This window comes from Polaribacter marinus, assembly GCF_022662535.1.
GTDB lineage: Bacteria > Bacteroidota > Bacteroidia > Flavobacteriales > Flavobacteriaceae > Polaribacter > Polaribacter marinus.
Genome location: NZ_JAKQYM010000012.1, coordinates 1 through 40,630, shown reverse-complemented (window position 1 = coordinate 40,630; position 40,630 = coordinate 1). Strand labels below are relative to the sequence as shown.

Below are 40,630 nucleotides of genomic sequence, written 5' to 3'. Positions count from 1 at the left end.
TTCTAAACGGCTAAAAAAATCTTTTGAACGGTATAAATTAACCTAAAAAAAGGTCAACCTATATCAGTATAATACAAAAAAAACCTTCCATTCAATAACTTAACACAACAACTAAGAAAAACTTCTAAATTCAAAAAAAAATAAAAAAAAGTGTAATAAATCTTGTTAAAATTAATCTAAAGAGTAAACAAACTATTTAAATACACTAAAAATGAAAAGAAAGAATTTAAAAAAAATGATTTTTATTAGCTTAATCTTAATGTCTTTTGTACAAATCATTAAACATTATAGATCTATACCAGATTTTATTTACGGAGGTTTAATTGGTATTACAATAGGAATTATATTTACTAGTTTATATAAGTTGATTAAATTAAAAAATAGCACTTTAAATAGTTAATGAAAGAATGTTAATTGTCAAATGATTGATAAAAAAAAAATATTCAAGAATATTTATAAGAACTCAAAGGATAAAGTTTTTAGGCTTTGCTTAGGATTTACAGGAAACAAAATGGATGCTGACGATTTGTTTCAAGAAATTTTTATAAAAGTTTGGAATAATTTAGAGAGTTTTAGAAAAGAAAGCAGTATAAATACTTGGATTTATAGAATTGCATCAAATACCGCAATCGTTTTTGTTAGTAAACGAGCAAAATTGCTAAATAAAAAGAATTCATTAGACTTAGAAAATATAAAATTAACTGATGAAAACACCCCAATTTATTCAGACAAAAAAATGATTCAATTGTATAAAGCAATTTCAACTTTAAAAGAAAAAGATCGAATAATAATCAGTTTATTGTTAGAAAAAAATACTTATGCAGAAATCGCGGAAATTATTGGAATCAAAATTTCTAATGTTGGTGTAAGAATTAATAGAATTAAAAAAACCTTAACTAAAAAAATGAACAGTTATGGAGAATAATATAAACGAATGGACAGAATTGTGGAGTCAACAAAAAGCTGATAATTTAGATGTTGATTTGCTAACAAAACAATTGACAAAATTAGATAGAATAACAACATTTCAAAAACTGTTTTTTCTTCTTGTTACAATATTTTCAATGTACTCAATGTTAACTCATCTTTCTAAAAACATTTTTAATACTACAGCAATAATTCTTATTCTTTTGGGCTTTTTAATAATCCTTGTTCCTCTTTTTGAAAACAAACCGAATTTTAAAATTGAGAGCACTAATCAATTTATTGAAAACCAAATTAAATACTTGAAAAAAAAATTATTAATTCCTAAAGTTTATATCTTAATCTTTATTATCCTCTTTGTTCTAGCATTAAATATTGCTTTTTTAGGTGCATTTAGCGAGTTAAGAAATTCAACTAGAATATTTTTTCATTTTTCAACTTTCATACTTTTTATTATTCTATTTGTAGCAAGAAATAAAGGAGTAAAGAATTATCAAAAAAAAATATTCCCATTAATTGAAAAATTAAAACAAATTAAAAATCAAGAATAACCTTTACTTAACAACAGATAAATTAATTGCTAACTGCGAACTTACTTACAAAAAGTAATTGTAGATGTAGAATTAGAAATGTTATATCAAAAAGTTTAGTGACAAACCTTCAATTTTAAACCTTACAGATTTACCTCTTGTTCATTTATTTTGCTAACTTAGTTTTTACAAACAAAACTAAATAGATAAACCTTTGTAGCAAATTCAAAGAAACAATCATAAATGAAATTAAAATACCTTTTAATATTAATACCTTTCTTCTTATTTCATTCATGTAAAGAAGAAAATAGAGGGATTAATGTTAGCCTAAATTCAGGGAATAAGAATGATACAATTTATGTATCGGAATTAATTACAGAAAATAAAATTATTCAACTAAATAAAAAAAAACAAAGACAAAATATTCATTTAAACAATTCAACTGTTGCTGAAATATATGATAAAAATAAAGACAATAGCTATTTAACAATATTAGTAAAAAATAAAGACTTAAACATCTCTATTAAGCCAAATTCAAGTATAACAACCAATGATAAAAGTGATTCTTTATTAAACTTTTTATGGAAAAGCAATTTGTCATTTATATCCCAAAATAGTTCTTTTATATTTCTAACTAAAAATATAGATTCCATTCCAATTTTGTTTGAAAAATTTAGAAAACAAAGAGCCAACAAAATAACCAAATCAAAAAAACAAATCACTTCTGATATTGCAGATATTCTGTATTTTCAAAATGACGCACGTATTTATTCTTTTTTATTTTATCTAGGCAGAGTAGTAAAAAATTTAGACCCAAATAACAGCTATTTTGATTTCATCAAAAAAATTCCAAAAGCAAATAAAACTTTAAAATCACTACCTGATATTTATCTCTATAAATATGAAGTTGAATACCTGAGGAAAAACAAATCAATAGAAAGTATTACTGCTTTTTTAAGATATATTGAAAAAAAAACAAACAATAACGATTTAGCCGACTTTTTAAAAGCAAACTATATTAAAGCATTGATAGACATGCCCTCATATTGGGAAAAGCATGAAAAACTATTCAATACAGAAATCTTAGCTCAAACTTTAGCTTCTGAAAAAAATAATCTTTATTACAATTTGATAGAACAACCTATATCATCATTTTATGCTTCACAAAATGGAGAAATAGCTTATTTATTTCAAGCAGAAGATTTATTTGGAGATTATTTTAATTTAGAAAACTCTATAGGAAAGGTTGTTTTTATTGATGTTTGGGCTACATGGTGTGGACCTTGTATTAATCATAGACCAAAGGTTCTAGAGTTTGTTAAAAAATATAAAGATAATGATGATATAGAAATTTTATTAGTTTCTGTGGATGCTTCAAAAGACAAATGGTTATCTTTTTTAAATAAAGAAAATCAAACACTTGGTAAAAACCTATTTATAAAAAAAGGTATGCGAACCGATTTTGGAAACAACTACAATATTAAATCAATTCCAAGATATATTCTTATTGGAAAAGATGGGAAAATAATTAACTCTAATATTAACGAGCCATCATTAGCTGTAGAAAACGAAATTGAAAATGCATTAAAACAAAAATAATAGGCAACAACAATATTGATAATAAAGAATTACTTTTAAAATTAATCACATAAGAATACCTACAAAGGTAAAAACTAACACCAAATTAATAGATGAATAATTATATTAAATTTTTCAAAAGAATAAACCTTAAGTCAATCTATTTTAATTTAAAATACCTTCCCTTTAAAGATGCTATTAAATTCCCAATTATAATTTCAAACAAAGTATTTCTTCTTAAAACTAAAGGTACGGTAACAATTGATGCTCCAATAAAAACAGGAATGATTCAAATTGGATTCGGCGAAATTGGAATCTTTGACATGAAACGCTCACGAAGTATTTGGCAAGTATCAGGAAAAGTCATTTTTAAAGGAAAAACCAATATTGGTCACGGATCCAAGATTTCTATTAATAAAGATGCAGAAATAGAATTTGGTGAAAACTTTATCATTACCGCGGAATCAGAAATTGTTTCAGAAAGAAAAATTAGATTTGGTAAAAATGTTTTAATCTCATGGGATTGCTTAATTATGGACACCGATTTCCATAAAATATATGATAATACAAAGAAATTAATCAATTCTCCAGAACCTATAATTATTGGAGATAAAGTATGGATTGGTTGTCGAAATGTAATATTAAAAGGTAGTCAAATCTCAAATAACTCAATAATTGGCGCCAACTCCTTTTTAAACAAAGACATAACAAATCAATCTGGGATCTACGCAGGAAATCCTATTAAATTTATTAAAGGAGATGTAACTTGGGAAACCTAAAAAAATACATTCTATATAACTAACAACTTAAATCTTGTAATAAATTTAATTACTAATACAAGCTTAACTATAAAACAACGAGGATTTTATAACGAACCAGAAAACAGCTAATATCGATGAAAAAAGAAAAGACTCATTAACAAAAAATGTTAATGAGTCTTGCTTAGTAGCCCCAAGTGGAGTATTCTCGAACCAAATATACATTGGTTTTAAAAACCTCTACGAATTAAAACCTGTACTTGAAGAAGCAGGTTTATACCCTCTTCCAACAGATACAAACCAATTGCAGGCGTGGTAAATTATTACACTACCATACCAGTTGAATTATGTGAATACGCTTTGGTTAACAGAAAAGTTAATCATACAAAATTGTATCTATTACTTAAACTTAAATCAAGCGGACACATAAAATATGAATTAGATATTTTTGAATGTGCAAAAGATTGGGCAAATGAGTTACAACTAAACCACAAGACGATAGTAAATTGTTTTAAGTGGTTAATTAAAGAAAAATGGATTACTATAAATGGTATAAGTAAAGCCATTCACATTAAAGGCTACTCAAAATTATTTACAAAACTTAACTTCAAATCTAAAACTGCAATAAAATATGACCCAGAAAACTTTTCTGACTTCAAAGCATTCTGCTGCGCAGTAGTTATAATATATTATAGAAACAAAAAAAGATATTTTCAAAAGCAATCGGTCGCTAATATGGAGCGTACCAATACGAATTGCAAGACATATCCTAAAGGTTTCTATACAATATCTTGTAACTATTTAGCAAAATGTCTAGGAGTTAGTAAAACGACTGCCTACAACTTTAAAAAAGAAGCACACAAAGTTGGATTTATTACAAAAAAGAAAAACACCGTATTCATAACCGATGACAATGGAGAACGTTATAATAATTCTCATTATCATACTTACAAACTTTATAGAGGAAAATCAAATGCAGGTCGTATTCGTAGAGGCAGAAAGTATTTAAAGATAGTAGAAGCAGATTTAATAAAGTCTAATATCCACCTAAAAAAGAAGCGTATTTTCTAATGGAAAAAATGTAAACGGATATTATGGGTTCTAAAGGGAAACCAAGAAACCTCAACTACAATTGCCTGTGCAGAAACTACATCGTATTTTTAAGTAATGGAAGAAATTAAACAAATAGTAACAGCAAACTTTACAGAAGTAGATAAACTACTTAGTGAAGATTATATATGTGTAAGCATTATAGGAAAAGTGTACGGAGAATACGCTAGAGAAGAAATACAGAGAATAACTAGCCTTAACACATTCAGACATTACTACCATAAAAAGGCAGAAGATTGGTACGCTTGTAACATCCTGTACAGAGACATACTAAAACGTAAAGGAATTGAGAAACTGAAAGCAGACTTGCTAAATCTTGTTTCTAAACAAAATAAAAGTAAAATAGCATTGTTGGGCTATGGTAAAGAAAATGAGTTTTGCTATCGACACATTTTAAGCGATTATCTTAATGCAAACGGAATGAATGTTACCGAAGTTGAAAACGTTGATTTAACCATTCAAAAAGAATACTGGAAACAAAACCAATACAAAGCACAAGGACATTACAATTTAACTGATGAATATGTAGGTCAGATACTTGAAAAAAGCAAATGGATTTTTGCCAAAACAATGGCTAAAACGAACCCACATTGGTACACTTTACGCAAGAATTTCGGTAATAATGAACAGTTTTTGCACATAGTTGCACATATTCGATTTTATGGAATAGCAGAAATATTCGAGGGCGTTTTGTATCGTGTATTTTACTATAACGGTTATAAATACTGGGATCATCCGTGCGATATACTTAATGAAGATTGTGATTTAATCAATAGAAAACCAGTTTAAATTCAACAAAATCCAACACTCACACGCACGAAGCAATGACAAAAATTATCGATAATAGAAAACCAAGATTGAGTACAACAATAAAGAAGAAGACTATGTTAGCATCACTAACTCAAACAATGGGCAATGTATCTGCTTCTGCGGATGCCTGCTATATTAACCCAAGCACTCACTATGCTTGGATGAAAAAAGATGAGAAGTATGCAGATAAGGTTTACGAACTTAGAGAACGTGCTTTAGACTTTGCAGAAGGTGCTTTGATGAAGTGCATCCAAAACGGTAAAGAGAGTAGCATTCAATTCTTTTTAAAGATGAAAGGTAAACATCGTGGCTATGTGGAAACGAAGCACAACCTCAACACCGATATTCCAAAAGATGATATGAAAGATAAAACAGTAGAAGAACTATTAGCAATAATAAACGCAGAAGAATAAAATATGAAACCAGTCAACCAGTCAGAACAACAATTAACAGTACTTACATTTTTTAAACTAACCTTTAAAAAACGTAAGTAATGAACAAATACATAGCCTATTACAGAGTCTCGACTAAAATGCAAGGCAATTCGGGATTAGGATTAGACGCTCAAAAATCATCGGTATTAAAATTTATTAATGACGAAGATTTACTTATTGAAAGTTACACGGATGTAGAAAGCGGTAAAAATAATAATCGTCCAAATTTATTACAAGCCATTGAGGACTGTAAAAATAACGATGCAACGCTTTTAATTGCCAAACTCGATAGATTGAGCAGAAACGCTGCTTTTATCTTTACGCTTCGAGATACGCAAGTTAAATTCAAATGTGTTGATATGCCAGAGGCTAATTCCGTTACTATTGGAATTATGGCTGTACTTGCACAAGATGAACGAGAGCGAATCTCTAAACGTACTAAAGATGCTTTAGCGGAATTAATTAAGCAAGGTGTTAAATTAGGTTCGCCTCAGAACCTTAATAAAGAGGCAAGAGAAAAAGGTTTGGAGGCTCGAATGAGAAATGCACGGAATAATGAGAATAATAGAAAGGCACAAGGTTTTATTATTTCCTTGTATCAAAATGGGCTTTCTTTTTATGCTATTACTAAAGAATTAAATAAACTAGGGTATAAAACACGTAACAACAAAGAGTTTCAGCAAAATCAAGTACAACGGCTATATGATAGACACTTAAATAATTAGTACTACAACGGCACTAATTTTGCATTGAAACAAAATAAAAAAATGTAATTTTGTCTTTGAAAAAAAAAATTTAGATATAAAATAAATAGATAATTAAAATAAAGTAGCGTAATCGTATTCTGTTCTTAAGAAATCGCCAGTTTCAAATAACAGTCAAGAATACAGTTTATGGCTACGTCCGATTGGGCGTAGGCTGTTTCTGTTTGACTGTGGGCTTCTGGCGATGCCTTTAAGAATGACGTTTCAGACCTCACGCCCTTTTTCGTTTCATATAACTGCTTTTTGAGGCTGAAAGCACCTAAACATCAGTTCTATGAAAGTAGCAAAGTACATTTTATCAATTTTCTTAATTATGGGAGGTTTCGGCTTTATAGCAAAAGGAGACTTCATTGCAGGTTTATTAACTCTAATTTTAGGTGGAATACTTTTACCTCCAGTATCAGAAAAAATTAAGGAGCAAGTTATTTTGTTTCAAAACAAAAAAATACGCTACGGTATTTATATCGGATTATTGCTAATTGCTGGAGCATTTATGCCTAAAAGTGATGCGGAGGTTTTTGGAAGCAAAAAAGATGTACTAATTAATTACATCAAGAATAACAAAAACGATAAATCTCTACAAAACATAAAAAACCTCGCAGAAATCGGTAGTATGTTTGGTAATAATAACTATGCATTAAGGCATCCTCAACAAGGTTATATTTCGGAACAATACGACAGCATTAAAAAAGTAGCAGTTCTTACATTCAATCCTAAATTTGATTATAACGGTTCGGATGATATCAGTTATCTAAAAGACGATGCTAAAAACGGAAAAATCAAAGGCTATGCTTTGCAGTATGAGATTAATGAGGATGATAGTATCACTTTAAAAAAGACCACAATAACGTATGCGAAAATCATAAAAGAATTTATGACTATTAATGATGTGCCGAGTTTTGAAACTTTTGTTGATGAGGTTGCTGTTAGATACCGTAAAGAAGAAGTAATTAAAGAAGAGAAAATCGCAAATGAGCGTAGAAAATTCAATGAGATTATGGGGAATGATGAGTTTTGGAATAAATACGACCCTATTGTAAAAAAGCGAATTTACAAATTGATTATAGGTAAAAACTGCGGAGAACTACAAGAACAATTTACAATTGCTGCTGATATGTCAGAAATTAAACATTCAACTGGGAAAAGAGCAAATAAAGAACTTGAACTAATGGACTTTATCGATGAAAAAATGAGAGATTTAGACTGTTATTAAAAAAAGTTTTTTCGTTTATCCAAGCCCTGTTATAATTATTAATTAAATTTGTAGATTAGGTGCAAATTATTTAACAGGGTATTTTAAGTGAAATGGGTGTTGTGATAGATTTCTTTAATGAGTTAGGCTTCAATCTTAATAAAGATTTATTGCCTGTAAAAGTCGTTATTGAAAATTCATCAAAACTTAATGAAAAATTAAAAAACACAGCATTTTTTTTTGATAGTCCTAATCAAACTAATACTTCTTTTTATTTTATAAATGAGATACTAGATGAAAAAGAATTAAAAGAGATTAGAAAATATGTCTGGAATGAAAACAAAGCAGACCTACTTTTCTACTTAAAAAACGATAATCTAACAAAACTAGTTCTGCAATATGCTAAAGTGTCTCCAAATGTTTCTGATGATGATTGTGAACTAGATCGTTTTAATATTTCAATTGAGGAGCAAGAGAAGTTAGATAAAATTCAACGCTGGAAATTTGACAGTGGTATTTTTTGGACTAACTATCAAGAGTTTTTAATTAAAAGTAAAAAATTCAAAAGCATTGATAAAGAGTTAGTCGGAACACTTGAGGCTCTTAAAAATCAATTAAATTCTGCTTTTTCTTTAGTTTCAGATAATACCGAAAAGAAAGAAGAGTATGTCCAAGCCTTAATTGACAGAACACTTTATATAAAGTATCTTGAAGATAATCATATTATAAACTCTTTTTTTTATGAACATCACTTTAAAGACAGCGAAGTAGATTATAAAAAGTTACTATTAAATACGGATAGCATTGGATTAAATAAATTGTTTGAAATAATTCATAATATTTTTAATAATGAGTTGTTTGAAAAACCAACAATCCCGAAAAAGTATCTAAACTCAAAAATCTGTGGATTAATACAAGATTCTTTAAACCATAATATTGAAGTTGGGCAATTACGTCTTTTTGACTTTAGATTTGATATTATTCCTGTTGAATTTATCAGTTATATTTATGAAATATTCTTGACTGATAAACAAAAAGAAAATGGTATTTATTACACTCCTAAAAAACTGGCACAACTTATAGTTGATGATATTATTGTAGAAGATGAAATTGGTTCAGTTTTAGACCCATCTTGTGGCTCTGGAATGTTTTTAATTACTGCTTTTCAACGATTATTAGAGAATAGCAAGGAAGAAGAATTAAAAGATGTTGCCTCTAGGATTGAATTTAGGACTAAACTTATAAAAGATAATATTTTTGGTATTGAAAAAGAATTAACCGCCCAACGCTTTACACTTTTCTCATTATCCTTACAATTATTCAGAGGGTTAGAAAAAACACAGATAAGAGATTTTATCGCAGATCAATTAAAAAAGAAAGGTCAAGTTGAATTGTTTAAAAAACATTCTTTTTTCAATAATATACAGCACGCTAATTCTCTAGAAACCGACCTCGATAAAATTCCACATAAAGACAAAACATTTTCCTATATAGTTGGTAATCCTCCGTTTTTTGAAGTTAAGAATACTGATGAATTTAAAATAGAAATTAGTTTCATTGATAAGTTTACTTATAAAAATGACGCCACTAAATACAATGCAAAAGAAGTTGTTGGGAAACATCAGATTTCTCAATGTTTCTTTATTAAAATAAAAGATTGGAGTAATAAAAATACCAAATTTGGGTTTGTTTCAAATAGTTCCAATTTTGATAATGAGAAATCAAAAGATTTTCAAAAATTCTTTTACAGCGAATATGGCATCAAAAAAATATATGAATTATCAAGAGTAAAAAAGATATTATTTGAAAATGCCTCTGAAAGTGTTTTGGCATTAATCTTTTCTAATCAAAAAAATGATTCTGGATTAATCAAATATTACCCAGTTAAAATGGGTTTATTTTCAGAGAAACCTTTCAACTTGCTAATTATTAAAGAAGATGAATCTTTTATAATAAAACAAAATGATTTAATAAATAACGATTTTGATTTAAGAGATTTTTTAATTGGAAATTATCTTGACATTTCGTTAATCGATAAACTATCAGATAATAATTCATTAGAAGATTACTTATCTAAAAACAATAATTACTCTAGTTTCAAAGGCTTAGATGGAGTTGAATTTAACAAGTTAAAGAAGCATTACAATCTAATTGACAAAAAAATAAATTCAAAAGAAAAAGTAGAACTATACTATCAATATGCTTATGATAAATTTTTGTCGAAAACAAAAACTGATACTAACAATACTCCTTACCTGTACAGACCAGACGGAAAGATTAGTAAATTTATAATTAATAAAATTGATGGATACACCAATAAGAAACATATCATAAATGACAATTTTCAAAGGACTAGAAACCACTTTATTTATGAAGAAGAAAACATCTTATTGAATTTATTTGGAAAAAAAATTAATGCCGTATTTGTTAAAGAAACTTTTTATTTCTCAAATCTATTATTTGGTTTAAAATTAGAAGATAAAAATTATTACTATTTATTTACAGCAATAATCAACTCTAAAGTCATCGATTACTTTTTAAAACAGAAACATCAAAAACGATTTGGCAGTAATTTTTCATACTTAAATGTAAGCGCAATAAAAGAACTTCCAATCCCAAAAGAATTAAACAACAATACTGCTTTTGAAATTTCAAGAATTAGTAAAAATCTTACAGATAAAGAATATAAGTACAATAATGAAGTTCAAGAAAACTTAAATGAATTAATCTTTGATTTATATGATTTGTCCTATTTAGAAAGACAGAGAATTAAAGATTATTTTCTGAATAAGAAAGCAGTAACAACATCTAAAAATGAAATTGGAGACTATATTAAAACTTTAGAATCTTCTATTAATATTTTTCTAAAAAAACCTGTAACTTTTGAGAAAGAACACAATACAGGTTTAGGCTTACTAGCCATAAAAATTAATTTGAATGACACTTCTGACACTCCATCAGCAAAGAAGACAGGTTTATATTTACTCAATGAAATTTTTGAGCAAAATCCACAAGAAAACTTTTTAGCATCTCGTGAAAAAATTTGGGGTAAAGATTGCATCTATATTATTAAACAAGATATAAATACTAATTGGACTAAAACTAAAGCGTATGAAGATGGTCAAGAGGTACTAAAAAAACTTATGAAATAGATGGAGAAGAGAGAGTATATTAAAGTTGTAGAACCATCTTCTCCAATGCCAACAAACACAAATCATCTAAAAGATTTGAATGACAATTTTTGGAAAGAATGGGTTTTTTATTATTTGCTCGATTTCTATAAAAATCATTCAAAATTAGAACTTCAAACAATAATTAAAGAGGAGCAAACAAGAAAGCACCCAAGACCTGAGAGAGAAATAACAAAATATATAAGAAAGTATCTTAGAGATAATATAAAGTTCAGTTTACGTGGCTTTAAAGTATTTGGAGAGGTAACTAATGACGAAGATGTAGAAGGCAATTATGACATAACTTTAATTCATTCATATTGGGAAAACGAGTTTTATTTTGAATGTAAGAATTTAAGTCTTGATTCTAAAAAGTCACACATTGACAAATATGTTTATACTAAAATCTATCCGAAGAACAAACCCCCAAAAAGGGATGGTGGTGTTTATCGCTATTTTAACGGAAAATATGCACAAAATCAAAATTTTGGAGGTCTATTAGGCTTTGTATTGGCTGATGATATAAAAAGTATTAAGGATAGAATAATTCAAAAATTAGATAATCAATTTGACACTTCCCCTAATGGAGATTTAAGGCAAATAATTAATAACTCTATTCTAGCAAACGATTTTACTTTCGATAGTATTCACTCTCGTTTTAACAAGGACTTCACTTTACATCACTTGCTTTTTGAATTAAATAATTAATGCAATAGAAACTGCTTTAAAAAGACACCTATGGAATCTGAATTAATAGACCTAGAAAAAAAATTTCAACATCATTATTCATTAGTAAGAAAGCATTCTCATTATTTATGGGACTTCTATTTTGGCAATAATGGATTAGATAATGAAACTATTGATGTAACTTCTTTTTGGGTGCGTGAAGATTTAGAAAAAATGTATCGTATTGCTTGTGTTTATATGGAGACTTTAGGCTTAAATGAATTTTTAAAAGAGTTTAAAACAAAATATAGTGAAATTGTTTTAAATATCAGCGAAGCAACAAAAATAGAATGTTATCCACTTTATGATGGAGACACAGAAGAAGAAATGTATTTAATTCACGAATGGCAGAATTTTTTAAGCCCTTTTAAATTGTTTAAAATTGATAAGAAAGAAGATGAATTAATTAAATTGCATCAAATTTTAGAAAACACAAATGAAATTCTAAAAATAACTAACACTGTTGTAAAAAACGAGCATAGTATAAATAAAACAATACGTAATTTTTTGGATTTATATTATGGTAATGTAGTTCAGTATTCAGAAAGTCTCTTTAGGCATAAATTTAAGAGTTACCAACCAGATGTAATACTTTCTGACGAGGGTATTTCCATAGAATACAAATTAATCAGAACAGAAAAAGATATTGGAATTAAACTAGATGAATTACTCATTGATGCAAATAGATATGTAGGAAATCATAGAAACAAGTCTTGTATTGCTGTTTTTTGTCTCTCTAAAAAAATAACCACAACTAAAAAACAGATAAAGGAAGATTGGAGAAAAATGATGTTTCCTAAATCTTGGAGTTTTATTGTTATTAGTGATGTAGAAATAAATTGTTAAAAAAATGGGCAAAACAATCATCACGCATCTACTTGAGGGAACGCCAAAAGGAATACAAAGCCTCCAAATTAGTAATAAAAATATTATGGGTTTTGTTATCCCAAGAGCCGAACTCAAAAAGGCGAAACAATTAGAAGAATTAGTAGGCTCTCCTTGTTTGTATATTCTTATTGAAGAAAGTGAAGCCGTTAAACCTAAAGCCTATCTTGGACAGACGGATGATTTTTTAGAACGTGTTTATGAACATAACCAAAAAAAGAATTTTTGGGACAAAGCCATAGTTTTTATATCACAAGCAAGCACACTCAACAAAGCCGATATTCTGTACTTGGAATATCTAGGGATTAATCACGCAAGAGAAATTGGGAATTATAACATAGATGAGAATAAACAAAACCCAAAACACCCCAAACTACAAAGGCATACTATTGATACACTAAACGATTTCTTTGAAGATGTAAGGTTTATCACAGAATTTGCAGGGTACACTATTTTTAAGTCCAGTAGTAACAGAAATGATAAATACGAGATGTTCTACACTAAAGGGCGTAAATCTGATGCGCAAGGGTTTTACAGCGAAAATGGATTTACGGTCTTAAAAGGGAGTATTATCGCTTCTACGGTGGTTAATTCATTCGCTTGGGAAGATAAACGCAAAAAATTTATTCAAGAATACACGGAAACTATACAGGATAGCATTATGCTAAAAACAGATTACACATTTAAAAGCCCAAGTACAGCAGCAGATTTTTGTATTGGCAGTAGTAACAATGGTTGGATAGTCTGGAAGAATACAGAGGGTAAAACTTTAGATGAGGTTTTTAGAAAAAACACCTAATTGGTAATTTATTAATTTAATTTGTTTCCTAATGGTAAAATTTATATTTTTGTCTAAATTTTACTACTATGAGTATCGATAAACTAAGAGAATTAACTCCTAAATTAAAGAAGAGAGAAATTATTGATGAAATTGGGAACACACCAACTTCGTTTTTAGAATTTGTTAGCAACGAAGTATCTAGTTACAATTTAAACTACACAAAAACAGGCATAACTGCAAATATCTCTCCAAGAGCATTAACTAGATGGATTGAACAAGGGGTTGTAGTTATAAATGAATCAGATAAGGGTAAAACAAAAAGATTTAACAGGCTTGAAAGCATTTGGATAAAAATTGCTGTTCAACTACGTAAGTTTGGTGTATCATTAGAAGACTTAAAATATATTCGTACACAGTTATTTAATTATACCGTTGATGGATTTAGTATGTTTAAATTTCAAGTACTTCAAAACATACTTGAAAATCCAAAATATCTAATCATTGATGAAGATCACGAAATAGGTTTTTATCCATATAAGAACTATGCAACTCTTTCAGAGAAAGGTTATTTATATTCTCACATCAATATTAGGTTCATTGACTTTATTAGAGAAGAATTTCCTAATAATAACTTAAATCTAAATTTCGGAATTAAAGACATTGATGATAATGTAGAAAAAGTATCTCTATTGTTTTATCTTAAAACAAATGATTTTGAAGAAATGCGCATCACACTTTCTGATGGAGATATTAGACTACTTAGTAACTCATCCGAACTTAAAAAGAATAAAAATTTACTATCTACAATCCAAAATTGGGAATTTGAGAACATTAAAATCCAAATTAATGATGAGGCAGAATTTATAATTGAAAACTATAAATAGTCTGTTATGTTGAAGTTGGAAAAGTGTAAAAAGATATTGCAAGCAGGAGGCAAAAAATATTCTGATGAAGATGTAAAAAAACTACGAGACGAACTTTATAGAATGGCTAGTATAGTTAACGATGTAAAAGCAATTGAAGATGGAAAGTTGGAAGAATAAAAATGCGATAATTTACACAAGAGTAAGTACCACAGAACAAAAAGAATTTGGTCACAGTCTTGATATGCAAGAAGATTTATTGTACAGTTTTTGTCAAAAAAATGAGATTAATATTATAAAACATTTTCAAGACAATGAATCTGCAAAAGATTTTAACAGACCTGCTTTTAAAAAATTACTAGCATATTCAAAACATAACAAAAAAAGTATTGATTTAGTTCTTTGTTATGACTGGAGTAGATTTTCTAGAGATATGTTTTTAACTTTTAAAGTGATTTCTAATTTTAGTGAAATGGGCATTGAAGTTAATACAATATCCCAAAGAATAAACTACAATCAGTCATCTCATCTAACAATGCTAGGTCTTTATGCATCTCAACCTCACGTCAACAATCTAGATAAAAGTAAAGACATAAAGAAAGCGAATAATGGAGCGTTAAGGAAAGGTCGATTTATTAATAGAGCACCAATCGGTTACTATAATGACAAAGGGGCAAATTCAACTAAAATTCCATTAATTCAAAAAGATCAAAAAAAATCTAAACTTATTCAAGAGATTTTTGAAAAGTATGCGACTGGATTATATTCACAAGAAAGTTTAAGAAAAGAATACAGCAAAAAAGGAATAAAAAGAAGTAAAAGCCAATTCAGTAATATGCTTTCAAATATTACTTATATGGGTAAAGTATATGCTCCAGAATACGAGGAATTGGCTGGGGAGATAGTTAATGGAATGCATACTCCAATTGTTGATGAGGCTTTGTTTACGAAAGTTCAACAGGTTAAGTTTAAAAAAGCAAATATTAGAATAAACAGTAGAAAAAAAAGTAAGCACGAAGAGTATTTACCACTTAGAGGAGGTGTACTAAAATGCTCTAAATGTGGAGATAATCTTACAGGAAGTCCATCTAAAAGCAGAAATGGGAACTATCATTACTATTATCACTGCAACACAAGAAAAGGCTGTCGAGAACGTTTTAAAGTTGAATTAGCACACTGTGAACTAGACAAGATATTTACCTCAATAAAGCCAACTAATGAGGTCTTGGAACTATTCAAAGAAATCCTCATTGATGTGTATAAGTCAAGTCAAAATAACAGAACAAACACAGTGAAAAAGTTAAAGAAAGAGAAAATACAAATCGAAAATAAGTTAGATAACTTAACAGAGAAATTTGTAGAAGATAGTATAGACAGAGAAAGTTATAATAGACTAAAAAACAACTACAATAATCAAATAAACGAGTTAGTACTCAACATAGGCGAGTATTCAGACTACCATAAAGACACTAATATTTTCATTAATTTTGGATTGCAATTACTTTCAAACATAGATGTTTTCTACAAAAAATCAACAACGGAAATTAAAAGACGAATTATTGGTTCGATATTTTCAGAAAAATTAGTTTTTGAAAATAAAAAGTATCGAACCGCAAAATTTAACGATGCGGTTGCACTTATATTCAACAATAACAAGGAATTAGAAAGTAGCAATAATGAAAAAAGACACGCTATTTCTAACGTGTCTTACTCAGTAGCGGGAACTGGACTCGAACCAGTGACCTTCGGGTTATGAGCCCGACGAGCTACCTACTGCTCTATCCCGCGTTGTAATTTCAAAAATAACGACTTAGCTTTTAACTCTCGACCCATAAAATTCGATCCGTTATTTTCGACTGCAAAGATACAACTAAATTAAACAATCAACCAAAATTTATTTCAATTATTTTTTTCCATCAAATTTTATCATAGAAAATACAAAAACAAACTATCTTTGCAACATGATACATAAAGCTGGTTTTGTTAATATTATTGGAAATCCTAATGTAGGTAAGTCTACGCTAATGAATGCATTAGTTGGCGAAAAACTGTCAATTATTACCTCTAAAGCACAAACAACAAGACATCGTATTTTAGGAATTGTAAATCACGATGAGTATCAAATTGTTTTTTCTGATACTCCAGGAATTATAAAACCGGCCTATGAATTACAATCTTCTATGATGGATTTTGTAAAATCTGCACTTGATGACGCTGATATTTTAATTTATATGGTAGAAGTTGGCGAAAAAGAACTTAAAAACGAAGCTTTCTTTAACAAAATCATTCACAGTGAAATTCCTGTAATTCTTTTATTAAATAAAATTGATACTTCATCACAGGAAGTTGTAGAAGAAAAAGTAAATTATTGGAAAGAAAAAGTTCCTAATGCTTTTGTTTATGTAATTTCTGCTTTAGAACGTTTTAATGTAGATAGTTTATTTGAAAAGATTGTTGAATTATTACCAGAAGCTCCTGCATATTATCCAAAAGATCAATTAACAGATAAGCCAGAACGTTTTTTTGTGAACGAAAAAATTAGAGAAAAAATTTTAATTCATTACAAAAAAGAGATTCCATATTCGGTAGAAGTAGAAACAGAAGAATTTGTAGAAGAAGAAAATATAGTTAGAATTCGATCTGTAATTATGGTTGAACGTGAAACTCAAAAAGGGATTATAATAGGACATAAAGGTTCTGCAATTAAACGCGTGGGCGCAGAAGCAAGAAAAGATCTAGAAAAGTTTTTTGAGAAAAAAGTTTTTATCGAATTATATGTTAAGGTAAATAAGAACTGGAGAAGTGACAAAAATCAATTAAAACGTTTTGGGTATAATCAAAATTAATTATTGATTACTTTTATCATAAAATCGTGTAAATCTCTTATCTGATTTTTCCCTGTATCCTTTCCAATTTTACCTAAAAAATATAAAACCGTCCAAATAAAAGGTAAAAATATCAACATAATTATTGGGAAAAAAATAGGTTCTTTCAAAGAATACCGTGTATAAAACAACACTACAAATCCTAAAAAGGTAATTCCAATTACAAAATGAACAAACATAAAAAGTGTCCAAACTTGAGGTTTTGGACCAAACAATCCTTTTAAAAGTGATGTTTCATTTGTTTGTTCTAAGATTTCTAAATGCAATTGTGGAGACCAAAAGTGTTCTTCTTTTTTTGAAACTGAAATAAAAATATGTCCATCAACAATATTTCCAATAAAAGGGGTTTCTTCTTTTTTAAATTCATTTGAAAAACGATTTAACACTTTTTCGCTGCTCAGATCTAAATCAATAGAAAATCTTGGACGTAAAAAAACTTCGCTATTTCTCTTCTCTATTAAAAGGTTCTTTTTTTCATTCATAAAACACTCATTTTATAACAGTTTAAATTTACAATTAATTATCATATAGTAAATTGTATCTTTGCAAAAAAATTCAATTCAAATGAATAGTATCGTTGCCATTGTAGGAAGACCAAATGTAGGAAAGTCAACACTTTTTAATAGATTGGTTCAAAGAAGAGAAGCCATTGTAGATTCAGTTAGTGGAGTTACAAGAGACAGACATTACGGAAAATCTGATTGGAATGGTAAAGAATTTTCTGTAATAGATACTGGTGGATATATTGTTGGTTCTGATGATATTTTTGAAGAAGAGATTAGAAAACAGGTAAATTTAGCAATTGATGAAGCTGATATTATTGTCTTTGTGGTAGATGTTGAAGAAGGAATTACACCAATGGATGCAGAAGTTGCAAAACTTCTACGCAAAGTAAAAAAACCTATTTTTATTGCTGTAAATAAAGTTGACAACGCAATGCGTGATGCAAATGCTGTTGAGTTTTATAATTTAGGATTAGGAGATTATCATACAATTTCATCCATTAATGGTAGTGGTACAGGAGACTTACTAGATGCATTAGCAGAAAAAATGCCTGCACCAGAAGAAGTAGATTTAGAAAAAAAAGAATTACCAAGGTTTGCTGTTGTTGGAAGACCAAATGCAGGAAAATCGTCATTTATAAACGCTTTAATTGGTAAAGACAGAAATATTGTAACCAATATTGCTGGTACAACAAGAGATTCGATTGACACAAAATACAACCGTTTTGGTTTTGATTTTAACTTAGTAGACACTGCAGGAATTCGTAAAAAATCTCGTGTAAAAGAAGATTTAGAATTTTACTCTGTAATGAGAGCTGTTAGGTCTATAGAATATTCTGATGTAATTATTTTAGTAGTAGATGCTACTCGTGGCTTTGAAGGTCAAGATCAAAATATTTTTTGGTTGGCAGAAAAAAACAGAAAAGGTATTGTAATCCTAATTAATAAATGGGATTTAATAGAAAAAGAAACTAACACAATGCGAGACTTTGAAGCAATGGTTAGAAAACAAATAGAACCTTTTACAGATGTACCAATTGTATTTATTTCTGCATTAACAAAACAACGCTTATTTAAAGCTATAGAAACGGCAGTAGAAGTTTTTGAAAATAGAAAAAACAAAATACAAACAAGTAAGTTTAATGAGACGATGTTAGAAATCGTTAAAAATTATCCACCTCCAGCAATAAAAGGTAAATATGTAAAAATTAAGTATTGTATGCAGCTACCAACTCAGACGCCACAATTTGCATTTTTCTGTAACTTACCACAATATGTTAGAGATCCCTACAGACGTTTTGTAGAAAACAAATTAAGAGAGATTTACGATTTTAAAGGTGTTCCTATTACCATTTATTTTAGACAGAAGTAATTAATTTTCTTCCATAATTTTAGAAAAAGCCTTTATCTTTTTTTTATAAGTGGTTTTGGTCTTTGCCGTTGGTTTTAAAATATAAATATCATTTGGATTAATTTCTACTTTTGTAGCTACAAAAGTAGAATTCTTCCCTTCTATTTCTAAAATTAAACCAGACAAACCAAAATACATTTTTGGACCAAATTGATAAGGAATTTCTTCTGTATACCAAACAGTCGTTTTATTTTTGCTATCATTAACTAGCATTGCTTTTTTACAAGTATAGCCTAATATTTCTTTTTCGCCTTTAAGTAACTCCCATTTAGGTTTATCAAAATAAACCAATTCATGTGACATACTCATATTCTTTCCTTTATAAAAAATCTCTTCATTTTCTAAGTCTAAAAAATAAATATTTTCACTCCCTCCAAATGAAAAAGAAAGGTTAATTCCATCTATTGTCCTATCTCTAGATTCATCTATATCTTTTTTTGATAACGAATAAATAGATTTGTTTGATTTAAATTCTAAAATAGAAGTAACTGGTTTTGTTCTTAAAAGAGTACCGAACATCATTTTTTTAACAAAATCATTTAAATATAATTTTGTTTGAATTTCAAAAACTTTTTTTGGAGAAAGACTCCTACTTACTTTATAAAAAATTCTAGCAGAAACAATCTCTTGCGATAAAAGGCTGTTATAAAAACAAGTGATTATAAATAATAGAATAATTTTTCTCATATTTTTTTTCTAAAGTTACAAAAATGAAAGTAATACGGGTTTAAAACGACTACTATTTTACAATTTCGTAAATTTGTAAATATTAAAGTTTCAGAAAATGAAGATTATTGAATCTAGTTTTATTTCGGATGTAGAATTACCATTAGAATTAAACATTTCTTTTAGTAAAATTTTTGATTTGTATAAGAAATATGCAGATAAAGGTTTTACAAATCACCCTTTTCATGGATCAGCAATAGAGATGGTAAATCTTTTTGAAAAAAATCCAGAGCTAATTAATGGTTTTTCTGATTATTCTTTATTAGAAAAATATAGCAGTCAAATTGATTTATTGCTAAATCCATTATTTCCCGAACCTTTACTATTAAACGAAATTAAAGCTGCTAGTATTCCTTTTTCTTTTACATCGTTTAAATTTACAAATCGCTTTAAAAACTTATTAGATAATGCTGGAGAAGATTACGTATTAAGTGTACGTAACTTTCAAGAAGACAGTATGTACATTATGGCTTGTACCTTTATTTTAAGTTTGGTTTATGATTTTAAAATAGATGTAAAAAGACCTTTTTATTTTGATATTCCAGATAAAAAAACTGGAACAATAAAATACTATAGAGCGGCTTATAACGGAGATTTTACAGAAATAACAGCGACACAGAACGCACCTAAACTAACCGATAAAGATTTTAAAGAACTGTTAAATAACTTTGAAAATATAGCTCTTTGGAAAGAAAAATTCCCACCAAATAGTTACGTATTTAAAGGTTTTGGAATTATCAATTTATTTGATGTTACTGCAGAAGAGATGATTTCTTCAATAAAAGCCAATTTATTAGCTGGTGGAAATCGTTTAATTCCTAAGTTACAAAATAATTTAAGAGATTTTTACAGTATCAAAGATTTAAAATTGGGATATTCTATTTTTGACAATATCAATACAAAAATTTGTGAAACTGTTGCAAAAAAATCGAATAGTATCATACTAAATAATTCCTCTGAAATAAATTGTGATTCTGGTTACTTCTGTAACCAAATTATGGAAAAAGTTTTCGAAAAACATGAAACTTTTATCATTTCAGATGTAGAAGAATATGGTTTAAACACTCATAAAAACCTCTTTTATCAAAATCTACATAAATCTGGTTTACAAAGCATTATACTTATTCCTATTAAAGCTACAAAAAATGGAGATTTAGCATTATTAGAAATAGCATCTCCTAAAGCTTATGATTTAAATTCTGTAAACATTAATAAATTAAAAGACATTATTCCTGTTTTTGAAGCCGCAGTGAAAAGAACTTCAGAAGAAAGACAAAATGTTTTAGAAGCTACCATTCAAGAAAACTATACATCAATTCATAATTCAGTAAAATGGCGTTTTTATGAAGCTGTAGAGAAGTATCATATGGAGTCTCTAACAGATGAAAATGCAACCTTAGATGAAATTGTTTTTAATGATGTATTTCCTCTATTTGGTCAAAGTGACATCAAAAGTTCTTCAATGGCTAGAAACAATGCCATTAAAGAAGATTTAACAACACAACTTACATTAGCTATTTCTGTATTAAAAGACGCTTGTTTACATGAAAAACTTCCTATTTACAACGAATTAATGTTTCGAGTTTCTGCCTATTTAAAGGATGTTAAAAAAGGTTTAAATGCTGGAGATGAAGTTACAATTGTTGATTTTTTAAGTAGAGAAATTTACCCTGTTTTTCATCATATCAAAAACATAAACACAGAGCTTTCTAATAAAGTAAGTGTCTATATGAATCGTTTAGACAAAGAACTAAATGTTGTTTATGAAAAAAGAAAAGACTACGAAAATAGCGTTACTCTTTTAAATGATAAATTGGCTAAATTCTTAGACAATAAACAGAAAGAAGCACAAGAAATGTTTCCTCATTATTTTGAACGTTACAAAACTGACGGAGTTGAGTATAACATGTATATCGGTCAATCTATTACAAAAAATAAGACTTTTGATAGTTTATATCTATATAATCTCCGTTTATGGCAATTACAAATTACTTGTGAAATGGAAAACCTTGCGTTTTATGAACGTAAAAACATGCAACATGATTTACGAGTTGCCTCTCTAATTTTAATACATAGCAATTCTATGGCTATTAAATTTAGGATGGATGAAAAGCAATTTGATGTAGATGGAGCTTATAACATTAGATACGAAATCATCAAAAAACGTATAGACAAAGCTTATTTAAAAGGTACAACAGAGCGTTTAACTGTTCCTGGAAAAATAGCAATTGTTTATTCTCAAGACAAAGATGCTTTAGAATATATTAAATATATAAATTTCTTGCAATCTAAAAATCAATTAGGAAAAATAGAATTTCTAGAACTAGAAGACCTACAAGGAGCTTCTGGTTTAAAAGCTTTACGAGTAGAAGTTAAATATCAAAAAGATTTTGATGAAAACAAAACAATTACTTTTAATGATTTAATAAAAGAAATTGAAGCTTAAGATGCCATTCCTTGGTAATAAAAAGAAACTGCAAAGGCTAAAACACTTACCAAAATACCAATCATAAAAACGGTATAAGTAAGCCTTAAAATGCTATACTTTCTATTTAACACCAATCCTAAAAAGTATAAATCTTTAGTTAAAGATCCATACAGATAGTCTCTATCTTTCATCATTTCTTGAATTCCCCATTCAAAATCTTCTAATTTCATTTTATGAAAATTCCCAAAAAAAAGTAAGTTTACTTTTTTGTTAGCAACATCTTCTTTAGTAAATTTTCCACCAGTTACGTTTGGTCTTGTAGCCAAAACAGATAATACAATAGATGCTACAGTAAAAATGATAAAAATAATCGTAGGTATAAATAAATGTCCATTTGAAGGATTATCCAACTTTGGTAGTAAATTAGACAATGCTAAAGAAATAATAATTGCATTTACAGAAAGTAAAATATTTGCCTTAGTATCTGCAATATCACTTAAGGTGATATGATTTCTTAAAGCAACTCTAAACATAGTTTCTACTCCACGTTCAGGAACATTCCCTTTCTCTTTTTTTAATTCTAAGGCTTCCTGCTTCTGATTAAACTTTTTAATATCTTCTTTTAAATCCTTCTGAATTTTTAGCATTTTGGCTAAATTTTTTTCTTTAGGATTCGACCATTTTTTCAAAGCGTATTCTGTATTAAACTTATGATGTTTGCTGAAAAAATCAATATTTCCTTCAACCCATTCTAAATCAGATACATTTTGAAACCCTGTTAATTCCCATTCTTTTCTTAGTAAAGAAGTATAATCAAAATAATTTTTACTTGCTAAATGAGCACAATCAGCATCTACAATTATCCTTTCCAAATCATCTTTTGGTTCATGATTTATTTTTGTTGCCATAATAAGACTAGAAATAACTTCTATTCTTTCATCACTAACATCATGATTTTTTAAAAATGTAGAGGCAATTTTAACACTTTCTTTTTCATGATTTACAGCTCCTTTAATATATCCTGTATCATGAAACCAAGCAGCAATTTCTAAATTTTCTGTGGCTTCTTTATCAATACTTAAATTCTCTGCAAGTTCTTTCGTTTTCTCTACCACCCTCTGAGTATGCACCAAATTGTGATATACATATTTTCTTTCTAATTCTTTGTTTAATAAATTAAAAACATATTTTTCTGCAGCAGCAATTAGTGTACTCATATAAGGATCTTTAATAACAAAAATAGATAAAATAAAATTCACCTAAAATTATTTAATTTTTGTCGTAAATTTAGGTATAACTTTCAAAACCACAAATTAAGCAAGTTTTGTAAGATAACAAGTGTTTTTACGTCTAAAAAACAAATCATAAAATAACAATCTTATATAGAAAGGAAAGAAAATATGCTTACTTGGAAAGAAATTATCAACTTCACAACAAAAGGAAATCCAACACCAGATAAAAGGGTTGAAAAATCTGAAAAGGAATGGAGAACTCAATTAACCGCAGAACAATTTAGAATTACCAGACAAAAAGGAACCGAAAGACCCAATTCTGGCGCTTTATGTAGTATTTATGATGAAGGACAATACAACTGTGTTTGCTGCAACACTCCTTTATTTGATTCAACTATAAAATTTGACTCTAGTTCTGGTTGGCCCAGTTTTACGCAACCTGTTAAAGAAAATGCTATTAAATACCACAAAGACATTTCTTTTGGTATGATTAGAGTTGAAGTGATGTGCAATACTTGTGATGGGCATTTAGGTCATGTTTTCCCTGATGGTCCAGAACCAAGCGGATTGCGTTATTGTATTAATTCTGAATCGATGGTCTTAGATAAAAATGAATAAAAAATTACAAATGGCCACCTTAGGTGGTGGATGTTTTTGGTGTACAGAAGCTGTATTTCAAGAAATAAAAGGTGTAGAAAAAGTAGTTTCTGGTTATGCTGGCGGAAATGTTCCGGGTGAACCAACTTATAGAGAAATTTGTTCTGGTTTAACAGGTCATGCAGAAGTAATTCAAATTACGTTTGATGCAAACATCATTTCTTATGAAGACATTTTAGTCATTTTTATGACCACGCACGATCCAACAACTTTAAACCAACAAGGTGCAGACAGAGGAACCCAATATCGTTCTGTAATTTTTTATCATGATGAAAATCAACGAAGGGTTGCAACAGAAGTTTTAAAGCAAATTCAAGATTATTATGAAGACAAAATAGTAACTGAATTAAGTGCTTTACCTATTTTTTATAAAGCTACTCAAGAACATCAAAATTTTTACAGAGAAAATACAGAACAAGGATATTGCAGTTTTGTGATTGAACCAAAATTGACTAAATTGAGAAAATTACACGCAGATAAATTAGCATGAAGCTCAACATAAAAAATACTTTTACCGCAGAATTACCTTCTGATACTAATTTAGAAAACACTAGAAGACAAGTAGAAAATGCTGCTTTTTCTTTTGTTAAACCAAAGAAAACAGCACAACCGGAAGTATTACACGTTTCGCAAGAAATGGCAGCTGAATTAGGGATTTCTAAAGAAGAAACAGCATCTGAATTCTTTAAAAATATTGTTACGGGAAACGAAATTTATCCAAACACATCACCTTATGCCATGTGTTATGCTGGACATCAATTTGGCAATTGGGCAGGACAATTAGGAGACGGTAGAGCCATTAATTTATTTGAAATTGAGCATCAACATAAAAACTGGAAAATACAATTAAAAGGAGCTGGTGAAACGCCATATTCTAGAACTGCAGATGGTTTGGCGGTTTTACGTTCTTCTATCAGAGAATATTTGTGTGCAGAAGCCATGTTTTATTTAAATGTACCAACCACAAGGTCTTTGTCTTTAAGCTTATCTGGTGATGATGTTTTACGAGATGTTTTATATGATGGAAATCCGGCGTATGAAAAAGGAGCCATTGTTGCTAGAGTATCTCCGAGTTTTCTACGTTTTGGTAGTTTTGAAATTTTTGCCGCTAGAAAAGACACCAAAAACTTAAAGAAGTTAGTTGATTATACCATCAAACATCATTTTTCGCATTTAGGAACTCCATCAAAAGAAAGTTATATCAACTTTTTTAAGGAAGTTTCTGAGCGTACTTTAAAAATGATTATCGACTGGCAACGTGTGGGTTTTGTACACGGGGTAATGAATACAGATAACATGTCTATCTTAGGTTTAACCATAGATTTCGGACCTTACGGATGGTTAGAAGGTTTCGATTTTGGCTGGACACCAAATACAACCGATAGCCAACACAAACGTTACCGTTACGGAAATCAGCCAAATATTGGTTTGTGGAACTTGTATCAATTGGCAAATGCTTTGTATCCAATCATTGAAGAAGTAGCACCTTTAAACTCCATTTTAGAGCAATATAAAATCGATTTTGAAACCCAATCTTTACAGATGATGAAATCCAAATTAGGTTTGGTTTCTTCCGATGAAGAAGATTTAAAATTGATACAAGAATTAGAAGATAATTTACAATTGGTAGAAACAGACATGACTATTTTCTTTAGAAACTTAAGTCGTTTTTCTGATGAAACAACTGCTTTAAAATTGATAGAAAATGCTTTTTATGATTTAAAAAATCTTTCTAAAGAAGTTGAAAACCGATGGAATAATTGGTTTAAAAAATACGCAGATAGACTTGCTATAGAACGCATTTCATCCGAAGAAAGAAAAAAGAAAATGGATTTGACAAACCCTAAATATGTGCTTAGAAATTACATGTCTCAAATGGCAATTGATGAAGCAAACAAAGGAAATTACAGTTTAATTAATGAATTATTTGAACTCTTAAAAAAACCATATTCAGAACAAGCAAAACACGAAAAATGGTTTGCAAAAAGGCCTGAATGGGCAAGGGATAAAGTTGGTTGTTCTATGTTGTCTTGTAGTTCATAAATCTAAAAAATAGTATTTTAGTGGTCTAATCCTATTTAATTAATGATTCACGAACTCAAAGAAATTATCAATCAAGCTATTATCAATCAACAAAAAGGATTGAAAAATGTACTAGCTACAGTCGTTTTTTTAGAAGGTTCTTCTTACAGAAAACCTGGAGTTAGAATGTTAATTTCTGAAGATTTACAATCGGTTGGAGCTGTTAGTGGAGGCTGTGTAGAAAAGGAAATCATACATAGATCTAAAAGTGTTTTTAGCGATAATAAGCCTAAAGTTATTACTTATGACGGCAGATATCGACTAGGTTGCGAAGGCATTTTATATATTTTAATTGAACCTTTTTTGATTGCTGATAATTTTTTAAACTCATTTTCTGAAGCAAATTTAAAAAGAGAAATCATAAAAATTGAAAGTCATTTTACAAAAGCAGATGAAGTTTTTGGACATTTTGGTTCTCTGGTTACATTTAACAATCATCAACAATTTAAGTTTTCAGATTCTTTTAACGTTCGTTTAAAAGATTCTCTTGATGTATTCACCCAAATTTTACAACCTTCTTTTAGATTGATTATTATTGGAGGTGAACATGATGCTGTAAAGTTGTGTAAAATTGCCTCTAATTTAGGATGGGAGATTGATGTGGTTACCTCTGCAAAAGACAGCAAACAATTATCAGATTTTCCTGGAGCCAACTCTGTCATTGGAGATTCTCCAGAAAGTATTCGGTTTTCTAGTATTGAAAAAAATACAGCTATTGTAATCATGAATCATAGTTATGTACAAGATTTAAAATATGTTATAAAACTAGCCGAATATCAACCTAAATACATAGGGATTTTGGGAGCTCCTAATAGAAGAGAACGTTTATTTAATGAGCTTTTTAATTTTATACCAGATATTTCAGATGAATTTCTAGATAAGATATACACCCCTGCGGGTTTGCATATTGGTGCACAAACTCCAGAAGAAATTTCCGTTTCGATTATTGCAGAAATTTTATCAGTAATCAAAGAAAAAGAACCGTTTTCTTTAAGAAAATTAACAGGTAAAATTCATCCTTAAAAAATGAATTCTATAGCCATTTTAGTTTTAGCCGCAGGAAAATCTTCCCGAATGAAAGAGATTAAACAACTGCTAAAAATCAACAATAAAACCTTACTCGAAATCACCTTAGAAAATGCACAAAAGGTAACTCCTAAAAATATTTTTTGTGTTTTAGGTGCAAATGCATCCAAAATTAAAGCAAACACTGCATCAAAAAACATTAAATATCTTTTAAATAAGAATTTTGAAGATGGCTTAAGTTCAAGTCTTGTTTGTGGAGTTGCTTATATTCAAAAAAATCATCCAGAATTTAATGCTGTTTTAATTTTATTAGCAGATCAACCCGATGTTGATGATGTTTATTTAAATGAAATTATAAAAATTTCACTAGAAAATCCTACAAAAATAATTTCCACAAGTTATTCTAAAAACGCTGGAGTTCCTGCTATTTTTCCAGCAATTTATTTTGAGAAACTTCTAACAATAAAAGGAGATAAAGGAGCTAAAGATTTTCTACAAAAAGATCAATTTCAAGTCATTAAAATTAAAAGAAAAAAACCTTTTTTAGATATTGATACACAAGAAGATTACATATTATACAAGAAATTCATTTAAAATCAATATTTTTACCTTTATCAAAAAAAAATCTATGAAACAAATTAACTCTATTTTATACATCCTTTTTATGCTCTTGCTAGTAAGTTGCGCAACCTACAAGGCTCAATACGCTAACGATAGTAAGCAGAATACTTCAGAAACTACATCAAAAATAGAGCACACATTTTATTTAATAGGAGATGCTGGAAATTCGACTTTAACAGAAAACTCACCGGCTTTAAACTATTTAAACAGTAAGATTAAAAATTCATCAAAGAATTCAACGTTACTTTTTTTAGGAGATAATGTTTATGAAACTGGAATTCCAAATAAAGATTCTAAAAATTATCCTTTAGCCAAAAGAAGAATTGAAGCACAAACCGATGTTGCTAAAAACTTTAAAGGAAAGTCAATTTTTATTCCTGGAAACCATGATTGGTATCACGGTTTAGACGGATTAAAGAGAGAAGAAAAATTAGTTGAAAAAGTGTTAGGAAAAAAATCTTTTTTACCACAAAATGGTTGTCCTTTAGAAAAAGTAGAAATATCTAAAGACATCATTTTAATAATTGTAGATACACATTGGTATTTAACTAATTGGGACAAACATCCAACAATAAATGACAATTGTGAAATAAAAACTAGAGCAAAATTCTTTGATGAATTTGAAGGATTAATTAAAAAATCTCGTGGAAAAACAACCATTATTGCCATGCATCACCCAATGTTTACAAATGGTTCTCATGGAGGAAAATACTCTTTTGGAAGTCATATGAATCCTGCTCCCGTTTTAGGCTCTATAAAAAATTTAATCAGAAAAACTTCTGGGCTTTCTAACACAGACATACAGAATAAAAAATACAACGAACTAAAAAAACATCTAATTACCATTTCTCAAGAAAACGATAAAACTATTTTTGTTTCGGGTCATGATCATAATTTACAATACATTGTAAAAGACAATCTTCCACAAATAATTAGTGGTTCTGGATCTAAAACAACACCTACAAAATTAACTGGCTCAGCTAAATTTACATATGCTGCTAAAGGTTTTGCTAAATTAGATGTTTATAAAGATGGCTCTTCTAAAGTTAGTTTTTATACGGTAAAAGACAATAAAATTGTATACCAAACAGATGTTTTGCCAGCTAACGAAAAGAAAACTTTTACAACATTTCCTAAAAATAAATTAACAGAAAAAAAGGTCTCTATTTATACTGAAGAAGAAGTTAGTAAAAGTGGCTTTTATCGTTATTTGTGGGGAGAACGTTATAGAAAATATTTTGGTACTAAAGTAAATGCACCAACCGTAGACTTAGACACACTTTTTGGAGGCTTAACACCTGTTAGAAAAGGAGGAGGACATCAATCAAAATCGTTAAGATTAAAAGATAAAAAAGGAAGAGAATATGTAATGCGTGCATTGCGTAAAAATGCTGTACAATATTTACAAGCAGTAGCTTTTCAAGACCAATATATAGAAGGTCAATTTAATAATACAGCTACAGAAGATTTATTAATGGATGTATTTACGGGCTCACACCCTTACGCTCCTTTTACAATAGGGAAATTATCTGACGCTATTGGCGTATATCATACAAATCCCGTTTTATATTACGTTCCAAAACAAAATAATTTAGGCCATTTTAATTCTGAATTTGGTGACGAATTATATATGATTGAAGAACGCGCTGCATCTGGTCATGGAGACAAGGCTAGTTTTGGTTTTGCCGATAAAGTAATTAGTACCGATGATTTATTAAAAAATTTAGACAAAAATGAAAATCACGTTTTAGACGAAAAAGCCTATATAAAAGCACGTTTATTTGACATGCTAATTGGAGATTGGGATAGACATGAAGACCAATGGAGATGGGCAGTTTTTAAAGAAGGTAAACAAACAATTTACAGACCAATTCCTAGAGACAGAGACCAAGCATTTTCTATTATGGGAGATGGTGCTTTGCTAAAATTTGCTACAAACAATGTCCCTACTTTACGCTTAATGAGAGCTTATAGCGAAGAGCTAAAAAGCCCTGAATGGTTTAATTTAGAGCCTTATCCTTTAGACATGTCTTTAATCACAAAATCTAATAAAAGTGATTGGGATGCTCAAGTAAAACTTATAACGGATAATATTACAGATGAAATTATAGATGATGCTTTTACGCTTTTTCCAGACGAAGTAAAAGACGAAACTATTATAGAAATAAAGAAAAAACTACAAGGTAGAAGAAGTAATTTACAGAAGATTTCTGATATGTATTTTAATTACATGAATAAATATCAAGTAATAAGAGGTACTCATAAAGATGATTGGTTTGATATTGAGAGGTTGCAAAACGGAGCAACTAAAATTACTGGATACCGTATAAAAAAAGGAGAGAAAGGAGCTATTTTTCATGAAAGAACTTACTACAAATCTGAAACTAAAGAAATTTGGGTTTACGGTTTAGATGATGATGACACTTTTGTGGTAAAAGGTGAAGCCAAAGACTTCATAAAAATAAGAATTATTGGTGGTCAAAATAATGATACTTATAATATTATTAATGGTGACAAGGTTAAAATCTACGATTTTAAATCAAAGAAAAATACTTTTACCACTAATAAAGGAAAAGTTAAGTTAACTGATGATTACGAAACAAATGTTTACAATTACAAAAAAATGCCAAGTCATTTAAATATTTTAAACCCTTCTATTTGGTTTAATCCAGACGATGGTATTAAACTTGGATTAACAAACATATATACTGTAAACAGTTTTGAGAGAAATCCATTTTCTTCACAACATATTTTATATGCAGCATATTACTTTGCTACCAGTGGTTTTGAATTGGAATATTCTAGTGAATTTGCTAATATTTTTGGCAGTTGGAATTTGGGTATAGAAGCTCGTTTTACAAGTCCTAATTTTGCGATAAACTACTTTGGTTTAGGAAATAATTCTTTAAACCCAGTAGTAAATGATTTAGAAGAAGAAGCTTACAATAGGGTTAAAATAAAACAACTTACTGCTGGTTCTTTTATTCATTGGAAAGGAGACTTAGGAGCTAAAATTAAAATAGGTGTAAATTTTCAAAATTACAAAGTAGAAAATACTTCGGGAAGATTTATAGAAACTCAATTTGCCCCAAACAATCAAATTTTTAGTAATCAAAACTTTTTAAACACAGAAGCTAGCTATGAATTTGAAAATGCAGACAATGCTGCTTTTACAACCAATGGAATGAAAACTGAATTAAAAGTAGGTTATACTTCTAGCTTAAAAAACAGTAATAATTTTGGTTATTTAATTCCTTCTATTTCTTTCAATCAAAAACTTTCTTCCAATGGTAAATTAGTTTTTGCTACTAAATTCAAATCACATTTTACTTTTGGAGATGGATATGAATTTTATCAAGCTGCAAGTATTGGAGGTAATAAAAATGGTTTAAGAGGTTTTAGAAATCAACGTTTTACAGGTAAAAATTCTTTTTATCATTCATCAGACATTCGTTTACTTTTAAGTAAAGTAAAAACAAGTTTGGTACCATTAAACATTGGTATTTATGGAGGTTTTGATTATGGAACAGTTTGGGGACAACAAAGTTTAACAGTAACTCCAGGTGCTTTTAAAGATTGGAATACTTCTTATGGTGGTGGTATCTTCTTTGATGCTGCAGGTATGTTTGGTGCTAATGTTGCTACATTTAAAAGTATAGATGGAATGAGACTTGCTATTGGTTTAGGCTTTAAATTTTAAAAAAAGAATGGAAAATTTGGGATTGATTTTTGGTGCTTTTTATGGAGCAACTGCTGTAATTTTTGGTGCTTTTGGAGCTCACTTACTAAAGAAAAAACTATCTATAGAACAATTACAAAGTTTTGAAACTGGTGTAAAATATCAAATGTATCATGCAATTGTATTATTGCTTTTAGGATTCCAAGTAAACTTTAATATTCCTATACACATAATCTATGCTTTTATAATTGGAATCCTCCTGTTTTCCTTTTCCATTTACGGATTGGTATTATCTTCCACTAAGAATAAAAAGCTAAAATTTCTAGGCCCAATTACACCTTTAGGTGGATTGTTTTTAGTTTTAGGGTGGATATTATTACTCTATGAATTTGTTTCTTAGTTTATTTTTATCTTATAAAAATTACCGCCAGCACCATGAGCTTTTTCATCGGTAATTAACAAGGTGTTATGATCTTTAAATGTAACACCTTCTTTTTGAGAGCTATATTTTAAAGGAATTTTTGTTATTTTTCCTGATAAAAAATCATCTTTTTCAAAATCTGTAAAAACTAAAACAGAAGAAAGGGTCAGTAAAACCACTTTACTACCATCATTAGAAATATCTGCAGAGGTAATCCAACATTCCATTTCATTACAGTTGGTAAATTCTGAAATAAATTCTGCTTTATGATTTCCTACAACAGCAGGAACTTTGTATAAAGATGTTTTACCAAACTTATTTTTCACTCTACTTTTAGTAAAAATATAAAATGAATTTTTATAATAGAAAAAAGATTCGGCGTCAAAAAACAATTGTTTCTTTTTAGGAGGAAACTTTGTTTGATTAGGATAATAAAATTTAATTTTTTCTACATCAACTTTTTCTGTACTATTTAAATCTTTCTGTTTTACTTTTAAAATAGCAAGGTTTTTTCTTTTACTTTGATTATTCCCAAAGTCTCCAATATAAATATTTCCTTCTTCATCAGAAGTTAAATCTTCCCAGTCGTTGTTTTTTGCATTGATCACCAATTCTTTAACAATATTACCTTTTTCAGAAACTCCAAAGATTTTAGGTTTATTTCCACCATCATTTAGCATCCAAACTAAATTCGAATTCGGAACTACTTCGGTTCCAGAAACTTCTTCTAGATCCTTAGATAAACTTGAAATGAGTTTTAAACTGCCAAAATCTTGGCAACTCAAACAAAATGTTATTACAAAAAATAAAATAATTTTTTTCATCTAAAAAATGTATTTATTACCAGCTACCACCAGCACCACCTCCACTAAATCCACCTCCACCGAAGCCACCTCCAAAGCCGCCTCCGCCAAAGCTTCCTCCTCCAGAAGAGCCTCCAAATCCACCACCAAAACTTCCTCCGCCTCTACCAGCATTACTTAAAATAATAGTTTCTAAAATATCGGAAGCTAGTGTACGCTTTCTATAACCTCTACCTCCTCCTCTATTATTTCTATTTCCTCTAGAAATTAAAATAAAAAAGATGATAACAATAATGATAAAAACAAAAACTCCTGGATCAAATTCTGAATCTGAGTTATTCTTTCTAGTGCCTTTATACTCGCCGTTTAAAACTTGAAAAATAGCATCTACACCTTTATCTAATCCTTTATAATAGCTTCCTTTTTTAAATTCTGGAAGGATAATATTTCTTACCAGTTCTCCTGTAACTCCTGCAGTTAACTTATGTTCTACACCATAACCTGGAGCAATCCATATTTTACGATCTTGTTCTGCAAGCAATATAAAAACTCCATTATCTTCTTTTTCTTGACCAATCCCCCATTTCTGAGCCCATCTTGGTGCCAAGACTCCAATACTTTCGTTATTGGTAGTTTTAATAATTGCGACTACAATCTGAGTAGATGTAGTATCTGAATAACGTATTAACTTATTTTCTAATGATAAATTTTCATTTTCATTTAACAGATCTATATAATCATAAACCGCTTTTTGGTCTTTTATTTTTGCTGGTTTATTAGGAATAGTAAATTGCCCAAAAACAATTTGAGATGTAAATAATCCAATTAAGAAAACTATAAGTTTTAGTGATTTAAAAAAATTCATTAATTATTTAGAAATTTCATTAGATAATTCGTTCTCATCATTAGTTTGCCAAGGAAAATGGATTTGTAATTCTTCACCTGCTTTTAAAATTCCGTCTACAATTCCTTGTTTAAAATGACCTTGTTTAAAATGATTTTGGATAACATCTTTGGTAGAATTCCAAAAGTTTTTTGGAACAACCTCGTTAATCCCTTTATCACCATAAATCACAAACTTCTTGTCGTTTACAGCTACGTAAAGCAGCACTGCATTTGACTCTTTGGTATTATTCATTTTTAAGAGATAAAATACTTCTAGCGCACGTTCGTAATGATCCTTCTCTGTAGAAGATTCAATATGAACTCGTATTTCACCAGAAGTATTTTTCTCTGCAATCCTTATGGCAGAAATAATTTCTTGTTCTTCTTCTTTGCTAAGAAACTCTTCTACTTTAGACATTTATTCTTTTTTCTTATTAAAATCAAAATTCACATCTACTGGTTTTTCTGCTCCAGCTTCCGATTCAAAATAAGGTTTTCCTTCAAAATTAAACCATCCTGCTAAAATTGAATTTGGAAAGGTTTTAACATGGTTATTGTAAGGTTTTACATTTTCATTAAAACGAGTTCTTGCCGTTAAAATTTGGTTTTCTGTACTCGCCAATTCATCTTGTAATTTTAAAAAGTTTTGATTTGCTTTTAAATCTGGATAACGTTCTACAGTTACTAATAAGCTTTTAAGAGCTCCACTTAAACCTCCTTGTACCTTATTAAATTCTGCAAGTTGTTGTGGTGTTACTTTAGAAGGATCAATATTGATTGATGTTGCTTTTGCTCTAGCTTCTATAACGCCAACCAAAGTTCCTTTTTCAAAATCGGCTGCTCCTTGTACTGTTTTTACTAAATTTCCAATCAAATCATTTCTACGTTGATAAGCAGTTTGAACATTCCCCCAAGATTCTGAAATGTTTTCGTTTAATTTTACGGCTGTATTATTAAATCCTACACCCCATTTATAAAGTCCAAAAACAATAACTACAATTATTATTACGGGAATTAACCATTTTTTCATAATTTCTAAATTTTAATTTTTATGTTGATTTTCTGTATTACAAACTTACTTAATATTCTTGACAATTTAAAAGAGATATTCCTCTGAGTAACTTAATTGTAAGGCCTGTGATAAATTTAGTATTTGTAACAATAATTATTTAACAATTTTACTTAGTCTATTGATTTTGTTTTTATAGATTTTAAAGCCAATTTACAACATAATTCTGCAGCTTTATTAAGGTTTGCAAAACGTGGATCGGTAGTCCATCCTTTAGAATATCTAAAATAAATTTGTTGCGCAATTACAGCAATTTTAAATAAGCCAAAAACATAATAAAACACTAAATTATCTACGTTTCTTCCTGATTTATCAGCATACATTTTTGCAATTTCACTTCTAATAGGGTTTCCTTCAAAAATAGTTGGAGACGGAATTCCTTGTTTTACAAAATCGTGATCTGTAGCCACTGTCCAATATCCTAGAGAAGTTCCTAAATCCATCAAAGGATCTCCTAAAGTTGCCATTTCCCAATCTAAAACTGCAGCAATTTCCTGCCAGGAATCGTCTTTAAAAACCACATTATCATACTTAAAATCATTGTGAATTAAGCAATGGTCATATTTTTTAGGTTGATGTTCGTCCATCCATTTCATCACCATTTCAGCTTCTGGATATTCATCGGTTTTCGCTTTTAGATATTGCTTTCCCCAGTTAGAAACTTGCCTTTCTACATATCCATCTGGTTTTCCTAAATCAGCTAAACCAATTGCATTATAATCTACATTGTGTAAATCTACCAAAGTATCTAACCAAGAATTTGCAATGGTTTTATAGTTTGCGCTAGATATCTTTCTTTTGTGAGCTTCTTTATAATTTAAAATGATACCCTCTACTTTTTCCATGATGTAAAAATCACTCCCTAAAATAGTTTCATCATCAGAAAAACCATACATTTTTGGAACTTTAGAAAATGCTTTATGAACTGCACTTTGCACTTTAAATTCACGACTCATGTCATGCCCTCTTTTAATAGCTCCTTTTGGTGGTTTTCTTAAAACAAATTCCTTATTTTCTATTTTTAACAAATAAGTTAAATTGGAAAATCCGTGTGTAAATTGTTCTACAAACAAATCACTTTCTACAGATTTAATAAGTTTTATTTCTTGTAAATATTTTTTTAGAGCTACTTCTGGCAACTCTTCTCCTTTTCTTACTTTTTGATTACTCATGAATTATTACCATATTTTTGAATACAACTTTTCCCTAATTGATACATATGCACTTCATCGGGACCATCTGCCAAACGCAACATTCTTGCTACAGCAAAATAATGAGGCAGATATGTATCGGGACCAACACCTTTTCCTCCTAAAATTTGCATGGCCCTATCAATTACTTTTAATGCCATATTTGGAGCCACAATTTTTATCATTGCAATAAGGTCTTTTGCTTCTTTATTACCAGCCTTGTCCATTTTATCAGCAGCAGAAAGTGTTAACAAACGTGCCTGTTCTATTTCACATTGCGATTTTGCAATATCATGTCTAATACTACTATACTCATAAAACTTCTTACCAAACGTTGCTCTTTCTAAAGTTCTTTGAGACATTAATTCTAAGGCATATTGGGCCATACCAACTAAACGCATACAATGGTGAATTCGTCCAGGACCTAAACGCCCTTGAGCGATTTCAAAACCTCTTCCTTCACCTAAAATTAAATTTTCTTTTGGAACTCTAACATTATCTAAAACAATTTCTGCATGTCCTTCTGGCGAATCGTAATAGCCTAGAACAGACAATGGTCTTACAATTTCTACCCCTTCTGTATCCATAGGAACTAAAATCATACTTTGCTGTTGATGTCTATGCTTTGTAGCATCTGTTTTCCCCATTACAATGGCCACTTTGCAATGTGGATCCATGGCTCCTGAAGACCACCACTTTCTTCCATTAATCACATACTCATCGCCTTCTAAAACAATAGAAGTTTCAATATTTGTTGCATCTGAAGAAGCCACTTGTGGTTCGGTCATTAAAAAAGCAGAACGAATTTTTCCATTCATTAATGGTGTTAACCACTGTTTTTTTTGAGTTTCATTTCCATATTTTGCTAATACTTCCATGTTTCCAGTATCTGGAGCAGAACAGTTAAAAATTTCTGAAACCCAAATTTTACGTCCCATTATTTCTGCTAAGGGAGCGTATTCTAAATTGGTTAAGCCCGGACTTAAATCTCCATAATCTTTTGGGAGAAACAAGTTCCACAAACCGGCTTCTTTTGCCTTTTCTTTTAACATTTCTGTCTTTGGAAAACGTTTCCACATATTGTTTTTATCACTTTGAAAAGCAATAAATTCTTCTTCAATTGGGACAATGTGTTCTTCTATAAAAGTTGATAACTTCTGTTGTAACTCTTTTGATTTTTCTGAATATTCGAAGTTCATTTATTCAATGTTCTTTTATCAATTACCAATTATCGAAAAATGAAAAATTGATAATTTATTATTGTTAAGTGTTAATTGATTAACCCGCAATCATATATCCACCATCGGCCGTATAAACGCCTCCAGTCATATAATTACCCGCATCCGAAGCTAACAAACAGGCTAAACCTACTATTTCTTCTGGCATTCCCATTCTTCCGCTTGGAATGGATCTTTCTAACTTACTTAACATTTTTTCATTTTGCCATAAAGCTGCACTAAATTTGGTTTTGATTAAGCCTGGGCAAATTGCATTGGCTGTAATTCCATGGCTTCCCCATTCTTTAGCTTGGTTTTTTGTAAGCATCAAGATAGCTGCTTTGCTCGTACTATAAATACCTAAACCCATTCCAGGGGTTAATGCCTCAACAGAAGCAATATTTATAATACGTCCTTTTTTATTTGCTTGTAAATATGGTAAAACCAAATTAGACAAAGACCATGGTGCTTTTACATTTACATCCATGATTTTATCAAAAATAGCAGGGTCTACATCTTCAATAGGTCCAAATACAGGATTGATAGCAGCGTTGTTTACTAAAACATCTATTCTTCCAAAAGCTTCAATTGTTTTATCAATCAAATTTTTTCGCTGTTCTTCTTTTCCTATATGACAAGCAATTCCTACTGCTTTTAAGCCTTCTTTTGTAAACTCTTTCACCACTTCATCACAAGCTTCCTGACTTCTACTAGAAATTACAACTTGTGCTCCGTTTTCTGCCAATCCTTTCGCTATAGCTTTTCCGATTCCTTTACTTGAGCCTGTAATGATGACTACTTTGTTTTCTAAATTAAATTGATTTTTTATACTCATTATAAAATGTATTCTTTATCTTTTTTAATAGTTACTACTTCAGTATTCATTAAGGATTCTGCTAATGCATTTGTTTTTGGAATTTCATATTTAAAGTAAAACTTCATTGTGTGAATTTTACTTTCATAGAAAGTTTCTGAATATTTTTTATCCGCATTGTTCAACTCTTTTTTAGCATCTACCGACATTTCTAACCATAACCATCCTAAAACAACAATACTCATATACTCCATAAATAAGTTGGCATCGGCTAAATAACGTTCATAATTTCCTTTCATGGCAAAGGGCATTAAATGACTTAATACTTTTTGCGAAAGTTTTAATTTACCTCCTAAAACATCTGCATATTTTTTTAACTCATCATCTTTTGATGCTGCCAAAATTGTATTCGTAATTTCAGCAACTAATAACTCTAAACCTTTTCCATTTTGCATAGGTACTTTTCTACCCAATAAATCTTGTGATTGAATTCCTGTTGTACCTTCGTACAAAGCCATAATTCTAATATCTCTATAATATTGTTGTAAGCTAAAATCTGTACAAAAACCATATCCACCTAGAACCTGTAACCCATTATTTACAGATACAATACCAGCTTCTGTTGGATAGGTTTTTACAATTGGAATGATCATTTCTAATAATAAATTATATTTTTCCTTTTCCTCTTTTGAAGTTGCCGTGGTTAAAATATCATGATATTTTGAAGCTAATAAGATTAAACTTAAAGAACCTTCTGCTATTGATTTTTGCAATAATAACATTCTTCTAACATCTGGATGTTCTATTATTAAACTCTGTTTTTCTGTTGGATTTTTCTTCCCATCAGCCGTTAATTTTCTTCCTTGTGGTCTTTCGTTTGCATATTGTAAAGATGTTCTATAAGCAGCCATTGCAATGGCTGCAGCACCTCTACCTACGGCAATTCTTGCACCATTCATCATTAAAAACATTTGTGCTAAACCTTTATGTTCTTCGCCAACAAGCCAACCTCTACAATCGTCATTATCACCAAAACCTAAATGTGTTGTACAATAACCACGTTGTCCCATTTTTTGAAAATCGGCTACGGTCATTACATCATTATATTCTAAAGTTCCATCTTCTTTTGGTCTGTGTTTAGGAACAACAAATAAAGAAATTCCTTTTGTTCCTTTTGGAGCCCCTTCTATTCTTGCCAACACTAAATGCACAAAATTTTCTGAGAATTGATGATCACCTCCAGAAATAAATATTTTTTGTCCTGTGATTTTATAAAAACCTTCATTAGTAGGAGTTGCTTTTGTAACAATGTCTGACAAAGAACTTCCTGCTTGTGGTTCTGTTAAACACATGGTGCCTGACCAAGTTCCAGCAAGCATATTTGGTACATAGGTTTCTTTTAAAGCATCACTTCCAAACTCTACAATTAATTCTGCAGAACCCAAAGTTAAACTTGGATAACCAGGTAAATGATTATTGGCAGCATCCATAATATATAATGCTGCTTGAAAAACAGATATTGGAATTTGTAAACCTCCATCTTCATAATCAAAACAAGCAGCAATAATGCCCATTTCTCCAGATTTTTCCATTACCTTTTTTACTTGTTTATGCACAATAACAGTTCCATCTTTATGATATGCAGGAGTTTCATCCATTTCTTTTAAATAAGGATACAACTCTCTATCAGAAAACTCTTTTACTGAATTTATAAATAAATCTAAAGATTCCATATCATGTTCTTGAAACCTTTCTCTAAACAGTAAATTTTCTATTTTGTGAATATCATAAAGTATGTATTTAAGCGTTTCGAGATCTACATACTTTTTTGGCATAATATTGAATTTTTATAGTTATTTTTAATATTCTTCTGTTCTTTTCTTGAAGCTTTTACATCTTCAAATATAGCGAAAATTATTATGCGCGCATAGTAAATCAAGAAAACAATATAGGTCTGATGAGTTAAAATTAACTAATAATTCTTAAAAAAGTAGTGTTTGTATCGTCTTGATATCTAGAAACTATTTTACTATAAATTGACTTTTTATAGTTGATTTTTAATTTTAAGCAATTCTGCTTTTACAGCTTCTAATCTGCTAATAATTTCGATATTATTTACAATTCCTTCTGGATTTTTCTTAAGCTTTTGTTTTGCTCCTTCTAAAGTAAAGCCTCTTTCTTTAACAAGGTTGAAGATTAATTTGAAGTTTTTAATATCATCTTGTGTAAAAAGGCGATTCCCTTTTGCATTTTTTTTGGGCTTGATAATAGCAAACTCTTTTTCCCAAAAACGGATCAATGAAGCATTTACAGAAAAAGCTTTGGCTACTTCTCCTATTTTATAATAACGTTTTTCGGGTAAATCTATATGCATAGGTTTCAGTAATCAGTAATCAGTAATCAGTAATCAGTAATCAGTAATCAGTAATCAGTAATCAGTAATCAGTAATCAGTAA

The 40,630-nt window shown here is 29.4% G+C and carries 39 protein-coding genes and 1 tRNA gene; 27 read left to right on the top strand and 13 right to left on the bottom strand.

Features of this window, described 5'->3' with window-relative positions; translation table 11 throughout:
- Positions 1-211: 211 nt before the first annotated feature.
- The 17 genes from MC378_RS13820 (at position 212) to MC378_RS15495 (ending at position 16,281) form a co-directional block, all read left to right on the top strand.
- Positions 212-400, top strand: coding sequence for a hypothetical protein (locus MC378_RS13820; RefSeq protein WP_242179361.1), 189 nt, complete (start codon positions 212-214; stop codon positions 398-400).
- 21 nt (positions 401-421) lie between these two features.
- Complete coding sequence (locus MC378_RS13815; RefSeq protein WP_242179360.1) at positions 422-925, top strand: RNA polymerase sigma factor; 504 nt, start codon at positions 422-424, stop codon at positions 923-925.
- Complete coding sequence (locus MC378_RS13810) at positions 915-1,475, top strand: hypothetical protein (RefSeq protein WP_242179359.1); 561 nt, start codon at positions 915-917, stop codon at positions 1,473-1,475. Before MC378_RS13815 ends, MC378_RS13810 begins: the two co-directional genes overlap by 11 nt.
- A gap of 222 nt (positions 1,476-1,697) precedes the next feature.
- Positions 1,698-3,053, top strand: coding sequence for a TlpA family protein disulfide reductase (locus tag MC378_RS13805; protein WP_242179358.1), 1,356 nt, complete (start codon positions 1,698-1,700; stop codon positions 3,051-3,053).
- A gap of 92 nt (positions 3,054-3,145) precedes the next feature.
- Complete coding sequence (locus MC378_RS13800) at positions 3,146-3,811, top strand: acyltransferase (protein WP_242179357.1); 666 nt, start codon at positions 3,146-3,148, stop codon at positions 3,809-3,811.
- A 291-nt stretch (positions 3,812-4,102) separates the two neighbouring features.
- The gene (locus tag MC378_RS13795; RefSeq protein ID WP_242179356.1) at positions 4,103-4,861 is read left to right on the top strand and encodes a hypothetical protein; all 759 of its coding nucleotides are present in this window, start codon (positions 4,103-4,105) and stop codon (positions 4,859-4,861) included.
- A 96-nt stretch (positions 4,862-4,957) separates the two neighbouring features.
- The gene (locus tag MC378_RS13790) at positions 4,958-5,689 is read left to right on the top strand and encodes a hypothetical protein (RefSeq protein WP_242179355.1); all 732 of its coding nucleotides are present in this window, start codon (positions 4,958-4,960) and stop codon (positions 5,687-5,689) included.
- A 35-nt stretch (positions 5,690-5,724) separates the two neighbouring features.
- Positions 5,725-6,123 (top strand): hypothetical protein, encoded by a 399-nt coding sequence (locus tag MC378_RS13785; protein ID WP_242179354.1) that lies wholly within the window; start codon positions 5,725-5,727, stop codon positions 6,121-6,123.
- An 80-nt stretch (positions 6,124-6,203) separates the two neighbouring features.
- Positions 6,204-6,869 (top strand): recombinase family protein, encoded by a 666-nt coding sequence (locus MC378_RS13780; protein ID WP_242179353.1) that lies wholly within the window; start codon positions 6,204-6,206, stop codon positions 6,867-6,869.
- A 313-nt stretch (positions 6,870-7,182) separates the two neighbouring features.
- A complete protein-coding gene (locus MC378_RS13775) occupies positions 7,183-8,121 on the top strand; it encodes a hypothetical protein (protein ID WP_242179352.1) in 939 nt (312 codons plus the stop codon).
- 101 nt (positions 8,122-8,222) lie between these two features.
- The gene (locus MC378_RS13770; RefSeq protein ID WP_242179351.1) at positions 8,223-11,252 is read left to right on the top strand and encodes an N-6 DNA methylase; all 3,030 of its coding nucleotides are present in this window, start codon (positions 8,223-8,225) and stop codon (positions 11,250-11,252) included.
- Positions 11,253-11,978, top strand: coding sequence for a hypothetical protein (locus tag MC378_RS13765; RefSeq protein WP_242179350.1), 726 nt, complete (start codon positions 11,253-11,255; stop codon positions 11,976-11,978).
- Between the two features lie 30 nt (positions 11,979-12,008).
- Positions 12,009-12,842 carry a hypothetical protein gene (locus MC378_RS13760; RefSeq protein WP_242179349.1) on the top strand — a complete coding sequence of 278 codons (834 nt, stop codon included), beginning with the start codon at positions 12,009-12,011 and terminating at the stop codon, positions 12,840-12,842.
- Between the two features lie 4 nt (positions 12,843-12,846).
- On the top strand, positions 12,847-13,680 hold the full coding sequence (locus MC378_RS13755) for a GIY-YIG nuclease family protein (protein WP_242179348.1): 834 nt from the start codon (positions 12,847-12,849) through the stop codon (positions 13,678-13,680).
- Between the two features lie 68 nt (positions 13,681-13,748).
- Positions 13,749-14,546 (top strand): hypothetical protein, encoded by a 798-nt coding sequence (locus MC378_RS13750; RefSeq protein ID WP_242179347.1) that lies wholly within the window; start codon positions 13,749-13,751, stop codon positions 14,544-14,546.
- 6 nt (positions 14,547-14,552) lie between these two features.
- Complete coding sequence (locus MC378_RS13745; protein WP_242179346.1) at positions 14,553-14,705, top strand: hypothetical protein; 153 nt, start codon at positions 14,553-14,555, stop codon at positions 14,703-14,705.
- The gene (locus MC378_RS15495) at positions 14,686-16,281 is read left to right on the top strand and encodes a recombinase family protein (RefSeq protein WP_420851018.1); all 1,596 of its coding nucleotides are present in this window, start codon (positions 14,686-14,688) and stop codon (positions 16,279-16,281) included. Before MC378_RS13745 ends, MC378_RS15495 begins: the two co-directional genes overlap by 20 nt.
- On the opposite strand, the gene MC378_RS13740 is transcribed toward MC378_RS15495, so the two are convergent.
- A tRNA-Met gene (locus MC378_RS13740) sits at positions 16,241-16,313 on the bottom strand. The two genes, MC378_RS15495 and MC378_RS13740, sit on opposite strands and share 41 nt — an antisense overlap.
- A 173-nt stretch (positions 16,314-16,486) precedes the next feature.
- Here MC378_RS13740 and era point away from each other — a divergent pair.
- Positions 16,487-17,371, top strand: a complete 885-nt coding sequence (gene era / locus MC378_RS13735) for a GTPase Era (RefSeq protein ID WP_242179345.1) — start codon at positions 16,487-16,489, stop codon at positions 17,369-17,371.
- On the opposite strand, the gene MC378_RS13730 is transcribed toward era, so the two are convergent.
- Positions 17,368-17,892: a GTP-binding protein gene (locus MC378_RS13730; RefSeq protein ID WP_242179344.1), complete on the bottom strand. Its 525-nt coding sequence runs from the start codon at positions 17,890-17,892 to the stop codon at positions 17,368-17,370. The genes era and MC378_RS13730 overlap by 4 nt on opposite strands.
- 82 nt (positions 17,893-17,974) lie before the next feature.
- On the opposite strand from MC378_RS13730, the gene der reads away from it, so the two are divergent.
- On the top strand, positions 17,975-19,285 hold the full coding sequence (der, locus tag MC378_RS13725; protein WP_242179343.1) for a ribosome biogenesis GTPase Der: 1,311 nt from the start codon (positions 17,975-17,977) through the stop codon (positions 19,283-19,285).
- On the opposite strand, the gene MC378_RS13720 is transcribed toward der, so the two are convergent.
- Complete coding sequence (locus MC378_RS13720; RefSeq protein WP_242179342.1) at positions 19,286-20,011, bottom strand: GLPGLI family protein; 726 nt, start codon at positions 20,009-20,011, stop codon at positions 19,286-19,288.
- A 97-nt stretch (positions 20,012-20,108) separates the two neighbouring features.
- On the opposite strand from MC378_RS13720, the gene MC378_RS13715 reads away from it, so the two are divergent.
- Positions 20,109-22,496, top strand: coding sequence for a GAF domain-containing protein (locus MC378_RS13715; RefSeq protein ID WP_242179341.1), 2,388 nt, complete (start codon positions 20,109-20,111; stop codon positions 22,494-22,496).
- Here MC378_RS13715 and MC378_RS13710 read toward each other — a convergent pair.
- Positions 22,493-23,695, bottom strand: coding sequence for a Pycsar system effector family protein (locus tag MC378_RS13710; RefSeq protein ID WP_242179340.1), 1,203 nt, complete (start codon positions 23,693-23,695; stop codon positions 22,493-22,495). The two genes, MC378_RS13715 and MC378_RS13710, sit on opposite strands and share 4 nt — an antisense overlap.
- 183 nt (positions 23,696-23,878) lie before the next feature.
- Here MC378_RS13710 and msrB point away from each other — a divergent pair, with 183 nt between their 5' ends.
- Genes msrB through MC378_RS13675 form a run of 7 tightly spaced genes read left to right on the top strand, consistent with a single transcriptional unit; the run spans position 23,879 to position 32,175 of the window.
- Positions 23,879-24,328 carry a peptide-methionine (R)-S-oxide reductase MsrB gene (gene msrB / locus MC378_RS13705; RefSeq protein WP_242179339.1) on the top strand — a complete coding sequence of 150 codons (450 nt, stop codon included), beginning with the start codon at positions 23,879-23,881 and terminating at the stop codon, positions 24,326-24,328.
- Positions 24,321-24,857: a peptide-methionine (S)-S-oxide reductase MsrA gene (gene msrA / locus MC378_RS13700; RefSeq protein ID WP_242179338.1), complete on the top strand. Its 537-nt coding sequence runs from the start codon at positions 24,321-24,323 to the stop codon at positions 24,855-24,857. Before msrB ends, msrA begins: the two co-directional genes overlap by 8 nt.
- On the top strand, positions 24,854-26,410 hold the full coding sequence (locus MC378_RS13695) for a protein adenylyltransferase SelO (RefSeq protein ID WP_242179337.1): 1,557 nt from the start codon (positions 24,854-24,856) through the stop codon (positions 26,408-26,410). Before msrA ends, MC378_RS13695 begins: the two co-directional genes overlap by 4 nt.
- Positions 26,411-26,452: 42 nt before the next feature.
- A complete protein-coding gene (locus MC378_RS13690; protein WP_242179336.1) occupies positions 26,453-27,472 on the top strand; it encodes an XdhC family protein in 1,020 nt (339 codons plus the stop codon).
- Between the two features lie 3 nt (positions 27,473-27,475).
- Positions 27,476-28,069, top strand: a complete 594-nt coding sequence (locus tag MC378_RS13685; protein WP_242179335.1) for a nucleotidyltransferase family protein — start codon at positions 27,476-27,478, stop codon at positions 28,067-28,069.
- 34 nt (positions 28,070-28,103) lie between these two features.
- Positions 28,104-31,796: a metallophosphoesterase gene (locus MC378_RS13680; protein ID WP_242179334.1), complete on the top strand. Its 3,693-nt coding sequence runs from the start codon at positions 28,104-28,106 to the stop codon at positions 31,794-31,796.
- Between the two features lie 7 nt (positions 31,797-31,803).
- Positions 31,804-32,175 carry a DUF423 domain-containing protein gene (locus MC378_RS13675; RefSeq protein WP_242179333.1) on the top strand — a complete coding sequence of 124 codons (372 nt, stop codon included), beginning with the start codon at positions 31,804-31,806 and terminating at the stop codon, positions 32,173-32,175.
- On the opposite strand, the gene MC378_RS13670 is transcribed toward MC378_RS13675, so the two are convergent.
- From MC378_RS13670 to MC378_RS13630, 9 genes are all read right to left on the bottom strand, one after another.
- Entirely contained in the window at positions 32,172-33,020 is an 849-nt protein-coding gene (locus MC378_RS13670; RefSeq protein ID WP_242179332.1) for an SdiA-regulated/phytase-like domain-containing protein, read from the bottom strand. The genes MC378_RS13675 and MC378_RS13670 overlap by 4 nt on opposite strands.
- A 16-nt stretch (positions 33,021-33,036) precedes the next feature.
- Complete coding sequence (locus MC378_RS13665; protein WP_242179331.1) at positions 33,037-33,864, bottom strand: TPM domain-containing protein; 828 nt, start codon at positions 33,862-33,864, stop codon at positions 33,037-33,039.
- Positions 33,865-33,867: 3 nt separating this feature from the next.
- Positions 33,868-34,302, bottom strand: a complete 435-nt coding sequence (locus tag MC378_RS13660; protein WP_242179330.1) for a TPM domain-containing protein — start codon at positions 34,300-34,302, stop codon at positions 33,868-33,870.
- A complete protein-coding gene (locus tag MC378_RS13655; RefSeq protein ID WP_242179329.1) occupies positions 34,303-34,914 on the bottom strand; it encodes a LemA family protein in 612 nt (203 codons plus the stop codon).
- A gap of 152 nt (positions 34,915-35,066) precedes the next feature.
- Positions 35,067-36,125 carry a phosphotransferase family protein gene (locus MC378_RS13650; RefSeq protein ID WP_242179328.1) on the bottom strand — a complete coding sequence of 353 codons (1,059 nt, stop codon included), beginning with the start codon at positions 36,123-36,125 and terminating at the stop codon, positions 35,067-35,069.
- Entirely contained in the window at positions 36,122-37,342 is a 1,221-nt protein-coding gene (locus MC378_RS13645) for an acyl-CoA dehydrogenase family protein (RefSeq protein ID WP_242179327.1), read from the bottom strand. Before MC378_RS13645 ends, MC378_RS13650 begins: the two co-directional genes overlap by 4 nt.
- Positions 37,343-37,421: 79 nt before the next feature.
- The gene (locus MC378_RS13640; RefSeq protein ID WP_242179326.1) at positions 37,422-38,195 is read right to left on the bottom strand and encodes an SDR family NAD(P)-dependent oxidoreductase; all 774 of its coding nucleotides are present in this window, start codon (positions 38,193-38,195) and stop codon (positions 37,422-37,424) included.
- A complete protein-coding gene (locus tag MC378_RS13635) occupies positions 38,195-40,009 on the bottom strand; it encodes an acyl-CoA dehydrogenase family protein (RefSeq protein ID WP_242179325.1) in 1,815 nt (604 codons plus the stop codon). Before MC378_RS13635 ends, MC378_RS13640 begins: the two co-directional genes overlap by 1 nt.
- A 209-nt stretch (positions 40,010-40,218) precedes the next feature.
- Entirely contained in the window at positions 40,219-40,548 is a 330-nt protein-coding gene (locus MC378_RS13630; RefSeq protein WP_242179324.1) for a MerR family transcriptional regulator, read from the bottom strand.
- Between the last annotated feature and the right edge of the window lie 82 nt (positions 40,549-40,630).

Excerpts from the sequence above, each read along its gene's own strand:
- MC378_RS13660 (WP_242179330.1), bottom strand. The coding sequence starts at position 34,302 with ATGTCTAAAGTAGAAGAGTTTCTTAGCAAAGAAGAAGAACAAGAAATT.
- MC378_RS13810 (WP_242179359.1), top strand. The coding sequence starts at position 915 with ATGGAGAATAATATAAACGAATGGACAGAATTGTGGAGTCAACAAAAA.
- MC378_RS13730 (WP_242179344.1), bottom strand. The coding sequence starts at position 17,892 with ATGAATGAAAAAAAGAACCTTTTAATAGAGAAGAGAAATAGCGAAGTT.
- MC378_RS13670 (WP_242179332.1), bottom strand. The coding sequence starts at position 33,020 with ATGAAAAAAATTATTTTATTTTTTGTAATAACATTTTGTTTGAGTTGC.
- MC378_RS13760 (WP_242179349.1), top strand. The coding sequence starts at position 12,009 with ATGGAATCTGAATTAATAGACCTAGAAAAAAAATTTCAACATCATTAT.
- MC378_RS13755 (WP_242179348.1), top strand. The coding sequence starts at position 12,847 with ATGGGCAAAACAATCATCACGCATCTACTTGAGGGAACGCCAAAAGGA.
- MC378_RS13815 (WP_242179360.1), top strand. The coding sequence starts at position 422 with ATGATTGATAAAAAAAAAATATTCAAGAATATTTATAAGAACTCAAAG.
- MC378_RS13655 (WP_242179329.1), bottom strand. The coding sequence starts at position 34,914 with ATGAAAAAATGGTTAATTCCCGTAATAATAATTGTAGTTATTGTTTTT.
- MC378_RS13630 (WP_242179324.1), bottom strand. The coding sequence starts at position 40,548 with ATGCATATAGATTTACCCGAAAAACGTTATTATAAAATAGGAGAAGTA.
- MC378_RS13645 (WP_242179327.1), bottom strand. The coding sequence starts at position 37,342 with ATGAACTTCGAATATTCAGAAAAATCAAAAGAGTTACAACAGAAGTTA.
- MC378_RS13695 (WP_242179337.1), top strand. The coding sequence starts at position 24,854 with ATGAAGCTCAACATAAAAAATACTTTTACCGCAGAATTACCTTCTGAT.
- MC378_RS13805 (WP_242179358.1), top strand. The coding sequence starts at position 1,698 with ATGAAATTAAAATACCTTTTAATATTAATACCTTTCTTCTTATTTCAT.
- MC378_RS13650 (WP_242179328.1), bottom strand. The coding sequence starts at position 36,125 with ATGAGTAATCAAAAAGTAAGAAAAGGAGAAGAGTTGCCAGAAGTAGCT.
- MC378_RS13675 (WP_242179333.1), top strand. The coding sequence starts at position 31,804 with ATGGAAAATTTGGGATTGATTTTTGGTGCTTTTTATGGAGCAACTGCT.
- der (WP_242179343.1), top strand. The coding sequence starts at position 17,975 with ATGAATAGTATCGTTGCCATTGTAGGAAGACCAAATGTAGGAAAGTCA.
- MC378_RS13800 (WP_242179357.1), top strand. The coding sequence starts at position 3,146 with ATGAATAATTATATTAAATTTTTCAAAAGAATAAACCTTAAGTCAATC.
- MC378_RS13790 (WP_242179355.1), top strand. The coding sequence starts at position 4,958 with ATGGAAGAAATTAAACAAATAGTAACAGCAAACTTTACAGAAGTAGAT.
- MC378_RS13765 (WP_242179350.1), top strand. The coding sequence starts at position 11,253 with ATGGAGAAGAGAGAGTATATTAAAGTTGTAGAACCATCTTCTCCAATG.
- MC378_RS13750 (WP_242179347.1), top strand. The coding sequence starts at position 13,749 with ATGAGTATCGATAAACTAAGAGAATTAACTCCTAAATTAAAGAAGAGA.
- MC378_RS13715 (WP_242179341.1), top strand. The coding sequence starts at position 20,109 with ATGAAGATTATTGAATCTAGTTTTATTTCGGATGTAGAATTACCATTA.
- MC378_RS13635 (WP_242179325.1), bottom strand. The coding sequence starts at position 40,009 with ATGCCAAAAAAGTATGTAGATCTCGAAACGCTTAAATACATACTTTAT.
- MC378_RS13720 (WP_242179342.1), bottom strand. The coding sequence starts at position 20,011 with ATGAGAAAAATTATTCTATTATTTATAATCACTTGTTTTTATAACAGC.
- MC378_RS15495 (WP_420851018.1), top strand. The coding sequence starts at position 14,686 with ATGGAAAGTTGGAAGAATAAAAATGCGATAATTTACACAAGAGTAAGT.
- MC378_RS13710 (WP_242179340.1), bottom strand. The coding sequence starts at position 23,695 with ATGAGTACACTAATTGCTGCTGCAGAAAAATATGTTTTTAATTTATTA.
- MC378_RS13745 (WP_242179346.1), top strand. The coding sequence starts at position 14,553 with ATGTTGAAGTTGGAAAAGTGTAAAAAGATATTGCAAGCAGGAGGCAAA.
- MC378_RS13780 (WP_242179353.1), top strand. The coding sequence starts at position 6,204 with ATGAACAAATACATAGCCTATTACAGAGTCTCGACTAAAATGCAAGGC.
- era (WP_242179345.1), top strand. The coding sequence starts at position 16,487 with ATGATACATAAAGCTGGTTTTGTTAATATTATTGGAAATCCTAATGTA.
- MC378_RS13685 (WP_242179335.1), top strand. The coding sequence starts at position 27,476 with ATGAATTCTATAGCCATTTTAGTTTTAGCCGCAGGAAAATCTTCCCGA.
- msrB (WP_242179339.1), top strand. The coding sequence starts at position 23,879 with ATGCTTACTTGGAAAGAAATTATCAACTTCACAACAAAAGGAAATCCA.
- MC378_RS13665 (WP_242179331.1), bottom strand. The coding sequence starts at position 33,864 with ATGAATTTTTTTAAATCACTAAAACTTATAGTTTTCTTAATTGGATTA.
- MC378_RS13640 (WP_242179326.1), bottom strand. The coding sequence starts at position 38,195 with ATGAGTATAAAAAATCAATTTAATTTAGAAAACAAAGTAGTCATCATT.
- MC378_RS13820 (WP_242179361.1), top strand. The coding sequence starts at position 212 with ATGAAAAGAAAGAATTTAAAAAAAATGATTTTTATTAGCTTAATCTTA.
- MC378_RS13690 (WP_242179336.1), top strand. The coding sequence starts at position 26,453 with ATGATTCACGAACTCAAAGAAATTATCAATCAAGCTATTATCAATCAA.
- MC378_RS13785 (WP_242179354.1), top strand. The coding sequence starts at position 5,725 with ATGACAAAAATTATCGATAATAGAAAACCAAGATTGAGTACAACAATA.
- msrA (WP_242179338.1), top strand. The coding sequence starts at position 24,321 with ATGAATAAAAAATTACAAATGGCCACCTTAGGTGGTGGATGTTTTTGG.
- MC378_RS13775 (WP_242179352.1), top strand. The coding sequence starts at position 7,183 with ATGAAAGTAGCAAAGTACATTTTATCAATTTTCTTAATTATGGGAGGT.
- MC378_RS13680 (WP_242179334.1), top strand. The coding sequence starts at position 28,104 with ATGAAACAAATTAACTCTATTTTATACATCCTTTTTATGCTCTTGCTA.